The sequence below is a fragment of the Pedobacter borealis DSM 19626 genome, assembly GCF_000708285.2.
GTDB lineage: Bacteria > Bacteroidota > Bacteroidia > Sphingobacteriales > Sphingobacteriaceae > Pedobacter > Pedobacter borealis.
The window spans coordinates 1-57,671 of sequence record NZ_JAUG01000040.1; the positions used below are offsets into that span (position 1 = coordinate 1).

Below are 57,671 nucleotides of genomic sequence, written 5' to 3' on the forward strand. Positions count from 1 at the left end.
ACTAAGGGAAAAAACGGTAGCGGATTGCATCATCTCATAGGCATAAAAACCTTGACGAACTTTTAATGTGCCGCTACCGCTTTAGGTAATCTGATTTATAATTTAAGCAAAGTAAATACTTGTGATCCTTAAATAAAATATCAAAACAAATCTAAAGGACGATCTTTCTACTGGATTTTGTCATTGATAGCATAACCAAGGACATCTATTGACCATTTATCAATCTCAAGAGGTCTTCGAGTATGCTCAGTTTAACAACCGCAGGTGTAGTGTTTAACTTATAAATCGTCCCTTCGGGACGCTTGCCGGGTAGCCAATTGTATAATTGGCGTTTTCGTTCCGTAGGAACGTTTGGTGATCATCCATTAATATTTTACACCTGCCTGGCCATTTAAACCCGATCAAAGCGGGATGCTGCCGATTTAAGCACTATTTTTTTGCTTTTTATGGTGTGCTTGCTTGTTTCACAGGTTTCATCTGCAGCAGAAGCGGGAGCGGGACTGAAGATGCCAAGCACACAGAGCCTTTCATTTTCTAAACCTAAAAAGCTCAAAATTTCCCATTAAGCTGTCAATTTTTAAGTAATTAACCCACAATACATCAAAAAACACGCTTATTGTTAAATATTTTCTACATTTGCACCATCATTAGGGGTGCCTTGTTTAAATAAACACAAAAACAGGCTGAGATCATACCCATTTTATAGGCGAAAGGTAGCGCGTAAAAGGTGAAGGGTAAAACCCTAGCTATAAACCTCAAAACCCTAAACCTTATAAATGCACCTGATCCGGGTAATGCCGGCGTAGGGATTGGAGTTATGGAAGTTTAACTGAAAATCGGCAATGCCCCTTTTCCGATGGGTTTAACTAAAAACAATAAAATTGAAAAATTTACTTTTTGCAGCACTTGTTGCAATGTTGCCTTTCTTTGTATCGGCACAGATTACTGTTACCGGTAAAGTAACAGATCAAAACCAGCAGCCACTTCCCGGCGCTACGGTTAAATTAAGAAATCAAAAAACCGCAGTTGTAAGTGATGCCTCCGGAAATTACAGCATCACTAACCTGGTTAACAGAAAATACACTATTGTGGTAAGTTATGTAGGTTATAAAACAATCGAAAAAGCTGTAGAACTTAAACAGCATACCACGCTGGATTTTAGCCTCTCGCCTCAAAATTTCTTAGCTGATGAGGTAATTGTTCGTGCAACACGGGCAACAGAAAAATCAGCAACTACGTATAAGAATATTAGCAAGGAAGAAATCCAACAGAATAACTTCGGACAGGATCTGCCTTTCATCCTTCAGAACACACCAGGAGTTGTGGTTAATTCTGATGCTGGTGCCGGCGTAGGCTATACAGGTATCCGTATCCGCGGGAGCGACAATAGTAGGATCAACGTAACGGTTAACGGTATTCCGATCAACGATAGCGAAAGCCAAGGTACGTTTTATGTAAACATGCCCGATTTTGCTTCATCAGTAGATAACATTCAGATTCAGCGCGGTGTAGGCACTTCAACCAATGGGGCAGGTGCATTCGGTGCGAGTTTAAATATCCAGACAACTACCAGCGAAATGGAGCCTTATGCCGAAGTAAACAGCACTTACGGCAGTTTCAATACCTGGAAAAACACCGTTAAGGTTGGAACTGGTTTGATTAACAACCGCTTTAGCTTTGATGGCCGTTTATCAAGAATCAGTTCTGACGGTTATGTAGACCGTGGTTCATCACTGCTTAAATCATATTTTCTCTCTGGTGCCTACCATGGCAATAAAGACCTGCTGCGCGTAAATGTCTTTTCAGGAAATGAGAAAACCTATCAATCGTGGAACGGTATTCCGCAATCACGCTTAGAAAATGATGTGGTTGGAATGAATGCCTATATTGACAGAAACGGATTGGGTGCGGAAGATGCGGCAAACCTTCTAAATTCGGGAAGAACTTATAACAGTTTCTTGTACAATAACCAAACGGATAACTATACACAAAACCATTACCAGTTAATTTATGCCAGACAGTTTTCTGATCAGTTTTCTTTTAACGGCGCTTTACATTATACTAAAGGCGAAGGTTATTATGAAGAATACAGGGCACAGGATGAACTGAAAAATTATGGCTTAAATCCGGTTGTTATTCCAGGGGGAACACCGGTTACAAGCACAGACTTGATTCGTCGCCGCTGGTTGGATAACGATTTTTATGGTGTTACCTATGCTTTTAACTACGTGCCTCAAAAGAATTTAAACTTTACTTTGGGCGGTGCGTATAACGAATATAAAGGTGCCCATTTCGGGCAGGTGATCTGGGCCCAATATGCCTCAAATGGAAATATAGACAGGCATTATTATGATAACGATGGTTTTAAAACCGATTTTAACGTTTATGGTAAAGTAAATTATAGCCCGGTAGAATCGTTAAGCTTATTTGCCGACCTACAGTACCGTCGGGTATATTTCGATGTTGCCGGAACGGAAAACAAACTGAACACTTTGGCTGTTAACGAAACCTTGAATTTCTTTAACCCGAAATTTGGTGCAACCTATTTTATCAATCCACAGAGCAATGTATATGCCTCATTTAGTGTGGCCAACAAAGAGCCTAACCGCGATGACTATACAGATGCTGCTGAAGGTATTTCTCCAAAACCTGAGCGTTTGAATGATGTAGAGTTAGGTTACCGTTTTAAAAACGATAAATTTAATGTAGGTGCAAATGCCTATGGTATGTTTTATAAAAACCAATTGGTCGTTACAGGGAAAATAAATGATGTGGGCGGAAATTTCCGCCAGAACGTAGACAGAAGCTACCGTTTAGGGATTGAGGCAGACGGTTCATACACCATCTCTTCTCAATTTGTATTAAACGTCAATGCAGCATTGAGTAGAAACAAAATCAAGAACTTTACCGAATATTATGATGACTATGATAACGGTGGACAGGTGGTAAACAACTATAAATTAACCGACATCTCCTATTCTCCAAGTGCTGTTCTTTTTGGGGAGCTGGTTTACAAACCTGTTAGTGGTTTTGCTGTAGCCTTACAGAGCAAATATGTAAGCAAACAATACCTGGATAATACGCAGAACAACGATAGGACCATTAACGGCTACTGGGTAAGCAATGCACGTTTGGGTTACGACTTTAAATTTGCAGGTGTTAAAAACGTAAACCTTGGTTTATTGGTAAACAATATTTTCGATAAGAAATACGAAAGCAATGGTTATACCTATGGCTACCAGGCAGGTGGAAGCAGGGTAACCGAAAACTTCTTTTATCCACAAGCAGGAACTAACTTTTTGTTAAGTTTGAATGTGAAATTTTAATCTGTTATTCAGAGTTGACAACTTTCCAGGCAAATCGCCTATTAAAGTTGTCAACTCGAACCATTAATTGTTGGTTCACTAAACAAGATCCTATTCAGATGGTCTGTGCGCCATATAGTATGAAACTGAAAAAAGGTTAAAGCTAAAACAGGATCGTCCTCGCGAAATATACTTGCAATGGCGATTTTGTTTATATTGCCCTCCTGATCTTAAAATCCTGTTCACCCAGTATGAAATATATAGAGAGGCTTCATTACATTACGCACGATATCCCCCATTTAAGCCATATCGAACAGGCACAACAGGCCTGCGAGGCTGGCGCAAAGTGGATCCAATACCGTTGCCTAAGCAAAAGTGATGAAGAACTCTTACAGGATATTAATGCGATAGCCGAAATCTGTGATGATTGGGGTACCACCTTAATCGTTACCGATCATGTTCATTTAAATGGAAAGGCCGATATACAGGGTTTTCATATAGAAAATATGGATGCCGATTTTATTGTCCTGCGCAAATTGGTTGGCAATGATATTACCCTTGGAGGATCGGCAAATACAATAGAAAATTTAATCAGACTTGCCCACGAAGGAGCCGATTATGCTGGTTATGGTCCATTTGCAGAAACCGAAACCAAACCCAATAATTATACGCTTCTAGGTATCGAGGGCTATCAACAGGTAATAAAAGAATTGAAGGCTATGTCCATCAATATTCCGGTGTTGGCGGTGGGCGGGATAAAAACCTACGATGTAGAAGCTTTAATGCAAACCGGTATTTATGGTATAGCCGTCTCCGGAGCTATTAATTTTGCAGATGATTTTATTGAAACCTATCAAGATTTTTACACATTGGTTAAAGAAAGCGCCTAGTATATCGTTAATCATTTTTACCCCTAACTGATTCTTCCTATACCGTACTTAAAGCGAAATTTCTATATTCGCAGTATGTCTTCACACCATATTGTAAAAGAAAAACAAGAGCCGGCTTTATACATCGATGAACTTGGGAATTTTAACGAAGAGCTTTTGGGCCAACTGCTCGAATGGAGCCCTACGCTTTTGGTTAACGGAGAAAATTACGATAAGATTTTTTCTTTAGGCTTAAAGGTAGATGTGCTGGTAAACGGGAACGGACAGGAAACGCAAGAGGATACAAAAGTTATTCAAGGCCCTGTTGATGCTTTAATGGTGGCGGTAAATTATCTGTACGAAGAGAAATATCCTGCGGTAAATGTAATTGCGAAGAAATTTGATCTGGAGAAGTTTGCAGGATTTGAAGACAAAATTAATCTGGTGGTGTTTACTGAAAGATCGAAGCACTATCCCATAAAACCGGGATTCTCCGTTTGGAAACCTGCAGGAAGTGAGTTCCTGATCCATGGCAACCGATATATCGAAGTAACTAACCTGGTGCAGAATGAAGAAGAAATTTTTACTGTAGTTAAAGATGGCTTTGTAGAATTTACCTTTTCAGGACAACCAATTTTTATTAGCGAACCAATATGATTACCCTCAGAAAAGCAAAAGAAGAAGATATAGAAATCATCAGGGCTATTGCTGCGGCAACCTGGCCATCAACCTACCTCGATATTATCGGGCAGGAACAGATTGATTACATGTTGGATAAAATGTACAACAAAGGAGAACTCCTAAAGCAATTTATGGAAGGGCATATTTTCCTGATTGCAGAGGAAGGCGAAAATCAGTTCGGTTTTGCAGGATATTCTATTGTTGGACACGAAGAGCGTATTTACAAACTGCATAAGCTTTATGTGCTGCCATCTGCACATGGCAAAGGTGTTGGGAAAATTTTAATTAATGAGGTTTTTAACCAGGTAAAAGATGCCGGGGGAAGTGCTTTACAATTGAATGTGAACAAACATAATAAAGCCAAAGATTTTTACCTAAAAGGAGGTTTTACCATTAAAGAGTCGGTAAAACTGGATATAGGTGAAGGTTACTTTATGGACGATTATGTAATGGAATACAAGTTTTAATTTTTGTAATGATTTGGTCTGTGGGGACACAGATCAAGGGCGAGGTATAGTTGGATCGTCATTTCGACTGAAGCGCAGTCCCGAAGCTTCGGGAGAGAAATCTTTTAACATAGTCCAAAGATTTCTCCACTACGGTCGAAATGACGATAAAATCACCCCTAATTTTTCATACGGCCTTGTTCCGCTTCGGTTCCCGTTGCACGGCGGCGGGCAGGTTTAATTTCATTTTTACCAAAACGATAGGTAAAACTGATTCTACCAATTTGAGTTTCATTTTTTTGATGTACCGAGTAAGTTAAACCCGGATAGGCACTTGATAAATTGTTTTCAGACATATTAAATACATCTGATAAGGCCAATTTCAAACTTGCCTTTTTGTTAAACAGCGATTTACTCAAACCCGCATCCACATAATAACGGGCTTTTAAACTTAGCGTTCCATAATCAAGCGGAGATTCGTAACTGCCATTAATTTCTGCCGTAAAACCATCCATAATGGTAAAGGTTTGTTGCGATTTAAATTGGAAAGAGGTTTTTCCGGTTTTTAAAGCGCTCCCGGCCAAATCCGGCGATTTGAAACTGAGGTAAAAAACATTTAAGTTATTGTTGGTCTGCCACCATTTCGTAATCTGAACTGGTACGTTTAAATTGGCATTGTAGCTAATGTTGGTGGCAATATTTGCATTCGTTTGATATAACGATTGATTTGCTGCATCAGGTAAAATTACCTGTGCAATTACATCGTTAACCCTGCTATAGCCAATTGAGAGCATATATTTTTGCAATAGTGTATAACTAAGCTCAAAATTGTGTGTATACTGTGGATTTAAAAAGGGATTTCCTTTGCTATAGGTAAATTCGTCTAAGTAATAAATAAAGGGATTTAAAGCATCATAACTTGGTCGGTCTATCCTTCTGCTATAAGAAAAACCCAACTGATTGTTTTTTGAAAGCGTTTGCTGAACAAACAACGTTGGAAAGAAATCCCAGTAATTTCGTTCTACAACAGTATTTTTGGTAATCAGATTTCCTTTCGAATTGGTTTGCTCAACCCTTAAGCCAATCTGTACGCTGGTATTTTTAAACTGCTTGTTTATATTGGTATAAGCCGCATTTACATTTTCATCGTACACAAACTGGTTGCTTCGTTTTACATCGTTCTGCCAGGCATTGTTTGCCAACATTTCCGCCTGCAGGTCATTGTCGGTTTTAACCCAGCTGCTTTTAACCCCGGCTTCGAGTTTAACCGTTTTGTTAAGTGATACATTATAGTCGACTTTAAATGCTTTGATATCAATAATAGATGGGGTGTTGTTGCGGGTATACCTGATCGGGCGGATTCTGTCTCCATTTTGAAACCGGTAATCGTTTTCATAATTAGAACCATCGTTCCCTTTGTATTTGGAATAATCTACATCTGCAGAGATTTCTGAACCCGCGGTATCCAGAACAGATTTATAATTTAAGTTATAAGAAACATTATTGTATTTGTTTGCCTGCAATGAGTTGGTTATCAGACTGGAATCTACCTGGTTAAAAGATGGGCCAATTAAAGTATTGTTTACCGTAGTTTCATTTCCATGGTTAAAGTAGCCGTTTACCAATACACCAATGGTATTCTTTTTATCAATAAAGTAATCTATACCTGCTTTAAAGTTATTGTTCTGTTGCTTTCTATGACTGGTGCCCACCTGCATAAAATAAGTATCTGGTGTTCCGTTCGAAATCCGGTCGATAGCGATCAGGTTATCACGCTCAAACTTACCATAGTTGTAATTACCAAAAAGATTAAGTTTCTGTGTGCGGTGGTTCAGGTTTAAACCCGCATTTGCCCTTAGGTTTTTACCATATCCTAAAGATCCGTTTATACTGCCGTTTGTTCCACCGTTTTTACTTTTTTTGGTTTTGATGTTGATAATGCCCGAGTTGCCAGAAGCATCGTATTTTGAAGACGGATTGGTAATCAGTTCAATGCTCTCAATCTCCGAGCTCTGCATGTTACGCAGTAGATTCGCCACATCGGCACTGCTCATGTAGGTCTGTTTTCCATCCAGTTGAATTAGCACGCCTTGTTTTCCCATCATCGAGATCTTATCATTCTGATCTACCGTTACGCCTGGTGCTTTTTGCAAAACTTCCAGCGCAGTAGAACCTGTCATAATCGAACTATTGGAAACGTTCATCACGATCTTATCCATTTTTCTCTCGATTAATGGTTTAGTTACAGCTACATTCACTTCTTTTAAATTTTGAGTGCTTGCGGTGAGCTGAGCCGTTCCGAAATCTACCTTTTGATTATCTTCTGTTAAAACGATGGTTTTACTTTTAAGCGTTTTGTAACCCATGTTACTGGCTTTATAAAAATAACTCCCCTTACCCGAAACATTAAAATTAAATGTTCCGTTTGGATCGGTGAATGCCGTTTTAACCACGCTCGAATCGGATGCTTTAAAGAGCACAACGGTAACGTAATCTGCAGGTTTTTTGGTTTCATCTAAAATTACCCCACTGATGTTCGGTTTTGGATTTGTTTGCGCAAAAGCAACTGTAATGGTAAAAAGGAAAGTAACGACAAGTGATATTCTGTATAGTGTTTTCATTTTTAGGTGTTTATTCTTAAAAAAAATAGGCAAAAAGATTTCTATACCGCATGTACATGCGCTTTCAATTTAATTGCTCGCTTATTTTAAAGTTTAGCCCGGAAACGAAAGGTTTCCGCTTGTTTAGTTATAAGTAAGACGACCGTTTTTTGAAAAGGTTACAGGGAAAGTGAAAAAGTCCCGAGTCGGCTTATTCTTCACTGTGAACATTCAAATACTGCGAAAAACAATACCTCTACTATTTCAAACACCACCTTTCCTGTTTTATGGTTTTAGTTTTGCTATTATTGCTACAAGTTTGATGAAAATTAAAACTTAACATTATGAAAAAGACGACTCTCATATTGCTCAGCCTCTTTATTTCCTTATCTGCCGCATATGCGCAAAAAGGCATTAATTTTTCTAATAACATTGCTGCTGGAGGAAAATTGCTCATGCATGTAGATAGTGGAGCCAGAAACGTTTTTTATGCTATTGGATTTCCCAATCAACCCCGCACATCCTTTAATTACTTACCTGATGTAAACCATGTAAGTATCTCGATTAATTTTAGAAAGAATATTAATATACGGCACTATCGGTACACCATTTTGGCAGATAACAAATCCATTGCGCTCAATAAGCCGATTAACATGGCGCAGCTGAAAGATACACACGCAGAAGGAGATGAAGAACTGTTCAGTTCGACAACACTGGGCATTTTCCCTGTAAAAGATAAAACGGTTACCACACTTGTTTATAGTATAGATAAACCGCAGGATATCGATAAAGCTGTTTTTTACGGAAAGTCGATACCGAGAGCAAAAATCCTATCTTTTTCAATGCTGAGCAAAAGCGATCAGGTCTATAGCACCAGCTGGGTAAAAGACCCAAAAGGGAGCACAAACTTTACTTTCACTGAAAAAGATCTGCAGCTAACCATTGTTAAAGACAAATCGGATATTGATTATCTTTACTATACCTCAATAAAAGACAAAAAAACCAATAAAATCATTTTCGAATCAACTACCTGGCGATATGGTGGCATCATAAGTGAAGATCATGAGCAACTACCTTTTATAGAAATTGATAAAAACATTTTCAAAAAGTCGGGCGAGTATGAAATTATTATTCAGCCATCAATTAAATGGACCAGTTGCTTTGATTGCGATATTTCACCAAAAGAAACCGAAAAATACGTAACCCGCCATACGCTTTTTATCACTTTAGCTGAAGAAAACTATACTAAAAAAGAACTTTACAGTTATGCATTAATGGCAACATTTGTTATTGGTTTAAATTTTTTACTGATACTTAATGCGATCAAAAGAAGAAACAAAAAAAGGTTGACAGTTGAAGAACAGCAAAAAAACACGGCAAAGCTTCAGCTTAACTCCATTCGTTCCCAGTTAAACCCTCATTTTTTATTTAATGCACTTTCTGGCATTCAAAATTTAATGAACAAAAACGAAATAGACAATGCCAATAAGTACCTGTCTAAGTTTGCCCGCTTAACCCGTAATGTGCTTGATGATAAAGAACTGGTTAGTTTATCACAGGAAAAAACTTTACTAGACGATTACTTGCAAATGGAGCAATTGCGGTTTGGCTTTAAGTACGAAATTAACCGTTCAGAAAACTTAGATAACGTAGAAATACCCAGCATGCTGCTACAACCTTTTGTTGAAAATGCGGTGAAGCACGGCATATCGAAAAAAGCTACGGACGGAAAAATTGTAATCACATTTACTAAGCAAGCAAATGATTTGGTGTTAACTGTTACCGATAATGGAAATGGATTTGACACAGAAAAAAAGAACAATGGTTTAGGTCTTCAATTAAGTAACAGTAGAATAGCACTCTTAAATAGTATTTATAAAGAAAATCGCTTTACTTTAGCTATACAGCCCAGCACAAACGGCACTAAAATAAGCTTAACACTAACCGATTGGCTATAATATTATAATGAAGGCAATTTTAATAGACGATGAAATTTCCAATTTAGAAAACCTACGGACTTTGTTAGAAAAGCACTGTCCGCAGGTAAGTATAATGGCAACAGCGCAAAATATTAATGATGCGGTTGATAGTATTGAAAAATATTCACCTGATTTAGTGTTTCTGGATATTCAAATGGGCGAGCAAACAGGTTTTGATGTACTGAAGCTGCTTCCAACACGTAATTTCGAAGTTATTTTTGTTACCGCATACGATCAATATGGGATACAAGCAGTAAAATTTGCCGCCTTAGATTATCTTTTAAAGCCCATTGATATTGAAGAATTGATAAAGGCAGTAAATAAAGCCGAACATAAACTGGCAACACAAATACAAAATCTACAGCTTGATTTTTTGCTGCAACAATTAAAAAAGCCCGAAACCAATGTTAGCAAGATTGCGCTACAGATGCAGAGCGAAATAAGGTATGTTGCTTTATCAGAAATTATACGTTGCGAAGCAGACAATACTTATACCCGCTTTTTCCTTTCAAGTAATGAAAAAATTTTGGTTTCCAAATCACTTAAAGAATATGCAGATTTACTGCGCCCCAGTGGATTTTTAAGAACTCACCAAAGCCATTTAGTAAATCCAAAATATGTAAAAAGCTGGTTAAAAGAAGATGGTGGTATTTTACTCTTAACCTCTGGAGAAAAGATACCCGTTTCTAAGCCCAACAAAGACACTGTAAAACAAGCCTTGCAACAGCTCTAAGTAATATAAGTCTTTATTTAGCCTCTTCATATAATATTAATCGAGAAGCATACTGCTAAAAATATGATCTAACGCGATCGTCATCCTGAGGGTTAATTTATTGTGCAAAAACCCATATAAATGACATTTAATTATTGGTCTTGTTCAATATGTGATTCTCCTCTTTCAGAGGGGTGTCCGCAGGACGGGGTGTTTTATTAGTCCTAGCCGGACAGGCCTTTTTCTTTTGGCACCAAAAGAAACAAAAGTGTCGGCTGAAAATTTTTGTATTGAAGTTTCTGCTTGGGCTTGGCCTGTGGATTCCCAAAAATTTGTTAGGCCGATTTAAGTTGAACGGGGATACGGTGCTGTGGCCTAGCTGGGTGGAAATGCGAAAGCAGTTAAAGCGCTGATTAATAATGATTTGCAAAATAACGTCAATGGTAGCCACTTAAGCAAAAACACAAAAAAGCCACAGATAAACAAGCTTACATCTGCATATCTATGGCCTTTAATTCCTCGTAAAAGAAATCTTTTATTTTACCCCAAGTACATCAACACCTTGTTCGAAAACAACATCAACCGGAATATTCTTTTTGGTCAACCGGTCCAGATCTGTTTGAAGTTCTGTATGAATAACCGCTTTTTCTTTTTGTGCTTTTTCTACCGCAACTTTATCACCGTTACCCTGAAGGGTAAGAATGAATGCGCTTAAATCGTTCATGGCAGTTGCAAATTTTTCGAAGTTTACCTTGTAAGTACCTTTAGCGGTACGCTCAAAAGCACCTTTCTCCTGAAAATAATTAAAGCATTGCATATTGGCTTTTCCATGCGCCTCAGAAACACCGAAGCGAACAGAACGTAAAATACCAGCCATAAATGTGGTGTAATAATCTTTTATGTCACCTTTCAACTCCCCCTTTTTAAGTAAGCCTGTTACCATATATAAGCCTAAAATATCGGCTTTGCCTTCTTCAAGCCAGCTATACTGTTCTTTTAACGCCGCACGCACAAAACCTTTTCCGGTAATGGTTTTTTTAATGCCTAAACCATGAGCTACTTCGTGAAACATTACGTTTGCAAAAAAAGCATCAAACTTAATGTATTGTTGTTGATCGGCTTCAATTAATTCTTTTGAAATCGGCACCAATATCTTATCAAACTTAGCCTGCATCGCATTTTTCAGCTGTGAACGGCGTGTTCCTTTTTCCTGTTGGATTTTTTCATCGTTCGGAAGATTAACGGCAATGGTTTTCGATCCGGCATTGCAGTCTCCTGCATAATAAACCACATCATATGCATTTAGCTCAGAGTCGGTTCCAGGTGTTTCGGTTTTGTATTTCGCCGCAACAGGTAAGTTTTTCTGTAATTCAGGAAGCATTTTTACGTACTTCGCCAAGCGCTTGCTCCACTCTTTATCTTTGATTAAAACATAAGCTTCGTAACTGGTACGGGCATTAAACAGTTTATCCTCGTAATTTTCAATGGGGCCGATAATAATATCCAAACCATTGGTTTTCATATCTAACCAGGCATAATCACTTGCGGTAAAATTATCCGTTACCAAAGCATCGGCCCTTAAGTTTAAATATTTTTTTAAACCGGCATCTTCAGCAATTAAAGCGGCCTGTTTTAATAACGAGCTTGCTTTTTGTAATTCTGAAGCAAATAATACATGATAGGGTACAGTTGATAATTTGCCGGTACTGTCTTTTTGAATAACCGAATATGCACCAAACTTATCAGCAAGGTCCGATTTCTCTATGGCTTCTTTTGTAATACCGTACGGATAAAAAGATGCGCCCTCTGGTTTGGCGCCAACACCTTCAACAAAAGGTTTATCATTATTTAATCTATCCCAGGGGCCATAATTAATGTTAACAAAATCGCGTGTTTTTTCATCTTTAATAGTTGCCAGCAAGCTATCTCTTTGTGGGTAGGCTTGTTTCCAGTATAATTGATCCATAATTTCTGCTGCCTGAATTAATAAAGGCAAAATTTTACGGTCGTTAACACTTAACTCATTTATATTGGTGGTTAATTTTACCCTTTCGTAAATAGGCAAGCGTTGTGCAACATAATTGGTCAAACTATCTTTTTGTACTACCACAGCCTTTTCATCTTTAGATTTATTATTGCCGGTACAAGACGATAAGGTGCCTACAGAAATAGCTACTGCCGATAAAAACAGGGTTGATTTGTATAAATTCTTCATATTAAAGTATATGGCTGCTAAATTAGTAAATTTTGAAAGCTTTGTATAAAGTTTGATGCATTGGGTGAAGTTTAAGATAACTTTGTAACTTCAACTTGCTAACAATTCATACCATGTTATTTTCCAATTCATCAAAATCATTATCTATTTCCGCTTTTTCTCTTGTACTTATTTTATCTGCCTGCGGAAGCAGCAAATATGCTGCAACAGAAAAAATCTATAAAGAAAAGGCAAAGGATTTTTCGAAAATAATCAATACCACGCCACCGGTTGGTCAACTTTACGATTCATTAGGAGCAACAAACCAGGAATGGATTGGTTCTGTAAATTTTGGGATACGTAAACCAAATTTTGTGGTGATCCACCATACTGCGCAAGATAGTTTGGCACAGACCATAAAGACATTTTTCTCAACTAAGGCAGGTACAAGTGCGCACTACGTCATTAGCCGTGACGGTAAAGTAGTGCACATGGTGAATGATTATTTGCGCGCGAACCATGCGGGCGTGAGTAAATGGGGAAAAGATACCGACTTAAACTCTTCATCGATAGGAATTGAATTGGATAATAATGGCTTAACTGACCCATGGCCTGATGCACAGATCAATAGCCTGCTAAAGTTGTTGGCCACTTTAAAGAAAACCTATGGAATCCCGACAGCGAATTTTATCGGTCATGCCGATATAGCACCTAAACGAAAAAATGATCCTAAAAATTTCCCCTGGAAAAAACTGGCAGATAAAGGCTTTGGCTATTGGTATGATGATGTGCTGAAAAACCCTCCGGTAGATTTTAATACCGAAATGGCCTTAAAATATATTGGTTACGATACCCGTAATCTCCCTGCAGCAATTACCGCTTTTAAAATCCATTTTATACAGAGTGATATCACACCGACTTTAACACCAGTAGATATATTGGTGCTGTATAATGTGTATACGAAGTATTAGGCGAGAGGCGTTTGGCGTAAATTAAACTCACATCGCCCAATCGTCCTCCTGAACTTGTTTTACTGCGTAGCTTTCCGCTTCGCTACAGGTCAGGATCTTTAAAAGTAGAATTAGTCCGGAAGTCAGATGACGGAGGTCCGAAGTTTATGGTGCAAAAAACCAAATGCTAATACTGCTAGCCCATATTCTCTTCTCCAGGCATTGGAATCCAAATTCTAGCAAAAAAAACACGGATAAATCTGTGTTCATCCGTGTTTATCTGTGGTTTAAAAAGCTAATTAATTCGGCTTCTTAAACGTATCTTTTAGTGTAACTGTACGGTTAAAAACCAATTTATTTACTGTAGAATCTCTATCTAAACAGAAATAACCTTTACGGATAAACTGATAACGGCTTTCCAGATCTGCATCTGCCAGGGCTGGCTCGATATAAACATTAGGTAAAACTGTTAAGCTTTCAGGGTTTAGGTAATCTTTAAAATCTCCTTCCTCAGCATCTGGTGTTTCAGAAGTAAACAAACGGTCGTACAAACGGATTTCGGCAGTTTTGGCATGCGCAGCACTTACCCAATGGATGGTTCCTTTAACATTTATGCCGCTGGTATCATTCCCGCTTTTCGATTCTGGGATGTAAGTACAATGAATTTCGGTAACGTTTCCGTTTTCATCTTTTACAAAATCTTCACATTTAACAATGTAAGCAAATTTTAAGCGTACCATTGCACCGGGTGCCAGGCGGAACCATTTTTTTGCGGGTACTTCCATGAAATCTTCACGTTCTATCCAAAGTTCGTTGCTGAAAGGGATCACACGCGTGCCACCACCATCTTCAGCCTCTGGATTGTTTTCGCCGATTAAATCTTCTGTTCCTTTTTCGTAATTTGTAATCACCAGTTTAATCGGATCTAAAACCGCCATTACACGGTTAGCCGTTTTATTTAAATCTTCGCGGATACAAAATTCCAATAAACTTAGCTCAATTAAATTTTCGCGTTTGGCAATACCTATACGTTCGCAAAATTCGCGGACACTCTTCGGTGTAAAACCTCTCCTACGCAAACCACTAATGGTAGGCATGCGCGGATCGTCCCATCCATTTACTAAGTTTTCGTTAACCAGTTGAAGTAACTTACGTTTACTCATTACAGTGCTGGTAAGGTTTAAACGGGCAAATTCATATTGTTTTGAAGGAAAAATCTCTAATTTTTCGATAAACCAATCGTACAGTTCACGGTGCGAAACATATTCCAATGTACAGATAGAGTGCGTGATGTTTTCTATACTATCGCTTTGTCCGTGAGCAAAATCGTACATGGGGTAAATGCACCATTTGTTACCGGTACGGTGATGTTCAGCATGTTTGATGCGATAGATAATCGGATCGCGCATTAACATATTCGGACTGGCCATGTCGATTTTTGCTCTCAAAATATAAGCACCATCGGCAAATTCGCCATTTTTCATTTTCGTGAAAATGTCTAAATTCTCTTCAATGCTGCGGTTACGGTATGGGCTATCCTGTCCTGGTTCTGTTGGCGTGCCTTTTAAAGCTGCAATTTCATCTGCAGAACTCTCGTCAACATAAGCCAAACCTTTTTCAATCAGTTTAACGGCAAAACCATACAGCTCATCAAAATAATCTGAGGCATATAATTCATTTTTCCAGTTAAAACCCAACCATCTGATATCTTCTTGCTGACTGTTTACATATTCTGTTTTTTCTGTTACCGGATTGGTATCGTCAAAACGCAGGTTGGTATAGCCGCCGTATTTTTGTGTTAGTCCGAAATTTAAGCATATTGCTTTCGCGTGGCCGATGTGTAAATAACCATTAGGTTCTGGCGGGAAACGCGTAACCAAAGTTTCATACTTACCACTATTTAAGTCGTTCTCAACAATTTCTTCAATAAAGTTCAATGACTTCTCTTCACTCATAAAAACCTGTAAATTAGGAATGCAAATGTAAAAAGATTGAGCGGATTTATACAATGATTAAAGGTTTATTAGCCCATAGTTGATGGCCGATAGCCCAGAACTTCATTATAGTGCTATGAAAGAACAAATATATTAGTATTATAGGCTAATGCGCTATCGAAAACCACGGCTATAAACAATGAACTATTAACCATTATCTGCCTTTCCCTATTTCTCAATTACCTAATAAAATCGATACATTTACGTCAACTTAATATGAATGATGAGCAAAGTATTAAATCGGCCTATCCGCGTTTTAGTAGCTAAAGTTGGATTAGATGGCCACGACAGAGGGGCCAAAGTAATCGCAACTTCCTTACGGGATGCAGGCATGGAAGTAATTTATACCGGCTTACGCCAAACACCAGAAATGGTGGTAAACACAGCGCTTCAGGAGGATGTTGATGTCATAGGGATTTCTATCCTATCGGGCGCACACATGACGGTTTTTCCAAAGATTATTCATTTTATGAAAGAAAAACAGTTAGATGATGTGTTATTAACCGGCGGAGGGATTATTCCGGAAGCTGATCGGTTAAAACTGGCAGATATGGGTGTTGGGGAGTTATTTCCTCCAGGTACAACAATGGCAAGTATTGTAGAATATATTCAGAATTGGGTTACAGAAAATAGAAATTTTTAAGCTATGGCATACCAGAATTTGATCTCAGAGATAAAAGGGAACATTTTATACGTTACCATTAACCGTGAAAAAGCGCTTAATGCCTTAAACAAAGATACTTTGGCTGAACTGGCAGATGTAATTGCTTTCGCGGGTAAAACCGATGAAGTAAGAGGTGTTATTTTAACCGGAGCAGGTGAAAAGGCCTTTGTTGCGGGAGCTGACATTAAAGAGTTTTCTGATTATAGTGGTAAACAGGGAGAAGATCTAGCAAAAAGTGGTCATGATCTGGTCTTTAATGCCATTGAGAATTCTTCAAAACCATTTATTGCAGCAATTAATGGTTTTGCTCTGGGCGGAGGATTGGAGCTTGCCATGGCCTGCCACGTACGCATCGCATCAGATCATGCGAAATTAGGTTTGCCTGAAGTTACTTTGGGTTTAATTCCGGGTTACGGCGGTACCCAGCGCCTTACACAATTGGTTGGAAAAGGTAAAGCAATAGAAATGATTACGACCGCAAATATGATTACTGCTTTGGATGCAGAAAAAATAGGTCTTGTAAATTATGTTGTTCCACAGTCTGATCTAATTAGCAAAGCTGAAGAGCTGCTGAATGTTATTAAGCAACGTGCACCGCTGGCTGTTTCGGCAGCAATAAAATCTGTAATTGCAGCTGTAAATAATAGCAATGGCTACGCTACCGAAATTGAAGAATTTGGCAAATGTTTCGAAACTGCCGATTTTAAAGAAGGCGTAGCTGCATTTGTTGAAAAGAGAAAAGCAAGTTTTTCTGGAAAGTAGTATGCTCGTGTAGTATTAATTTTATGTATGGTGTAACGAAAGTGTTGCGAAAATTTTTCAATGCAATTTTTTTTGAGTAATTATGTTAATTAATTATTAACTCCAATGTGCTTACCGCTACGTATGGGTTTTTATAATAACAACGCTACTCATGAAAAAGAAGATACTCATTGTTGACGATGAAATTAGCATCGGTTTATTGCTCTGCAAATTTTTAACTAAAAATGGATTTGAAGTTTCGAATGTAACAACAGGTAGAACGGTTTTACAAATTCTTGAAAAAGAGCGTTTCGATTTGGTATTATGCGATTATCGTTTGGATGATACAGATGGGAAAGAGATTTTAATCCACATTAAGGAAAATTATCCGGCAACCGGTGTGATTATTATTACAGGTTATTCGGATATTAAGCTTGCCGTAGAATTGATAAAACTAGGGGCTTACGATTATATTGTGAAACCGCTCTACCCGGATGAAATTTTAGATACCATAAATAAAGCCCTTGAAACGCAAGAGGATTTAAAATCACCTAAAAATTTTGAACGCGCTGGTCGTAATGTTATTTCCGATTTTCTAAATGGCCCGGAGTATATAAATGGGGAGAGCGATGCTTCAGTGCTTTTACTGAAACAAATCCAACTCATAGCAGGAACAGGGTACACGGTCATTTTAACGGGGAAAAGTGGGACAGGGAAAGAATGTGTTGCTAAAACCATTCACCAAAATAGTTCGCGTGGCAAAGAACCTTTCATCGCCATGGATTGTGGTTCTTTAACAAAAGAATTAGCTGCCAGTGAGTTTTTTGGACATGAGAAAGGGGCGTTTACCGGAGCAACCTTCACTAAAATCGGTCACTTTGAGCAAGCTAATGGCGGTACATTATTTCTTGATGAGATCGGTAATTTATCCTATGAGATCCAGGCAACTTTACTCAGGGCAGTTCAAGAACGGAAAATAAAGCGGATTGGAAGTACAAAGGAGATTGATCTGGATGTGCGGCTTATTATAGCTACAAATGAAAATTTAGTAGAAGGGATTCAAAAGGGTATATTCAGGGAAGATTTATATCACCGTTTTAATGAATTTTCTATACATGTTCCATCATTGAAACACCGGGATAATGATATCCTTATCTTTGCTGAACGTTTTCTGGCCGCAGTAAACAAAGAATTGAACAAAAAGATTAAAGGCTTTTCTGATGAAGCGATGAGATGTTTATTAGCATATAATTGGCCAGGTAATGTACGTGAGCTGAAGAATGTTGTCAGGCGGATTGCTTTATTAACCGATGGTGATTGGATAGAAACTCATGTTTTGCCATTGGAGCTTCGAATGACAGATTATCCTAAGACACAGCATGAAAAAAAAGCGCTTCCTTTGTCCCTAAAATTAAATGATGATAAGTCACTTAATTTGCGAAATACGGCTAAAGAAGCCGAATATACTGCTATTTTAGAAGTGCTAAAAGCGGTTAATTTCAACAAAACCAAGGCAGCAAAAATATTAAATATCGACAGAAAAACACTTTACAATAAAATCAAATTTATCGAGGTTGATGATGAGATATAAATTTTAAATTTAGAAAAACAAAATCAGCCATTTTAGCATTTAAAGAATACCCTTATTATCTAAATATGTCAGTATTTTCTTATAAGCAACGCAATAACATTAACCTGGTCATTATTATTGCGCTTGGGGTGTTAATTGCGTATTCTTTGCAAAGTATTTTTAGTGCTATTTTAAGTACTTTGGTGCTTTACACGATAATGCGGCCGGCGTATATCCATTTGGCAGAAAATAAGGGATGGAATAAAAGAGTAACGGCTATTTTCCTTATCACTATCAGTATCATACTCATTGTAATGCCTTTTTATGCATTAAGTAGTATGGTTATCAGTAAAATTTCGGAATTGAAGAACAATGAAGTGTTTTTCAGGAATCTGCTGGTTAAATTACAGCATCTTATTCCGGTTAAAATTAATCAGGATCTTATCCAGGAAGGATTAAACCGCTTGGGGAATTGGGCCACTCAGCTTTTTCCATCCTTAATATCGAGTGCAGTAAATATTATATTAAGTTTATTGGTGATGTACTTTTTACTCTACTTTATGTTAATAGAACGAAGAAAATTCGAATTTTCATTAATTAAATATGCACCTTTCAGAGAACAGAATGCACTTCGTTTTGGTGATGAAATGCGAAATACAACTTATGCAAATGTATTGGGACAAGGGCTGATCTGCCTCGTTCAAGGTTCGCTTTTGAGTCTTTCTTTTTATGTTTTGGGTTATAAAGACCCTGTATTTGGGGGGGTTATTACAGCATTTATTTCTTTTGTGCCCGTTTTGGGGCCACCGGTTGTTTTTGTTCCAGCTGCGATTTTGCAGATTGCGAACGGGAATAATTTTGCTGGCTGGGCTATGCTTATTTTTGGTTTTGTAGTCATTATTAACATCGATAATGTGCTAAGGTTTATTATTGCAAAAAAAGTTGGCAATATTCACCCCATAATTACAGTAATTGGCGTAATTATTGGTATCCCTTTATTTGGAATATTGGGCCTTGTTTTTGGCCCGCTACTGCTATCTTATTTTATATTGCTCGTTAAGATTTACGAAACCAGTACGCTTGCATCAGAAAGATTGGAAAGAATTAAAACAAATAATGAGCATACTGAGTTATAAATATAGCTTAACAATAAATAATGTAGTAGTTTTATATTGTACATAATTGTTAAACCCTTAAAATACATTAATTATGAATGATAACTCAAAAGTTGTAGTTGCGCTTTTAGCAGGATTAGCTGCTGGTGCGGCTCTAGGAATTTTATTCGCACCAGATAAAGGTGATGAAACCCGCGATAAATTAAGCCAATCTCTAAAAGACCTGGGCGATTCTATCAAAGATAAAGCTGCTGATGAAATTAACCACCTTGCCAGCTTAAAGGATAAAGTGGTAAGCTCGATCAAAACGAAACTAAGAAGCGTAGAAGGAGAATACAGCGACGACGTGGAGCACGCGTAATAAATAAATATTGCATAGCCGGGCAATTGCCCGGTTAAATATCATCTGAATTATGCAGGAAAATAAAGATAAAAGTATCGAAGATCTTGTAGACGATGCTAAAGGCTTTTTAGAGGCTAGGGCTGAATATACCAGACTTTATCTGGTAGAAAAAGTTTCTAAAGTTTTTGCCGATTTAGTAACCAGTACGGCAGTTATAGTTTGTTTTATATTGGCCTTTTTATTTGGCTCGGTAACTTTGGCACTTTATCTGTCTGGTCTTTTGGGTAGCTATGCCGGAGGCTTTGGCTGCGTTTCCTTGTTTTATATTCTATTGGCAATAATTGTTTATTTAACCAAGAATAAGTATATAGAGAAGGCAATTATTAATGTAGCCATTAGGAGATACTTTGATAAACTTGCAGATAAGGAGGAAGATGAAAAGGTATAAAGACATCCGTAACCTAGAAGACCTGCAGGCTAGAAAATTAGAACTTAAGGTTGAGTACACCCTTAAGCAGAATATGCTTAAATCGGATACGAAAGCTTATTTTAAACAATTTACCTTAGGCGCGCTGATAAAGCGGTATGCTACACCAAGTAACCTGTTTAAAGCCGATGAAAAATTAAATATTAGTGGAACCGCCATGTCGTTGCTTTTGCCGATGTTTATGAATAAAACCCTATTTAGAGGTGCTGGTTTTTTAACCAAAGCGGCTGTAGGTCTGGTTTCAGGAAAAATTGGTAAATCGCTTGATGCGGAACATTTATCTGCAATTTTTAATTCTGTGAAGAGCTGGTTTGGAAAAAAGAAAGAGAAACAAGAAAAGAAATTTGTAGACTACGGCATTCCGCCAGATAGTGAAACGTATTAGTTCAATGGTTTATTAGCGATTGGTTCATTCGTTAGCGAAGCGCAAATGACATCATTAAAAAGCCTCAGAATTTAGAATCCTGAGGCTTTCTTATGCGTTTCGTCACCCTGAATTTATTTCAGGGTCTCCTTAAAAAGATGCTGAAACAAGTTCAGCATGACGGATCTGCCTATAAATCTGTTTTAATCTTTAATTCTTTCAATTGCTTCTCGTCAATAGTGCTTGGACTATCGATCATTACATCTCTGCCCGAGTTGTTTTTAGGGAAAGCAATCACATCACGGATGGAATCCAAACCTGCAAAAATTGAGGTTAAACGATCGAAACCAAAGGCAATACCGCCATGTGGAGGGGCACCAAACTCGAAGGCATCCATTAAGAAACCAAATTGTTTTTGTGCTTCTTCTGCACTAAAACCTAAATGTTTAAACATTAAAGCCTGTAATGCGCTATCGTGAATACGGATCGATCCGCCACCAACTTCAGTCCCGTTGATTACCATATCGTAAGCATTGGCACGCACGTTTTTAGGATCGGTATCCAATAAGACAATATCTTCAGGTTTTGGCGAAGTGAAGGGGTGGTGCATGGCGTGGTAACGTTCTGTTTCCTCATCCCACTCTAAAAGCGGGAAATCCAATACCCAAAGGGCAGAGAATGTGTTTTTATCGCGTAAACCTAAGCGGTTACCCATTTCTAAACGAAGTTCATTTAACTGTTTACGTACTTTATCTGTTGAACCAGCTAAAATCAATAATAAATCGCCTTTTTCTGTTTCAAAAGCCTCGCTCCATTGTTTAAGGTCTTCTTCGTTAAAAAATTTATCTACTGAAGATTTAATGGTTCCATCTTCATTGTGACGGGCATAAATCAAGCCTGTAGCACCAATCTGCGGACGTTTGATAAAATCGGTTAATTCATCTAACTGCTTACGCGTATAATTTGCAGCGCCTTTTGCATTGATACCAACTACCAATTCTGCATTATCGAAAACCGGGAAACCCTTACCTTTTACCAGGTGGTTAAGCTCTACAAACTGCATCGCAAAACGGGTGTCAGGTTTATCAGAACCGTATAAACGCATGGCATCTGCATATTGCATACGCGGTACTTCCGGTAAGTCGTAATTGCGTACTTCTTTAAATAAAGTACGGATCAGACCTTCGAAAGTGTTTAATATATCTTCTTGTTCGATGAAAGACATTTCACAATCAATCTGGGTAAACTCAGGCTGACGGTCGGCTCTTAAATCTTCATCTCTAAAACATTTTACAATCTGGAAATAACGGTCGAAACCCGAAACCATCAGCAATTGTTTGAAGGTTTGCGGCGATTGAGGCAAAGCATAAAACTCGCCTTCGTTCATGCGGCTAGGCACCACGAAATCTCTTGCACCTTCTGGTGTAGATTTAATTAAAACAGGTGTTTCTACCTCGATAAAATCTAAAGCATCTAAATAACGGCGAACCGATTGTGCCATTTTATGACGCAAAACCAGGTTATTACGAACCGGATTACGGCGTAAATCCAAATAGCGGTATTTCATGCGCAACTCATCGCCACCATCAGTTTCGTCATCAATCATAAACGGAGGTAATTTTGCTGCATTTAAAATCTCTAATGCAGAAATTTTAATCTCCACATCACCAGTTGGCATTTTTGGGTTTTTATTGCTTCTTTCTACAACGGTACCAATTGCTTTAATTACAAATTCGCGACCTAATGAACGTGCTGCTTCGCAAAGTTCACGATTATCGTCCATGTTAAAAACCAACTGAGTAATGCCATAACGATCGCGGATGTCGATAAAAGTCATACCGCCTAAATCTCTTGATTTTTGTACCCAACCACATAGCGTAACACTTTCGCCTAAGTTATTTAGGTTTAATGCACCACAAGTTACTGTTCTTAACATATATTGTATTCTAAATTGAGCGGCAAAAATACCGATTTTGTTTTAAACTTTAGAGTAGAAGATTTTATGTTTTTTCTATCAAATGAAAACATCTAAAATTGCTATTTCTTTTTGAGTAAAGAATCTACGACAGTAATCTTTTTGAAAAGCATAAATGAAAACAACTTATTATCATGACTTGGAACACGATAAACACCTTTAGCTTTCAAAATATATGCTGAAATTGCAGCCATATCCCAACCATCAACAATGTCAGCAGACCATTTGGCTTTTAAGAGACTTTCGAATCCTCTCTTAATACCATAAGTTCTAATCGTTGTTATTTCTTTTTTTACATTTTCTTCTATGGAGGAGTTACCCCAAGCCCACAACCATGTATTTGATTTTAACGAAACAGATCCAACCTCCTCATAGTCAATAATAACTTTCTGTACCCCCTTATCGCTAAATATGAGTTTACCTGTTAGTTGGTCATAATCCCATCGTTCATATTTTCCAATTTTATATTTGTCTTGGCAATAGGCTTGCTGTTTTTTAAGATATGCGCATGAAATTTTTGAAAGTTCTTCGAATGAAACGGTATCTAACAATGTAATTTTTGTTGAAGACGACTTAGTATTGCATCCAGACAAGAACAGGGCAAGCATTACGATGTATAAACTTAATAATCTGATCATTTAAACAAGGACTAATACTTTTCTTCTAAAGTAATTTCAATAGCGATTACTTTCCACTCACCTTTAATATTTTTCCAATGGTAAATTTCTTCTGTCTGGATGGTTTGTTTTTTAGAAAAAATAAGCAGATTTGGCTTTAAAATGACTGATTTTCGGGCAATTTTTTCGGTAAAAACTTCGTTTTCAAAAGAAGATTTAATGCGGTAATAACTGGTATGTATTTCTTTAATATGGCCAAAATACTTTTTTAAATCGATTGTATAATCGCGTTTATTAAACGCTATACCTTCTGCAGGGGTATAAGTTAAACTATCATCAAACATGGCAGTGTAGGCCGTTATATCCTTACTTTCTAAAGCCTGATCTGCTTTTTTGTGTAATTCGTTTATTGCTGAAATGATTAAATCGGTTTCCATGGCATGAAGTTAATTGTTTGTTTCAGGGATTTCAAATTTATGATGATTAGCTAGCTGATTTTCCACAAATATCAAAATATGAAACGGCTTGTTTGCTACTGAGTATAATTATTTTTAGGTTTTGGAAATGAAAGGGCAGCATTTCATAGGTGCTGTAGCCCCGCCATTTGCTTTACTTCGTTGCACTACGTGTTCGCTGCTGTCGGGTTTAGTTAACAGTGTTTTGTTTTCCAAGCACCGGCCCAAGTAAAATAAACCCGATTGTCGGGAAGAGCTTCCGATCCTTCATCGGAACTCGTACCAGAAAGCGGGGCTGAAATTGCCAAAAGCGCAGAACCGCTCATTTCCCATTAATAATAAATGTTTTTCTTTTTAGGAAATGAAAGGGCAGTGCTTGCATGCCTGAAGTTGCTTCGTTCCTCAGCATGACAGCACATTAATTCTATCTTAATACTGTATTAACTTATTTTTAAACTTTTTTCTACCTTGATGCAACGTTTTAAAATCCCTTATGTCTTATAATCAGAATATTCGAAATTTTGGAAGCCGTATACATCGATAAGAACCTAGAGCTAGTAAAAAAATGCATGCAGGGCAGCCGCGCAGCACAGTTTGAATTGTACAAGCTGTATGCAAAGGCCATGTATAATGTGGCGCTGCGCATTTTAAATTACGAAGAAGAGGCAGAAGATGTTTTACAGGAAGCATTTTTGGATGCCTTTACCAGAATTGTAGATTTTAGGCAGGAAACCACTTTCGGACTTTGGTTAAAGCAGATCGTGATCAACAAATCCATCAATTATTTACGTAAACGTAAGATGGAGTTTGTAAGTACCGATGAGCTATCGGAAGTGCCTGATGAGGATAGTTTTGATGACAGTGAAGTACGGTTGCAAGCTGATGAGATTAGAACAGCCATTACCGAATTGCCAGATGGCTATAGAGTAGTATTGAGTTTATACCTTTTAGAGGGTTACGACCATGAGGAAATTGCACACATTTTAAAAATAAGTGAAAATACAAGCCGCACACAGTACATGAGGGCGAAAAAGAAGTTAAAAAGTATTTTAGAACAGAAAGGGATGAGAGATGAATAATAGATTAGAAACCTTTGTAAAGGAGAACCGTAAAGCTTTCGATGTAATGGAGCCATCGGCAGGACTTTGGGCAAAGATTGAACAGGAATTAGACAACAAAAAGAAAAAAAAGCCGGTAAAGCTGTATTTATGGATGAGTGCAGCAGCAGCTATCGCGGTGGTTTTCGGTTTAGCCTGGTTATACGTAGGAAAATTACAAAACAAAGATTTAGAAATAGCCGACGTTAGCGCTTCATATGCCAAAAAAGAAGTCCACTTCGCAGGTTTAATTACCGAAAAAAGAGATAGTTTGGCCATTTTCGCCGCTGCAAATCCAGAGTTGTATAAAAAATTTACCGCCGATCTGAAAAAGCTTGATGAAGATTACGAAAGATTAAAAGCAGAACTGCCAACCTCGCCCAACCAAACTTTTGTGGTAAAGGCCATGGTTAAAAACCGCGAAATACAACTGCAGTTATTAAAACAACAATTATTAATTATTAACCAGGTTGATGATTACAAAAGGGTTAACCAGATTTAATTTAAGAGAAATTAACGCCTAAAGTAGAAAGCGTAATAAATAGTAGTCAATCAGTCTTGATACCTGATTCAACATAATGATACAAATTAGGGAACGCTCACCACATTAAATTGCTTATTGCCAGCCGGCAGGTTTTAAGCCATTAAATGTTTAACAATTAACAACATGAAAACAATAAAAATATTTTTAGCCTTTATGGCTTTAATTGCCGTAAAAATTAATGCGCAAGAAGTTGCGGTAAATAGTCCATCAGAGCAGGTAATTGTCGAAAGTGCAGCGAAATCTTCAACACTGGCGATGGTCGTAAATCACGTAACATACAATCAATCAGGGAGTGATGCCGAACGTTCTAAATCTTTTAGCAAGAGTTTTGGTGTAGACAATAACGACAAAATTAATTTAAACAATCAATACGGATCGATCACCATTAAAACCTGGGATAAAAAAGAAGTACGCGTTGATGTAGATATTAAAGCTTACAGCAGTTCGGACAATGATGCGCAAAAACTGATTGATGGGATAAGTATTGATGCGAATAAAAACGGTGATGTAGTTACTTTCAGAACGAACATGGGCGATAGAAACGGACGTTATGGCCGTGGGATGAAGAATGGTGTAACCACCTGGCGGAGGGAAGTGAAAGTACACTACGTGGTGTATATGCCAGCCGTAAACCCATTAACGGTTTCACAAGAATATGGCAACGTAGAATTGGGTAATTTTTCTGGCCCAACTTCTTTAAAGGTAGAATATGGCAATCTGGTTGCTGGCAATTTAAGCAACGTAAATAACTACATCAATGTTCAATATGGTAAATGCGATATTCAGGATCTGAATGCTGCAGTGGTAAAACATGAATATAATGGCCCGGTAACCATTGGTGCTGTGGGCACTTTACAACTTGATGCCGAGTATGTTGCGGTAAACATCAACACCATCAGGAGATCAGCCGATATTAAGGTAGAATATGGTAAAGGTTTAACCATCGGCACTATTGGCGGCAATCTGCTTTTAAATGCAGAATATGCCAAAGTAAACATCAACACGGTTAAAGGTAATACGGTTGTTAAACAAGCTTATGGCGATTTAAATATTGCATCAGCTGGTAAAATTGCAGTAAATGCAGAATATTCTAACGTTACTTTGGGTGCGTTAAATGGTGATGCCAACATCAACATGGATTACAACCGCCTTAGCGTAAACGAAATTACTCCAGCTTGTAAAAACTTCAGCTTTGGTGGTGAATATGTAAGCGTTGGATTGGGCTTTGCCGACCGTTATAATGCCAATTTTAATGTTTCTACTTCGTATGCCGGCTTTAAATATGGCTCAAACGTAACATCAAACCTGGTAAGTAAAGATGATGAAACCAAAAAATATACTGGTAAAATTGGTAGTGGTGGTGCTGCAAACGTTTCCATTAAAACAGAATACGGTTCCGTTACCTTTAAATAAAATTTTCTAAACCAAACAAATCTTGAAGTCCTGCCAAATTGGTAGGACTTTTTTTATATTTAGCGCTGATGAAAATTTACCTTATTCTCCTTTTTTCTGTTTTTTCTTTCACAGCATTGGCTCAAAATGTTCCCGTTAAATGGGCCACGCAGGAAACTTTCTTCGAAGATTTAATAGGTAAAGATTTACCCGCTTTTAATGGTTTAAGCATCAATAAAAAGCCGTTCTCCAATACCGGTTTAAAAAATCAGGTAGTGGTAATTAACTTTTGGTTCGAAAAATGCCCGCCCTGTATAGCCGAAATGCCTGAATTAAATAATTTAGTGGCTAAATATGGCAAAAAAGCGGTAAGGTTTATCGGGATTACCCATGATAGCCCGGCCAGTGCCAGGCGATTTCAGAAACGGAACGGTTACAAATACGAAATTGTATCATTAAGCAAAGATGAGATCCGAAAACTGAATATTAATCACGGCTTTCCGTCAAATGTTTTGGTAGGAAAAGATGGAAAGATTATTTATGCTACTGCTAATATTTCCTTTTCTGACCCACAGTTTAAAGCTAAATCGGTACTTTTTGAGGAGAAGTTAAAGGCTGAATTAGGAACGAAATAGAAGATAAATTGGAATTAACCACCCGATGGAATAAAGGACATAGACCATAGATGAGGTTTAAACACCATTTCTGTCATTCTGAGCGCAGCGAAGAATCTTTAGGTTGATCTTCACATTGTAAAGCATAATGAAATGTTTTCATCATGCTCAAACAGAAACCGCATTTTATTAGAAATGCTTAACTTAGTTTTTAAGCTCAGCATTTTTATCCCTAAGCTACGCCTATGAAATCATCTATTAATGCCAAAATATATGTGGCCATTGCAGCACTTATCATTTGGTTTTCTATTTGCCTACAATTTTCGGTAAGTCTAAAACTGGCAGATTATAATTACACCAATACCATTAAAGAGTTTTTTTCTTATTTTACGGTAACCACAAATATTATTGTTGCGGTATGTTTTACAACGCTATGGCTTTTTAGAAAAAGTGTACTGGGTAATTTCTTCGCAAAACCTACTACTTTAACAGCTATAACAGTTTATATTGTGGTAGTAGGTCTAATTTACAATATCACCCTGCGTGGTTTGGCATCGCCTGTAGGTTGGGCCAGGTTGGCCGATGAGCTTTTGCATGTGGTAAGCCCTTTGATCTTTTTATTTTTCTGGATTTTCTTCGTTAAAAAATCAACATTGCAATACAGGCAGGCCATAACCTGGTTGGCTTATCCATTGCTTTATGTGGTATTTACTGTGGTTAGGGGTTATCTGATTAATAAATACCCATATCCATTTATCGATGTCGTACAGCTGGGTTATCCAAAAGCTATTCTGAATGCGATTGTAATCCTGTTTATCTTCTGGCTTTTATCTCTTTTGTTCATATTTATAGGGAAGAAAACAGTTAAAGCTTAAAGGATATATTCGTCATTAATCGGTTTAACAGGTTCCGGGATCTCGTCTTCTTCGAGCATCTGCAAAAGATTAATCTCTATCGTTCTCGTAATCTGGTTAAGCGGAACACCTGCCGAATTGTTCTCGAAAGGATTAACCAGGCTCATTCCATTAATCTGTGTAGATACAAATACGAAACCTATTAACCAGCCCAAAAATATGGCTGCCGGCCCTGCATCCTGACTGATTACCAGGGTAAATGTTACCACAAATAACCAGATAAACACTTTAGTTAAATAGGTATAAGTGGTAGGGAATATGGTGTTTTTAATGCGTTCGCTCATACCCATTGAATCAGAGAACCGGGTTAACATCTCGTTAATTTCGATAAAGCGAAAACCATCAATGGCATTGGCTTTTGATAATTTCTGTAAATCTCTCGATTGTATATTTAAAATCGCATTATGCGCATTGTTATGTTTTTTTATTTCTTTTAAATCTGCTTCAGATAAATATTTGGTGTAAATTTCGTCTACGGTTCCCCTCAAACTTGCCTTTAAAGCATATAAAAACGCAATGTGCCTGCAAATCATCCGTTTTACGCTTTCCTCATCCTCATCAACATAATTGATCAATGCCCTTGCAAAAGAGCGGGAATCGTTTACTAAAGCACCCCATATTTTTCGGGCTTCCCACCACCTATCGTAAGCCTGGTTATTGTTAAAACCGATAAAAAAGGCGATAGCTGTACCTAAAACCGTTGGAATAATGGATGGAATGGAGAAATGATGCGCAATTAAATACTCGCGTACAAAGTAAGCCGCAGTACAAGAGGCAATCATGATCAGATCAACGTGCCACGTATTTCTTAAAATTCTACTTAACCTGATGTTTTGTATTAAAAGCATATAATCTGAATGGGAAATAAATTCGTTACGGATGAAAATACAAAACTAAAGCCAAAATGTTTGGTAATGTAACAAATTAAATGACAGACAGTGCAGGTTGCCGATTGCCATGCAAATGTTTATCTTGGGAAACCAAATATTCTTATTTCTTATGAGCGACACTTTACCCAAGAACAATATTTTTAAAGTAATCGGTGCATCATCGTTAGGCACGCTGATTGAGTGGTATGATTTTTACATTTTTGGTAGCCTTGCAGTTATCATTGGCCATCAATTGTTTCCAGAAGATGCAGGGGCATCCGCCCTGATCAACACTTTGGCAATTTTCGCGGCAGGTTTTATTGTTCGTCCCTTTGGTGCATTGGTTTTTGGCAGACTTGGCGATTTAATCGGCAGAAAATATACTTTTTTGCTCACGTTGGTGCTGATGGGTGGATCGACATTTTTTATCGGCTTAATCCCATCGTACAAAAGCATTGGTTATGCCGCACCAATTTTGGTTTTAATACTAAGGTTGATTCAAGGATTAGCCCTTGGCGGAGAGTATGGTGGAGCTGCAACTTATGTTGCAGAGCACGCACCCAAAGATAAACGGGGCTTTTTTACCAGCTGGATTCAAACTACGGCAACCTTAGGACTGTTCCTTTCATTAGGGATTATCGTAATCACAAAAAACATTTTAGGCGCTGAAACTTTTGGCGATTGGGGCTGGAGAATTCCTTTCCTGCTATCCATTGTGCTCGTTGTAGTGTCGATTTATATTCGCATGAAAATGCACGAATCGCCAATGTTTTCTAAGTTGAAAGCTGAAGGAAATATCTCAAAAAACCCTTTAAAAGAAAGTTTTAATAACAAAGCGAATTTTAAAATGGTACTTCTGGCTTTATTTGGTGCTACCATGGGGCAAGGGGTAATCTGGTATACAGGTCAATTTTATGCACAATCATTTTTAGAGAATACCTGTAAATTAGATTTTAACGACTCGAGGTATATTTTACTTTGGGGAATCGCTTTTGCCACGCCATTTTTTGTGGTTTTTGGTGCCTGGAGTGATAAGGTTGGCCGGAAATGGATTATGCTAAGCGGTATGCTTTTGGGTATTCTTTTCTATCGCCCAATCTATCAAATGTTTTTGGATGATACCGATTATACAAAAATTGAACAGACTGATATTTTATCTGCCAGCACAGCTCCTGTAACATCTGTTTTAATTGCGAATTCAACTGATAGCTTGCGAACGGTTTCTACTAAAATAATGCTTAAAAATGGTGCATCCTTTAATAAGGTGCAAACCGATACGGTTTCTGCAACCAAAGGGATTCTCTTAGGCAAAGAAGTAATAAAAGATAAAGTTTTGCCTACGCCAATATTCTGGAAATTTGTCGGTTTAATCTTCTTCCAGATTTTGCTGGTAACGATGGTTTACGGGCCAATTGCGGCATTCCTTGTCGAACTATTCCCTACTAAAATCAGGTACACCTCTATGTCTTTGCCTTATCATATCGGTAACGGCGTTTTTGGTGGGCTTGTACCATTTATTGCAACGCTAATTGCAAGCTTTTCTGGTTCTACGCCATTATCAGGCCTATGGTATCCGATAGGTATAGCGGCATTGAGCCTGGTTATTGGCACAATTTATTTATCGAATAAAAGAGACGAAAATATTAACGACTAGATACGAAGAAGATGAATACGTTAAAGAAATTTTTAGGCTTGGTTTGGATGGTTTTAGGGCCATTAACAATGACATTTTTGTTTATCCAAGCGATAGATAAAGTGGGCTTGACCCATTCAGATATCGAACGTACCAATACCATATTGCAATGGGCAATTATCCTGTTTATTTTTCTTCCAATCAGTTTGGGGTTGATGATATTTGGCTTTTATGCCTGGAAAGGAGAGTATGATCACTTGCCGGAAAGTTCGGAGGAGTTGTAATTTATAGGCTGTTAGGTAATATCTTTCCTTAATTCGTCTTGCGGTTGATGTTTTTTAATTCATTGTAAACCAACTGCGCAACTGCTTTGGCTCCTTCTGGTTGGAAGTGGGTATTATCTTTTTGCCCTTTTGGATAAGCCTCGTATTTGGCTGAGTCTAAATTCATAAAGTAATGTTTGCTTACAAATTCACTGCCTTTTGTTGTGAAAAAACTCGCTGAAAGTGAGGTTAGATCTATAAAGGGCGCATTTAATTCTTTGGCTACATCTTTCACTGCTTGTGGGTATTCGCCATGCGCACTACCCAGTTTACCATCTTTCCAGGGGTAATTGCGGGTAACTGGTGTGATCAGGATCGGTATAGCACCTTTAGCCCTTGTTTCTTTAACGTACATCCTTAAAAAATCTTTATAGCCCGGAATATCAACATAACGTTCAGGTTTATCTTTAGCGGCATCATTGTGCCCAAACTGGATCAATACCAGGTCGTTCTTTTCCAGGGTTGATAAAACTTCTTTCCACCTTCCCTCTTCAAAAAAAGTTCTGGTACTTCTTCCCCCTTTTGCTTTATCAATAACCAAAGCGCTGTCGCTTTTAATCAGCCTGTTTAATTTTGTTAAGCTGTCTTTTCTTAAGAATTGTTGAAAAACCTGTCCCCAGCCTGTAATGGGATACTTTTTCTGCAGATAACCTTCATCTAAAGTATAATCGGCCACGGTAGAATCGCCGATTAAATAAAACTTAACAGGTTTGGGTTTTACAATGAAAGACATCAGTAAAACGGTGCAAAGGGCTGCGATAAGGTATTTATGTTCTTTCATCTTGTTATTTTAATGCTTGTACACGGAACCAGTCGTATTCTGCAATTCCTGAATCATTGGTTTGGGTATCTCTGGTGGCAAATATTCCCATTTTTGCGCCGATCCATTGGCCTGCGGTGGCCTGGAACTCATCTCCCACATCCGTAAAACGAGTTCCATCTTCACTGTAACTAAACTGGCATTTTGCACCATTAGTAACTTTAACCCTGAAATATACCGAGCCCGATTTTAGTTTGGTAATTTCCTTTTCATTTTCGGTTTTTCCCTTGTCGGCACTTTGGTAAACACCGTACATCAGGTATAACCCGTCTTTTTTGCTTTTAATGCTAATCTGCGCATAAGTTCTCCCCATTACTACCAAACCTGTTTTTTCGTTTTCCAATTTTGGGTTAGGTTTAAATAAGAGTTTTGTTGTTGCCATAAATTCATCAGCTGGAAATTTCTGCATCAATAGGTTCGGAACATCCCAAAGGTTTTTGGCATCATCAGGAATTTTCGAAGTGTATAACTTTAATAAACCCCTGCCTGCATCAGTAAATAACCAGGTTGGTTGCGGATTGGCCTGCCATTGCCATTGTAAGCCTAGTTTTGGCATGGTAAATTCATCACTTTCTTCAGGTGTTTCTACCGGATATGTTTTGCCTACATTTGGTTTTTTATAGGTGATAACCGGTTCGCCTTTACCATCGCCATCTCAAATGGAGGCTGGCGTTTTAAGGCATGGCCGATTATTTTCCAATTGACCAAATCTCTCGAATGCAGGATCGGCAAGCCTGGGATGGCATCAAAACTGGAGGCGATCATATAAAAATCATCTCCCACCCGGATAGCGTCAGGATCAGAATAATCGGCGTTGATAACCGGGTTTTTATAGGTTCCGTTACCTAGGTCAGAAACCCAAACTTTAGATATGTACCCACTTTTTGGAGCGGGTTGGGCAAAGGTATTTATGCTAAAGCTTAAAACAAGGATTAAACTAAATAGATGTTTCATTATACAATGATGTTTTTAATATTTGGTTAGTTATTTATTTAGCGTTACGTCATTCCCGCGCAGGCGGGAATCTTAATGCGGCTTGTGATTGGCATTAAGATTCCCAATCAGGTTGGGAATGACGATGCGTATATTTTATCAAATTAGCCTACTAACAAGGTTAAGTCTTTTTTTATTTTTAGGCAAGTTGTTATTGTGCAATCGTTCCCGACATCGTTTGCAATGTTTAATCTCTAAAAAACTTCTTTCTGATGGATATTAATGTTTAAAATTGTTCATCATATATTTTAAAAACACGGCTGCGTTACAAAGTTTATACTTTTACGTGGCCGATTTTAATTTAAGCCTAACCGAATTGATATAAAAGCAATCATCCTATTTTTACTGATAACCGTTTCATCAGTAGTTTATGCCTTAGATGTGAAGCCAGATTTTGTAGTAGCTGCCGATGGAAGTGGAAACTTTAAAACGGTACAGGAAGCGATACATGCTGTGCCTGATTTCAGGAACAAAATAACCGTAATATTTATCAAAAAAGGCATTTACAAAGAAAAATTAATCTTGGCGGCATCTAAAAAGAATGTGAAATTTATTGGGGAGAGCCTAAAGGAAACCATTTTAACTTATGATGACTACGCCCAGAAGAAGAATGCCTTTGGCGAAGAAAAAGGCACTTCGGGTTCTTCCAGCTTTTATATTTACGGCGAAGGCTTTTCTGCGGAAAACATCACCTTCGAAAATTCATCTGGCCCGGTGGGGCAAGCCGTTGCAGTTTGGGCAGGCGGTGATAAATTAATTTTTACCAACTGCAGGTTTTTAGATTTTCAGGATACACTTTATACCTACGGAGGCAACAACCGCCAATATTATAAAAACTGTTACATCGAAGGAACGGTCGATTTTATTTTCGGCGCTTCTACAGCCTGGTTTGAAAGCTGCACCATTTTCTGCAAAAAGGCGGGTTATATCACCGCGGCATCAACTGCTGATACTACAAAATTTGGTTATGTATTTAATAAATGCAAAATCAAAGGAGATGCACCAGCCAATAGTTTTTACCTGGGTAGACCATGGAGGCCTTATGCAAAGGTTGCCTATCTCAACTGCGAACTGCCAGATTTTATCCGCCCAGAAGGTTGGAACAATTGGGGTAAAGAGAGCAACGAGAAAACGGCCTATTATGCTGAATATAAAAGTACGGGAAAAGGTGCCGACCCGAAAAGCAGGGCAAATTGGTCGCACCAATTAACAGAAGAGGAGTATAAGTCCTACATTTTGGAAAACGTTTTCCGTGGGTGGAATCCGGAGACGAAATAAGTTGGTTAAATAGTTGATATACAGATATTAGCGAGCTGTTTGGTGGCGATTTTTTACTTCGTTTTCCGGTAACGATTGCATAGATTTCTCTTCTGTTTTAAGTGCAAACAACGTACACTTGTTATTACAATAACCAAGTATAATTTAACAGCACAAATAATGAAACATATTTCTGGTAGTTTATGCCGTATTAAACTAGTGCTGGCATGCTTAATTTTATCTTCTGCAAGTGCTGCCATAGCGCAACAACAGCAAAGCCTACCCATTATCCAGCAGGTTAAATTTAAAAAAGATACCACTAGCATTATTAGCTTTGGAGCAAGGGGCGATGGGATTACCTTAAATACGCAAAGCATCAATAAAACCATAGCCAGTGTAAGCCAGAAAGGCGGTGGTGTGGTTTTAATTCCATCAGGCTTGTGGTTAACTGGTCCTATTGAGTTAAAAAGTAATGTAAACCTACACCTTAAACGCGATGCAATCCTTCAGTTTACCGACGACTTTAACCAATACAAATTGGTACAGGGAAATTGGGAAGGTCAACCAGCTTGGAGAAACCAGAGTCCGATTTCGGGTGTTAACCTCGAAAATATAGCCATTACCGGTACAGGGATTATCGACGGGAACGGTGGTGCCTGGCGCATGGTTAAAAAAGATAAACTTACCGAAACACAGTGGAAAACCTTGGTGGCATCTGGCGGCGTAGTGAGGGCTGACGGAAAAATGTGGTACCCATCTGAGAAAACCGTTAAAGGTTCGAATACCAAAAATGCAGGCGTAATTGAAGCTGGTAAAACAGCAGCCGATTATGAAGATATCAAAGATTTCCTTCGTCCGAATCTGTTGGTGTTAACAGGTTGCAAAAAAAATCTTTTAGAGGGTGTTACCTTTCAAAATTCACCAGCATGGAATTTACACCCTTTGCTTTGTGAAGATTTGACCTTAAGAAACCTACAGGTAAAAAACCCTTGGTTTGCACAGAATGGTGATGGTGTTGTGATTAAACAGGTTCCGGGTAAAAAGTAGGTTTTAACCGCAGATAAATAAAATATTAGCCACGGAAACACGGAAGCACGGAAAAAGAATTAAGTGGTGGTCTGTGGGGACACAGACCACGGGAGTGGTTCCAGGTAAAATTAACCACAGATGAAAAAGATGAACACAAGATAACGAAATAGAACTGTCATCCTGAGCCTGTCGAAGGACTTATTTAATTGCGGCAAAGCGTTTCGACGAGCTCTCCGTAGGAGTCCTTTGGACAACGTGACAGATTGGATGAAAAAAATACGCGTGTTAATCCGTGCCTCCGTGGCAATAAACTAACAAACAACAATGATGAAAATAAAAATATTGTTAACCCTAATCTGTATAAGCTTAATGCTATCGTGTTACGCGCAGCAGCCTACCGATTCTACGGCAGATAAAATGCTTGTATATCAACTCGGCAATGGCGGTTGGCCGAAGCAGTTGGAAGATAAAAGCGTGGTTAACTATGGTGCAACCTTAACATCTGAGCTTTTGGTCAGGATAAAAGCAACAAAAGATTTGCATGCCACATTCGATAATAAAGCCACCAGCAGAGAAGTGGTATACCTCGTTCAAGCTTATAAGAAAACAAAGAATGAGGCTTATTTAACGGCAGCTGAAAAAGGATTAGATTATATTTTATCCGCTCAATATGCCGATGGTGGCTGGCCTCAGTATTATCCTGATAAAACTTTGTACCGTTCAGAAATTACCTACAATGACGATGCAATGATTAATGTGTTGAACATTCTACAGGATATTGCAACTCAAAAAAATGATTTTGAGGTCGTGAATCCAGCTTACATCAAAAAGGCCGAGAAAGCCATTGCAAAAGGTATCGATTGTATTATCAAAACGCAGGTAAAACATAATGGAATGTTAACCATCTGGGCTGCGCAATACGATAAAGACTCGATGTTGCCTGCAAAAGCAAGAGCATTTGAGCCGGCTTCGTTAAGTACAAGTGAATCGGCAGGTATTGTCCGTTTCCTGATGAGACTTAAAAATCCATCACCAGAAGTAAAAAGTGCAGTTGCAGCAGCGGTGAAATGGTTCGATACCTATAAAATAGCTGGCTACCGTTTTGATCGGAACAAAAATATTTCGGCTTTGGTTGCCGATAACACCAGCATGGCTTGGGCCCGTTTTTATGATATGGAGAAAAACACACCCATTTTCGGCGATCGCGACAATACGATTAAAACAAAATTGGAAGAGTTAAGTCCTGAGCGGCGAAATGGTTATGCCTGGTATGGCAACTGGGGGCAGAAATTAATTGAAAAGGAATACCCGAAGTGGTTAGGCACGAATGGGAAATAAATAATTATAAAAATCGCCATTGCAAGGCACGAAGCGATCTTACTACTATGGGTGGGAATTTATACTGCTTTAAGATTGCTTCGTTCCTCACAATGACTGAAATCGCAAGGATATGATTTTAAACAAAGAAAATTTAGCAAACATTAACGGCGACAAGGTTACCAAACCAAGCGCCGAAATTTTGGCTTTACCAGAAAAAGTAATCCAGTTTGGAACTGGCGTTTTATTACGTGGTTTACCAGATTATTTTATTGATAAGGCCAACCAGAAAGGTATTTTTAATGGGCGTATTTTAGTGGTTAAATCTACTTCAAAAGGCGGGGCAGATGCATTTTCGAAACAGGATAATTTATACACCCTTTGTGTAAAAGGGATCGAAGATGGTGTTAATGTAGAAGAAAATTCAATCAACTCATCAATCAGCCGTGTTTTATCGGCTTCGCAAGATTGGATCGAAATTTTAAAAGCTGCCCACCAGCCAGAAATGCAAGTTGTAATTTCTAATACCACTGAAGTTGGGATTGTTAAAAGCGAAGATAAAATAACCGATAATCCACCACAATCTTATCCAGGGAAATTACTTGCATTCCTGCACGAAAGATACACTGCTTTTAATGGTTCGGCCGAAAGTGGAATGGTGATTGTTCCAACGGAATTAATCAGTGATAATGCTGATAAATTGAAAGAAATTTTATTAGATCTGGCCATCCAGGACAAATTGGGCTGGGATTTCGAAAACTGGTTAAAAACGGCCAATCATTTCTGCAAAACTTTGGTCGATAGGATTGTTCCGGGAAAACTTCCTGAGGCTGAACAAAAAGCGATTGAAAGTGAGCTGGGCTATGAAGATGAACTCATGATTATGGCCGAACCCTTCAGACTTTGGGCTATCGAATCTTCAAGCGAAAAAGTGAAGGAGATTTTATCATTCGAAAAGGCTGATAAAGGGGTTTTTATTGTTCCATCGATCGATAAATTTAAAGAGCTAAAACTCCGTTTACTTAACGGAACGCACACCATTAGCTGTGGATTGGCCATTTTAGCAGGCTTTAATACTGTAAAAGAGGCTATGGCAAATGAAGATTTCTCAGCCAATGTGTTAAAACTGATGAATGATGAAATTGCTCCTGTTGTGGTAAACGAAGATATTACCTATTATGAAGCAATTGCCTTTGCAGAAAGCGTAATCGACCGTTTTAGCAACCCATCCTTAGAGCACCAGTGGCAGGCCATCACGCTAAACTTCACCTCAAAAATGCAGATGAGGAATGTGCCGTTAATCAGAAGGTATTACGCTTTAAAAAATGAAGTACCTCAACTTACGGCTTTAGGTGTGGCTGCTTATATCCTTTTCATGAATGTGAATAAAGATGGTGATACTTATACGGCCAGTGCAAACGGAAAAACCTATCCGATACAGGATGAATTTGCAGAAATTTTATACGAATACTGGAAAAACCCCGAAACGGTTGTAGATAATACCCTTGGCGACAGACGTCTTTGGGATAAAAACTTGAATAACTACCCAGGCTTTAACGCGGCCGTAAAATCTTATGTTGATTTATTACAGAATAAGGGTGCAAAAGAAACTTTAAGTAACTTGCATTCAGAAAGAACAATTTAAAATGGTTACTAGAATTTTAAAAATCCATCCTAACGATAACGTACTTGTTGCCCTGCAAAACCTGGCAAAAGGCGAAACCGTTATTTACGATGGGCAGGAATATATTTTACAGGATGATATCCAGGCTAAGCATAAGTTTTTTATGCAGGATATGAATGCAGGTGATCACATTATTATGTATGGGGTACTGGTGGGGAAAGCGCAACATTTCATCCTAAAAGGTGGTTTAATGGATACAGAAAACACAAAACATGCCTCAGATCCATATGAATTCCGCCCGTACCATTACGAATGGCATGCCCCTGATGTTTCTAAATTTGAAGGCAGAACCTTTAACGGTTATATCCGTAGTGATGGCCGCGTGGGAACTGCAAATTATTGGTTGTTTATTCCGACTGTATTTTGCGAAAACCGCAATCTGGATGTGATCCGTGAGGCTTTGCACAATGAATTGGGTTATGCGGTAACCGATAAATACAAATCTTATGCTCACCAACTGGTTGAGGCTTATAAAAATGGTGAAATTTTAGCTGAGGCCGATCCAAGTTCTATCGGGCAGGCAAACCCAACGGCCAACCGCGTTTTTAAAAATGTTGATGGCATTAAATTCTTAAATCACCAGGGTGGTTGCGGTGGTACCCGTCAGGATGCTGCTGTGTTAAGTAAATTATTGGCCGCGTATGCCGATCATCCTAACGTTGCCGGTGTAACCGTATTGAGCCTTGGTTGCCAAAACCTACAGGTTAAAGATTTTATGGACGATTTAAAACACCGCAGTCCGAATTTTGATAAACCTTTATTTATTTTTGAGCAGCAACAATCGCAGAGCGAAGAGCAATTGGTGAAAGAAGCGATTCGAAAAACTTTTATCGGTTTAACTGAGATCAATAAGATCGAACGTCAACCTGCTCCTTTAAGTAAGCTAGTTTTAGGTGTTAAATGTGGCGGTAGCGATGGCTTTAGTGGAATCAGTGCTAATCCGGCAGTAGGTTATACGTCTGATTTACTGGTGGCTTTAGGTGGTACTGTACTTCTTGCCGAGTTCCCTGAACTTTGTGGCGCAGAACAACAGTTAATCGACCGTACAAAAGGCGAAACCGCAGCGCGTAAATTCATTCAATTGATGACTGCTTACAATCAATCTGCAGAAAATGTAGGCTCTGGGTTTTTCATGAATCCATCGCCTGGAAATATCAAAGATGGTTTGATTACCGATGCGATTAAGAGTACTGGTGCAGCCAAAAAAGGTGGAACATCGCCAGTGGAAGATGTTTTAGATTATACTGAGCCTGCTACAAAACCAGGATTAAACTTAGTTTGTACTCCCGGAAATGATGTTGAGGCTACTACGGGAAAAGCAGCGTCGGGAGCAACATTAATCTTGTTTACAACAGGTTTGGGTACACCAACAGGAAATCCTGTTTGCCCTACCATTAAGGTTTCAACCAATAATGCATTAACCAAACGCATGGGCGATATTATCGATATCAACTGTGGGCCAGTAATCGAAGGCGAAAAAACCATCGAACAAATGGGGGAAGATATCCTGGAGTATTGCATTAAAGCAGCTAGTGGCGAAGTAATTCCTAAAGCGGTATTGCTTAACCAGGATGATTTTATTCCATGGAAACGGGGAGTGAGCCTTTAGTGAGTCTGGAGTCGTAAGTCCGAAGTCGTGAGTCTTGGAACCCTATTCCGTGGTCTGTGTCCTCACAGACCACCAAGCTAATAAAACATAAATTGAGTTCCGATCTGTGAGGACACAGACCGGGGATAAATAAAAAATGAATAGATAAGCGGTTTGATCATTTCAAATCTCTTATCTCAAATCACATCGCATGAAACCTTTTTTAGACAAATTCCGTGGTCTGTGTCTCCACAGACCACCAAGCGAATAAAACATAAATTGAATTCCTATCTGTAGGGACACAGACCGGGGACAATATCATTACATAAATAAAAAAATGAATAGATAAGCGGTTTGATCATTTCAAATCTCTTATCTCAAATCACATAGCATGAAACCTTTTTTAGACGAAAATTTTCTTTTGCAAAGCAAAACTGCTGAAAAGCTTTACCACAATTTTGCAAAATCATTGCCGATTATCGACTACCATAATCACCTTATTCCGGAGCAGATTGCCAATAACACTCAGTTTGCAAACATCAGCCAGGTTTGGCTTGCCGGCGATCATTACAAATGGAGAGCCATGCGCGCCAACGGTGTTAATGAAAAATACATCACTGGTGTAGGATCGGATTATGAGAAATTTGAGAAATGGGCAGAAACTGTTCCCTATACTTTACGTAATCCTTTATACCACTGGACACATCTGGAACTTCAACGCTATTTTGGCATAACTGATTTACTTTCTGGCAAAACGGCACAGAAAATTTTCGACGAATGTTCTGCAAAACTGCAAACTCCCGAATACTCTGTACGAGGTTTGCTTGCCAAAATGAATGTAGAAGCTGTTTGTACTACGGATGATCCTTTGGATAGCTTAAACTACCACCAACAATTGGCAAGAGAAGGCGCAAACCTTAAAATGTTGCCTGCCTTCCGCCCGGATAAAGCGATGAACAGTGACGATATTGAAGGTTTAAATGAATATATTGACAAATTGGAAAGTGTTGTAGATAAAACAATAAGTAGCTTTCAGGATTATATCGATGCATTAAAAAGCCGTCACGATTACTTTGCTGCAAATGGCTGTTCAGTTTCTGACCATGGTTTAGAGCAGATTTATGCTGAAGATTATACAGAAGCAGAAATCGCATCGATTTTCGATAAAATCCGCAGTAAACAACATATTTCTTACGAGGAAAACCTGAAATTTAAATCGGCTATGCTGATTTATTTTGCAGAATGGGATCACGAAAAAGGTTGGGTGCAACAATATCACCTGGGTGCATTGCGTAACAACAATGCCCGGATGTTAAGGCAATTAGGCCCAGATACCGGCTGGGATTCTATCGGCGATTTTAGTCAGGCCCGAATGCTTTCTAAATTCTTAAACCGTTTAGATAATCAGGATAAACTGGCAAAAACCATTATTTATAACCTTAATCCGGCTGATAATGAATTAATTGCAACGATGATCGGAAACTTTAACGATGGTTCGGTTGCAGGTAAAGTGCAATTCGGTTCGGCATGGTGGTTTTTAGATCAGAAAGATGGCATGATCAAACAATTAAATGCACTATCAAACATGGGGCTGCTAAGCCGTTTGGTGGGTATGCTTACCGATTCGCGCAGTTTCCTTTCTTTTCCTCGTCACGAATATTTCAGAAGGATCGTTTGTAACCTCTTTGGAGAAGACATTGAGAACGGCGAATTACCTAACGACTTGGAGTGGGTTGGCAAAATTGTTCAGGATATTTCGTACTTTAACGCAAAAAATTACTTTAAATTTTAACCAAAATAGGGCTTTAAAGAGGTATTTCGTTGGAAATAAATCATTTCAATCGTTTTCCTTCCATTTTCATACCGTTGCAGAAAACAGCATGAAATACGCCGATTAGATACAAAAATGAGCACCCAAATATTCGCTTCATCAAAAAAAGGAGAAAAAGTTTTAAGCTTTGGTGAAATACTTTTGCGCATCTGTCCCGATATGGACGGCCAGTGGTTAAAAGAAAATAAACTACCATTTTATGTGGGCGGTGCAGAGCTCAATGTAGCAACAGCGCTGGCACTTTGGAATGTTCCTTCAACTTACTTATCGGCTGTGCCTGATAATTCGGTAACCAGAGAGATTGTAGATTATCTGGATGCACGGAACATTGATACCACACCAATGGTTTATCATGGCGAACGTTTGGGGTTATACTATCTTCCGAAAGGGAAAGACCTTAAAAATGCAGGCGTAATTTACGACAGGGCAAATTCGGCCTATGCCGATTTAAAAGTGGGCCAGATTAACTGGGATGAAGTTTTTGAAGGTGTGAGCTGGTTTCATTTCAGCGCCATTTGCCCAGCAATAAATCAATCTATTGCTGATGTTTGCTTAGAGGCTTTAAAAGTGGCAAGTGCGAAAAATATTACCATTTCGCTCGATTTAAACTATCGCGCCAAGCTTTGGAAATATGGTAAAGATCCGATTGATGTGTTACCCGAACTGGCTCAATATTGCACGCTGATTATGGGTAATGTGTGGGCCGCCAATAAAATGTTGGGCACTGCACTTCACGAAGATTTAACACCAACCGAGGGTTATGCAAAGGAAACGTTACTGCAACAGGCAACAGATACTTCTAAAGAAATATTAAGTTTGTTTCCGTCTTGCAAGGCGGTTGCAAATACATTCAGGTTCGATTATGGTAAAGGCATCAGGTATTATACTGCCATTTATACCGCTGATGAATTAACAGTTTCTGAAGAATATGTTTCAGAAGAAATTTTAGATAAGGTAGGTAGTGGCGATTGCTTTATGGCTGGCCTGATTTACGGCTTTTACAACCAGTTATCGGCCAAAGAAACCTTGAATTTTGCCACCGCAGCAGCATACGATAAATTATACATTCCAAGCGATGCTACAACCAGTACTGTAGCCGATATAGAAAAAAGAATAATACGCAATGATTAGCAACAAGCACAAAATTTTAGATGCCATTTTAGAGCAGGGCATGTTACCCCTTTTTTACCAGGATAGCGAATCGGGTAGCGTAGAAATATTACGCACCTTGTATAAAGCCGGCGTTCGCGTTTTTGAATATACTAACCGAGGTAAATCGGCCCTGCCGAACTTTAAAAAGTTAAAAGAAATCCGTGATGCTGAAATGCCCGATCTTTATTTGGGAATTGGAACGATTAAAACTCCTGCCGATGCAAATGCATTTATCGAAGCTGGAACAGATTTTATTGTGGCACCGATCGTAAATCCGGCAGTTGCCGAAATTGCAAACAAAATTGGTATGCTTTGGATCCCTGGCTGTATGACCCCGACTGAAATCAGTGTCGCTCAAGAGCACAAAGCCATGCTGATCAAAATTTTCCCTGCCAATATTTTAGGCCCTGAATTTATTTCATCAATTAAAGATCTTTTCGCCGGACAGCTGTTTATGCCAACTGGTGGCGTAGAAATTAATGCCGACAACCTAAAAACCTGGTTTAAATCAGGCGTTTGTGCCGTAGGTATGGGCAGCAAATTAATCAGTAAAGAGGTAATGAGCAAAGGTCTTTACGAGGAATTATTCGACAATACAAAACTAGCGCTTGACTTAATTCAGCAGAGCAAATAAATTTAACACACCCTAACCAAATGAACCAACCCAAAACAAGCAAATACAGATGGACCATATGTTTGCTGTTATTTCTAGCTACAACCATAAATTATTTAGACCGGCAGGTACTTTCGTTAACCTGGACAGATTTTATTAAACCAGAATTTCATTGGGATAATAATGATTATGGAAATATAACTGCCCTGTTCTCTATTTTCTATGCAATATCGATGCTTTTTGCAGGTCGTTTGGTTGATAAACTAGATACCAAAAAAGGCTTTTTATGGGCAATAGGTGTTTGGTCTATTGGAGCCTGTTTACATGCCTTCTGTGGTATCGCCACAGCTGGGATCATCAATGGAAACTGGTTTGTAGGATTTGAGGGTGCTAAAGAAGTTATTGCCCGTGTTAACGATACCGGGTTAATTGTTTCGGTAAGTGTTACCCTGTTTATTTTTGCCCGCTTTGTATTGGCTGTTGGAGAGGCAGGAAATTTTCCTGCAGCGATTAAAGCCACAGCCGAGTATTTCCCTAAAAAAGACAGGGCATTTGCAACCAGTATTTTCAATGCAGGAGCTACTGTTGGTGCACTAGCTGCACCGATTACCATTCCTTTTATTGCAAAAGCTTACGGATGGGAAATGTCGTTCATCATTATCGGTGCACTTGGTTTTTTATGGATGGGATTATGGGTGTTTGTGTATAACAAACCGGAGTTGCATAAAAGAGTTAGTCCTGAAGAGTTGGCTTATATTCAGCAGGATGTGATCAACGATCGTAAAATGGCTGACTATGTAGAAGAGACTAAAGAAAAAGTTTCTTTTATCGACTGTTTTAAATATAAACAAACCTGGGCTTTTGCTTTTGGTAAATTTATGACCGATGGGGTTTGGTGGTTCTTTTTATTCTGGACACCAGCCTATTTAAAATCTGTTTATGGCATGAATTCTACACAAAGTGCCCTTCCTTTATTTGTACTTTATATGATTACCTTACTGTCTATTATCGGTGGATGGTTACCAACCTATTTCGTTGATAAAAAAGGCATGAACCCGTATGAAGGTAGAATGAGAGCAATGCTGATTTTTGCATTTTTCCCACTTTTAGCCTTAGCTGCACAACCTCTTGGGTACATTACTTATTGGATTCCGGTAATCATTATCGGTATTGCAGGTGCGGCTCACCAGGCATGGTCGGCAAATATATTTTCAACCGTAGGCGATATGTTCCCTAAAAAGGCAATTGCCACCATTACGGGTATTGGCGGTATGGCAGGCGGATTAGGCTCTTTCATTATCAATAAAGGCTCTGGTTTATTGTTTGATTATACAGGCAAAAATGAGATTGTTTTTATGGGTTTTAAAGGTGAAGAAGCAGGTTATTTTATTATCTTCTCTATCTGTGCCGTATGTTACCTCATTGGCTGGACAGTAATGAAAACCTTAGTGCCAAAATATAAAGTTATCGAACTAAAATAATTTAAAGGCCGAGGCTATCAGGATTATAAGTAATCCTGATACTCGGTCTTTTTACAACAGTAAATCTATACTTAAACTATAGACTTAACATTAATTTAACCCTAACAACAACCCCAAATTGAGTACATCGCTAAACCTCGAAAGTATTTTCGTTGAAGAGAGCCAGATTCCAGATGAATTTAGGCTCAAGGAAGAAATCAATCAAAAAGAGTTTCTTTCAAATGGAGAGATGAAACCATGGAATGGACCATTTAATGAAGTGTTTTCTCCGGTATGCGTAAAAACCCCCGAAGGCTTAAAACGAAAGCGTATTGGTAGTTTTCCTGTTTGTACAGAAAAAGAGTCGACAGAAGCTTTAGATGCAGCTGTAGCCGCTTATAATAACGGCCGCGGACAATGGCCAACCATGAGCGTAGCTGATCGGATTAGCTGCGTAGAAAACTTCACTCATAAAATGATTGAGCAAAAAGAAATTGTTGCGAAATTAATTATGTGGGAGATCGGTAAATCTTATGCCGATTCGGTTAAAGAATTCGACCGTACGGTTGAGTACATCTATGCCACTATCGATGCGCTGAAAGATATCGACAGGCAATCATCACGTTTTGAAATTGAGCAGGGAATTGTTGCCCAGGTTCGCCGCTCTCCGCTTGGTGTGGTGCTTTGTATGGGGCCATTTAATTATCCTTTAAACGAAACTTTTACTACGCTTATTCCAGCTTTAATTATGGGGAATACGCTTTTATTCAAACCACCTAAACATGGTACCTTATTGCACTATCCTTTATTGGAGGCTTTCTGTTCCAGCTTCCCTAAAGGTGTTGTAAATACCATTTATGGTCGTGGCAATACCATTGTGCCAGGACTAATGAAATCGGGAAAAATTAATGTGCTTACCTTGATCGGATCGAGTAAAGTAGCCAACGAACTGAAAAAACTGCACCCTAAAGTAAACCGTTTAAGGGCAATTTTAGGTTTGGATGCTAAAAACGCTGCAATCATTACTAAAGATGCCAACCTGGATTTAGCCGTTTCGGAAACAGTGCTGGGTTCGCTTTCTTTTAACGGACAGCGTTGTACCGCGATTAAAATTGTTTATGTTCACCGCAGTTTAGCACAGGAGTTTTTAAAACGTTTATCCGCTGAAGTAGAGAAACTGAAATTTGGTATGCCATGGGAGAAAGGCGTAAACCTTACACCGCTGCCTGAGCTGAACAAACCTGAATACTTAAAGGAATGTATTGATGATGCAGTTTCTCACGGCGCTAAAGTGATCAATAAAAATGGTGGACAAACCTTAGAAACTTTCGTTTACCCAGCCATTATGTATCCGGTAAACAGCAATATGAAACTATACCGCGAAGAGCAGTTTGGTCCGATTGTTCCTGTTGTTCCGTTTGATGATCTGGAAGAGCCTATCGAATATTTAATCGGTTCGCCACACGGCCAGCAGGTGAGTATTTTTAGCAACAACGCTGCGGTAATTTCTTCATTGATCGATCCTTTGGTTAACCAGGTAAGTCGCGTAAATATTAACTGCCAATGTCAGCGAGGACCAGATGCTTTCCCTTTTACCGGTCGTAAAGACAGTGCAGAAGGCACGCTTTCTGTAGTGGATGCATTGCGTTCGTTCTCGATCCGTTCGTTGGTAGCGACTAAATTTACAGATGATAATAAAAAGTTATTGAACGAAATTGTTAAAGGCGATGATTCGAACTTTTTAAGTACGAAGTATATTTTTTAAATAAATTATAAAAACTAAGCCGCAGACTCACAGATTATAATCTCTGAATTTGCGGCTTTTTTGTTTAATATTCTTTAGCTGTCATTCTGAACGCAGTGAAGAATCCTTAAAGGATGGAACACAGGTTCGTAAGGCTAACAGCAAAGCCAGTATGTTAATTGGCGTGTATTGCTCATCGCGAACAGATCCTTCACTGCGTTCAGGATGATAAACTATATTTTTTACTTCAAACTCTTCACCAAGTTTAACTCTTTAATCCCTTTTACCACTAAACCGGCAACTTGTTTAGCCCCTTCTGGGCTTAAATGTGTATTGTCTTTCTTGCCATTTGGGTAGTTCACATTTCCAGAATCAACATAATTGAATAATTTAATGGATGGCTCTTCACCTAAGCGGTTTAATAAACTTTCGGTTTTAACCAGCATATCAATTAAAGGAACACCTAAAGAATCAGCAACCTGGCGGGTAATTCGGGGGTAATCTCCATGAGAATCGAGCAAAACCCCGTTCTTGAAACTTCTGCGGGAGATTGGCGTCAATAAAACAGGGAAAGCTTTTTTACTTCTGGTTTCTTTTACATAATTAACCAGATTGATCTTGAAATCTGCTAAGGATACACCGACTGCTGGTTTATCGACTTTCTCATCGTTATGCCCGAATTCGATAAAAACATAATCGCCTGGGTTTAATTCGGCCAATATTGGGTCCCAGCGTTTCTCTGCCCTGAAAGATTTTGTACTCCTTCCGTTTAAAGCCCGGTTATCAACGGTAACATCAGCCTTAAATAAGATTGTAATGCCATGCCCCAACCTGTTTCCGGATACGCTTTTTCTTCTTTATTTGCTGCGGTAGAGTCGCCAATGATATAGAGTTTTGTTTTCTTTGGGATGAATGTAAAAGAAAATAAAACGGCTATTGTTCCTGCCGCCAAAATTTTAAAGAAATTCTTGTTCATGTTTTTATCAGTTATTTTATTTAGCTGGATTCCATTGATCCGTTCCACCTAATATATTTTTTAAAGTATAGTTTTTTGCCTCTTTATCTGTTAATTGTTTTGCCCAGGTTAACCTCGTTTTAGGTGGCGCGCCATGGCCCTTACTTTTATATTCTGCATAAAAAACGGTCAATTCCTTATTAGGGAACATCAGATCACCTTTCCATGGATTCCAACCTTCGGGCAAAATATGTTTCCCCAGATTGCAGGTGATGAATACCGTTTTTGCATAAGGCCTCCATGGTCTGCCGAGATAAGCTTTTGTTACAGTTTCATCTGCAATGAGCGTACAATTTATAAAAACAAATCCAAACTTTTGCCGGGCAGAGGTTGATGCTGCTGTAACGTATGAGTCACTTAAGTCTTTGATGGTGCAATGTTGAAAAACAACCGTAGCCTTACCAAAAATAAAATCCGTTGTGCCTTCAATATAACAATTTTGATAGTATTGCCGGCTATTTTCGATTGCAGCATAAAGCGTATCCTGATTGCCCAAAAACCTGCAGTTCTTTGCTTTAAAACGATCGCCTTCTACATGTAAGGCTACCGCCTGTCCAACTCTTCCAGATGAATTGATAATAGTTAAATTTTCTAGCTGGGTATCACTTCCCTGAACAAGTACTGTGAATGAGGTATAAGTGCTGAATTTAGCATTACCAAAAACATCCTTACCTGATGCATTGGACTTCCCTGAATAATCATCAAAGGTGATGATGGTATTTTCAGTATCCTCTCCAATTATAGAAATTTTAATCTTCCAAGAGGGAATAATCAGCTTCTCTTTATAGGTTCCGTTTTTAACATGAATTTTAACTGCTTTCTCGCCCAAATCCCTCACCGAATTAACAGCCTCCTGAATGGTTTTGTAATTTCCACTGCCATCCTGCGCAACAGTTATTTCTGAAGGGTATTTGGGATCCTGGGCATGGACGTAAATAAAGGATATATTGAAGAGGAGTAGCGTGATCAGCTTGAAGTAGGATATTCTTGTCATTTGGTCAGTTAAGATCTGAATTTAATTTTAATTAACAACTCTTGGATTGTCATTACCCAAGAGTCGTCATCTCGAGCGGAGTGCAACGTAGCCGAGAGATCTATCTGGGCAGATCTCTCCTCCGAAGGAGTTCCTTTGGAACACTTCGCGATGCTCCGGTCGAGATGACGATTTTTCTATGGAATCTGTAGATATGTATCCTATCGAGAGATATTCTCATTAAAAAGGGCAGATTAAAACCTGCCCTATAATTTTTGTTAGTATGTCCACCTTGGATCGCCGATCGGACCACCGGTGCTTCCTGCACTTCTTAAAGGCGAACCAACAGCTATAGTGAAATCAGTTGTTGAGGCTGTCCAGCCGGTATTGATAGATTGATTACTTGCTAAAGTTGCTGTTCCAAAGGTTAGTGCTGTTCCGCCGGTTAGGGCGCTGAACAGGTTGAAGTAATTACTGTTCGAAATCTTCAATGTACTTCCTGCACCTGTGCCCCTAATGGCAGCAGCGTTAACCGTACCCGATTTTGGTGTATTTGCAAAAATGCTGTTCAAAATGGTAAAATTGATCGGATTGGCATTTGCATCTAACAGGGCGTACTTGGCATTGCCACCAAAACCATTAAAGGTCGAATTGGTGATCGAAACTGTCGGGATAACATCCCCTGTATAAGTGGTGCTCGCTGTAACCAGGCCAGGGCCTGCATTGTAAAAAGTAGATTTAGATATGGTAAGGGTATTGAACTGCATTTTATTTAGGTGAAAAGTATAATATGCAGATGCACCATTTAAGCCCATGTCGTAAACAATCGAATTATTAACCGTAATGCCTGTGATTTTAAAATCGCGGGCGGCCGTGCCTCTATCACCTCTTAAAAACGACGTTACAGAGCCATGTGCAATACAGTTATCCACCACTACATTGGTAAAAGTTGCTGCTGCACCATTGGCTGCCTGTGTGCCAATAAAATTAAGGAAATAAAGCGATGTACTGGCTGTTCCATCAAATTCAATACCCGAAAGCGTTACGCCTGCCCCAGTATAGGCATGAGTGTATCGATAAAGGATTCGAAAATTGGAGCGAGTACAGATGCGAATGGAGTTTACAAAATTACTATTCCAGCTAAAGGCGCTACCCTAATTTTCACCTATGTAGGTGATAAATGGTATCGAATCCATTGCTTATGATAAAGATTATCAAGTCATCATCTCTCAAAGTCACGAATCTTACAAGCAGGAGAAATTGAATGTTGAGCACCTTGCATCACGCTCTATTGATGGTTTATTGATCGCGCTATCGTCTGAAACACAGGATATTGATTACCTGCGGAGTTTATATGCTAAGGGCTTACCAATTGTTTTTTTCGATCGTGTGCCTAAAGATTTTGAAACACATAAGGTAATCGCGAATAATTTTAAAGGTTCTTTTGATGCCACAGAACATCTTATTTTATCAGGAAAACGAACCATTGCCCATTTAACAAATTCCGAAAATCTTTCGATAACAAAAGAAAGGTTAGAAGGTTATAAAGCAGCCTTGGTTAAATATCATATCGAATTTAGGCCTGAGCTGGTTAAATATTGCCAGCATGGCGGTATGCACAGTGCAGAGCTGGAACAGGCGGTTAAAGAACTTTTGCCGTTACAGCCAGATGGGATTTTTATTTCGAGCGACCGCTTAACTACCGGCTGCATTATGGCGCTAAAGAAAACCAATCCTGAGGTGGCACATAAAATTGCAATCGCAGGTTTTACTAATTCTAACCTGGTCGAATTATTTTCACCATCTCTAACCTCGGTTAAACAACCCGCATTCGAAATGGGGCAGGTAGCTACCGAACTGTTAATCTCGATGATTGAAGCCAAAAGACCCGTAACTGAATTCGAAACAAAGGTTTTGGACACCGAATTGGTGAAGAAGCGCTGATCGCCAGGCGGTTGTCGATTTGCGCAAGGTGTTTAGCGGTATGCGGCTGATGCACGGCACGCTAAACTCCCTACAAATTATTACCTTTGCAGCATGGTAGAAATCACATTAAAAAAGGGCAAAGAAAAAGCGGCATTACAAAGACATCCATGGGTATTTTCCGGAGCATTGGAAAAAGTTAAGGGAAAACCTGAAGATGGTGATGTAGTAAAAGTTTTTGCTTTCGACAATGAATTTCTAGCCTATGGTTATTACAACAGCAATTCGCGTGTTGCCGTTCGTCTTTTGGAATGGGATGAAGCTCAAACCATTGATAACAACTGGTACCAGAACCGCTTAAAACAGGCTATTGTTTCACGTCAGTTTATTTTAGGCGAACAGACCAATACCTGCCGACTGGTATTTAGCGAAGCTGATTTCCTTCCAGGTTTAATTGTTGATCAATATGCTGATTTTCTTTCTCTTCAGATTTTAAGTTCAGGAATCGAAAAAGTGAAAGCAGAAATCGTAGAAATTTTAAAAACTGAATTAAATCCAAAAGGGATCTTTGATAAAAGTGACGCTACTGCCCGTACCCATGAAGGTTTACCCATCGAAAACGGACTGCTCTGGGGTGAAAACCCGCCAGAATTTTTGGAGGTAAAAGAAAATGGAATTATTTACCACATCAATATCGCAGAAGGACAAAAATCAGGATTTTATTGTGATCAGCGCGATAACAGACACATTTTAGCCAGTTATACAAAAGGTAAAAAAGTTTTAGACTGTTTCAGTTACAGCGGTGGTTTTAGCTTAAATAGTTTAGCTAATGGTGCTGCAAGCATTACTAGTGTTGATAGTTCAGGTTTAGCTGTAGAAACACTAAAACAAAACGTAGCCTTAAACAAATTCGATGTAAATAAAGTAACAGCCATACAATCAGATGTAAATAAACAACTCCGGGCTTTCAAAGACTCAGGAGAACTGTTTGATGTGATTGTGCTCGATCCACCTAAATATGCACCATCGCGTTCGGCATTAGACCGCGCGGCAAGAGCCTATAAAGATTTAAACCGTTTAGGCATGTTGTTGCTTGAAAAAGGGGGCTTATTGGCTACTTTTTCTTGTTCCGGAGCGGTTGATATCGAAACCTTTAAACAGATTATCGCCTGGGCGGCACTTGATGCAGGCAAAGAAGTTCAGATTATTAAACAATTCTGCCAACCAGAAGATCATCCGGTCCGGATTTCTTTCCCAGAGGGAGAATACTTAAAAGGGTTATTGTTAAGGGTCCTATAAAGGAACACCTTACCAATAGAATTTAAACCACAGAGACACCAGTACCAGGTTATTTTAAATGTTAACCAAGTGTTATGGTGTCTTTGTGATAAGCTGAAATCAGCATCTGGTTATCCAACCATTACTTTAGCGGTAATGGCTAGTCTGTTCCAGGCATTAATAGTAACTATAGCCATAATAATTTGTGCTAATTCCTGCTCGTTAAAAAAGCTCGCCGCTTTTTGATAAGTTGCATCAGAAACATGGTGGCTGATTAAGGTTACTTCTTCGGTTAAAGCTAAAACAGCTTCTTCTTGCGGTGTAAATAAAGTTGTTTCTCTCCAGGCGTTTAGTAAATACAAACGTTGTTCTGTTTCACCTATTTTGCGGGCATCGGTTGAGTGCATATTTAAGCAAAATGCACAGCCGTTAAGTTGCGATGCACGCATTTTAATCAGTTCTAAAAGAATTGGATCTAGTTTACTGGTTGATAAATATTTCTCTAAACCGTACATGGCCTGGTAAGCTGCTGGTTCTACTTTTGGGATATCAATTCTACTTTCCATTTTATTTGTTTTTTGATTACGATGTAAAGTTCTGCAACTTCAAGATCAAAAAACTTAATGTAGTTTAAGAAATGATTAGCTAACACAAAGGACACATTTTGTGCCACGGAAACACGGATTAACACGGAGTGTTTCCATGGTCTGTGTCCTCACAGATCATTTGTTTTCTTTTTCCATACCCGTACTATATTTATCAGTGCTTTCTGTGTCTCCGTGGCCCATGTTAAATGAGCACGCTGTGTGTTCTGCGGTTAACAAAACCCTATTTCTTAGCCCTGATTTTACTCAAAAATTCGGGAGTAAAGCCGAGGTAAGAAGCCAGCATATACTGTGGTACACGCTGTACAAATTCAGGGAATAAACGATTAAAATGATGGTATCTTTCCTCTGCTGTTTGGCTGTACAGGAACTTTATTCTTCGCTGTGAAGCTTGATGGTTTTTTTGCAAAATCAGTCTGAAGTACCTTTCCAGCTTAGGGAGTTTATGGAACATTTCATCATAATGGTGATGTTCGATGGCGATCACTTCAGTGCTTTCTGCTGCCTGGATATAAAATTCAGATTGCTCATGAAATAGAAAGCTGGTTAGATCGGTAATCCACCAGTTTTCGATGGCAAATTGAATGGTTTGTTCAGCCCCCTTAATGTCAATGAAGTAAAGCCTCAGGCAGCCTTTTATCACAAAATAATTTGCCCTGCAAGTTTGTCCTTCTTCTAATAAAAAAGCCTTCTTTTTAACGGAAAAAGATTTGAGTAGCAATGCAAGGGTTTCTTGTTCATCGCTATTCAAATCTATAAATCTATTAATGTGGTTATAAAGTGCACTATACATAGCTATACTAATGATTAGCTAAAATAGGTATTATTATAAAAACGGAATCAACATCTTAAAGTGAAAAAGCCTTATATATCGGATGTGCATATTCGCCCCAGTTTTTCATCGCGCCAAGTAATATTGCTTTTAAACCTTTGTTATCAGTCGGCTTTCCTTTTGTAGGTGGTGCTAAATCTTTTTCTGGCACTGTAACTTCTGTCACTTTAGTTGCAAACCAGGTTACATTTTCGTGGGGTAAAGCTAAACCTAAAATCATACCGGGTAATCCGGTAAAAGATTCAGGACCGCCTGAAACTGCAATCTGATTCGAATAATAAGCCACAACATAAACCGAGTCCATAATGATAGCATTTGCCCTACGGCATTCATAACCTGCAATTTCTCTTGTTTCGTCAGTAATTTTCCAGTTAATCTTACGTAGACTATCCTTAACTAAATAAGTATCTTCATACACGCTTTTTTGTGTGGTACTGGTTTGCTGATCGAAATTTGTAGCAATGGTATTTTTTAAATCTGCCAGCACATCTGTTGATAACCAGTTGTTGTTCACTGTTTCTTCTACTGTTGGCCACTTATATAGACTTTTATCTTTGGTGAAGCTCAAGGTACTTTTAGCAACCTTGAATTGAGGATTATTTTTCTTGTATTGATCAAAAGCCTGGGCCATATAGGTCTCATTATCCTTATTGATCCTCTTTTTGATCAAGGCGTACATATTTGATCTTTTCTCAAATTCGATCACCCCATTTTTTACGAAGTGTATATTTTGTGCGGATAAGCTCTTGCTGATGAAAATAACAGCAAATAAGATGATATATTTTAGTGTAGTTTTCATGGTTGTTATTTTTGTGTTTTGATACCGCCGCCCATTTTATTAAAATCCCACGATACGGAGAACATTAAATATCTTCTAATGGTAGTATAACTGCTTTGGCTAATCGAGGTATTAGATGCCGAACGATTAAAACCGATATTCTGATTAAGAATATCATTTACAGTTGCTGAGAATCTTAAGTTTTCTGATTTGAAGAATTTTTTGCTTAATGATGCATTCCAGATAAGGCGCTCAAAGCTTTCTGTTAACACTTGTGTTTTTCCGTTGTATTGGTATTCGGCATCTGTAGATATTTCAAATTTTCCAGGTAATTGTTTATTACCTGAAGCATAGCCAGTCCATCCCCATCCATCACTATTCCTACCGATACTTGCTCTTGCCATATTATACGATGGGCCAAAACGGGTATAAAAACTATAACTTTTATCTTTGTATTTCGAAATATTGATACCTCCGCCGTAGCTATAGTTTTTAGTGTTATTTAAGGTCCGGCCTAAATCAGTGGTAATAAAATTATAAGAAGAATTCCCATTTGCGTTTACATTTAAACCTAAGTTTATTTCGCCAAGAGCGTTTATTTTCCTGCTTATCTGTCCATACAAATAAAAATTTGTCTGCATTTTATCATTGTAATTGATGTAGCGATAGGTACTTTTACCAACACCATTGGTGGTTACATCACTAATAATCGGATTTGTAGTAAAACTGTAGGAGCCGCTTAACCAAATCGATTGGCTGGTTAAAACTTTGTAAGAGTTATAATTCGCATTAATATTGCTTCTGAATGATGGTCTTAAATCTTGATTTCCTTCAACAACATTAAATGGGTCATTATTTACCCTAACTGGTTGCAGTTGATCGAGCGAAGGTTGATTGGTATTGCCGTAATAACTAATCCGTAATGATTTTTGCTGAGAAAAACGATATTGATAAGTTGCCTGGGGCATATAATTAATAAAGTTTCTTACATAGGTTTTGTTATGGTAAATATCATCCTGCTTAAAATTTACCCCACTAAATTTCGAGCCAAAATTGATAACGGTTTTGCCTTTTTTATAATTGAAAATTGCACCGGCCTGATTGATGGTCTGGTTCAGTTCAAAGTTGTTACTGTAGAGCGTGTCTAAAATATCATATCTGCCACTTCCAGATTGATTAAAGGATAGCCGATCTGATTTCCCGTTCATTAAACTTAGGCCATAGTTAATAATTACGGTTAAGGTTTTTGAAAGGGGTTCAGTGTAAGCCGCATTTAACTTAAAAGCACTATTTGTTATATCGTTGGTCTTTAATTGATTGGTAAGACTATCTATTATTCCTGTTCCAGTCTCATTTGCCCGTTTGTTAAGCGAGTTTAAGTATCCTTCACTATTACTTTTGTTGATCGATTGATTTAAGTTTAATGATAATGTGCGCCCCTTTTTCTTTAACTTTTTGGTGAATAAAACGTTCATGTTAAAACTTTGATCATCTACCTCATTGCTTAGCGTTCTGTCTGATGAATTTAGGAATTTATCATTCTCACCGGAAGTTGAAGTTACAAAATGGTTTGAGGTATTACTTTTTTTCAATGCGCCATCAACATTAACTTTCATGGTTAAGGTCGTATCGATTTTTAGCTCATACATAGCATCCAGTTTTTGTCTGAACATGTCATTGTCGAATGATTCATTTGAGGTATTATTCTGTACTCCAGATGCTAAATTGTTCTGACTTATCGAGTTTCTATCACCCTGAACCCTGATTGATCCAATTTTATAATTTGTGTTTAACGATTCCTTGTCTTTGTTCCATTTGTTATCGAAATGCAAGCCCCCGGTTCTGGCTAGAGGTAAACCCTGGCCATTATACTGTCCGTCGTAACTATCAAAATCATCACTTCCACTGCTAAAATACATTCCGCCTTCATCACTCATAGTTAAATTGCTTGATCCGCTATATTTATCTCTGTCATCCCAGCCTAAACCTACCGTTCCATTGTTGCCTAAAATGCCGTAGGCCGAAAATTTCTTTTTGCCCCAAAATTTATTGAACATTCCCTGACCCTGATAAAAATCTTTTGTTCCATAACCACCCTGCACTTTACCAAAGTAGCCGTTCTTTTTATCTTCTTTAAGTTTAATGTTAAGTGTTTTGGTTTTTTCGCCGTCATCAATACCTGTAAAACTAGCCTGATCGCTTGCTTTATCGTAAAGCTGAACAGATTCTACCATGTCTGCCCGCAGGTTTTTAGTTACCAGCGTTGGGTCATCACCAAAAAATTCTTCACCATCTACCAATACCTTCGGAACTGTTTTGCCCTGAGCCGTAATTTTACCGTCTTTATCTACCTGAAAGCCCGGAAACTGTTTAATGAGGTCCTCAACCTTGGAGTTCGGTTCGATATTATATGCTTTGGGATCAAACTCTGTAGTATCGCCTTTAATTTTTATGGCTGTTCTGTTTCCTTTAATAATTACATCGGCAAGAATTTTGGCCATCCCTGTAAGATTAATTTTTCCATAATCTTTAACCTGAGTGGTAGAATCGAGCGTAAAATGATCTACAAAATCTGCATACTTAGGGTAAGAAACCAATAAGATAAACTTCCCGTTTTTAATTCCGCTAAGCTCGAATGAGCCATTTTCTGCTGTCCGGGTAAATTTTACCAATGTAGAATCTTTTGCATTTAAAACAGCAATAGCCGTTCCGGATAAAAGCGTTGTCGATGCAGTATCAATCGTTCGGCCTTTAATGGTATGGAGGCTTTGTGCTTTCGAATAAGTGGAGATAAAAACAAAAAGACACAACGAGAGTAATAGACGTTTCATAGATAGGATTTGGTTTTATTTGCCGAATATAAAACTAATATGTTAGTTGGGTGTAATGATTTAACCTTTTTTAACATTATTGCCTAATAATCAATTCATTTTAATATTTGAGGCTTTGCAACCAATCGTTTTTCGTATAGCTTAATTCGGCGTTCGTCTATAAATACAAGCTCATGGTATAATAGCCAGTAACTTGCTGAAACGTTTTATACAGATCGCCGTCTTAATTACAAAACCACCTAATAATTAGGGGTTTAAAAAAGAGATTTATAAAACATAAAATATTAAAGTCATGAAAACTTCTATTAAAAATTTATTCGCAGCTGCATTAGTAATGGTTACTTTAAGTAGCGCAACAGTAGTAGCAAACGCTACAGAAAACAACGCAAATTATACTGCGATAACCCAGGTTAAAAATATCGGTAAAATTGTAGTAGCCGGAAACGTTAAATTGATCCTTGTTCAGGATGCCAAAGAAAGTGTTGAAGTTTACGATCAATA

At 38.4% G+C, this 57,671-nt stretch carries 53 protein-coding genes (1 of these 53 running past the window's edge); 35 read left to right on the top strand and 18 right to left on the bottom strand.

Annotated elements, in window-relative coordinates:
• Nucleotides 1–881 precede the first annotated feature (881 nt).
• The 4 genes from AW17_RS12360 to AW17_RS12375 all read left to right on the top strand — a co-directional run bounded on the left by AW17_RS12360 (nt 882) and on the right by AW17_RS12375 (nt 5,322).
• The gene (locus AW17_RS12360; protein ID WP_029276807.1) at nt 882–3,326 is read left to right on the top strand and encodes a TonB-dependent receptor domain-containing protein; all 2,445 of its coding nucleotides are present in this window, start codon (nt 882–884) and stop codon (nt 3,324–3,326) included.
• A 230-nt stretch (nt 3,327–3,556) separates the two neighbouring features.
• Nucleotides 3,557–4,195 carry a thiamine phosphate synthase gene (locus AW17_RS12365; protein WP_029276809.1) on the top strand — a complete coding sequence of 213 codons (639 nt, stop codon included), beginning with the start codon at nt 3,557–3,559 and terminating at the stop codon, nt 4,193–4,195.
• A 75-nt stretch (nt 4,196–4,270) separates the two neighbouring features.
• A complete protein-coding gene (locus AW17_RS12370) occupies nt 4,271–4,831 on the top strand; it encodes a hypothetical protein (RefSeq protein ID WP_029276811.1) in 561 nt (186 codons plus the stop codon).
• The gene (locus tag AW17_RS12375; protein WP_029276813.1) at nt 4,828–5,322 is read left to right on the top strand and encodes a GNAT family N-acetyltransferase; all 495 of its coding nucleotides are present in this window, start codon (nt 4,828–4,830) and stop codon (nt 5,320–5,322) included. The genes AW17_RS12370 and AW17_RS12375 overlap by 4 nt, the downstream gene beginning before the upstream one ends.
• Nucleotides 5,323–5,480: 158 nt before the next feature.
• Here the strand turns inward: AW17_RS12375 and AW17_RS12380 are convergent, their stop codons facing one another.
• Complete coding sequence (locus AW17_RS12380; protein ID WP_029276815.1) at nt 5,481–7,922, bottom strand: outer membrane beta-barrel protein; 2,442 nt, start codon at nt 7,920–7,922, stop codon at nt 5,481–5,483.
• Between the two features lie 323 nt (nt 7,923–8,245).
• Here AW17_RS12380 and AW17_RS12385 point away from each other — a divergent pair, with 323 nt between their 5' ends.
• Nucleotides 8,246–9,859, top strand: coding sequence for a sensor histidine kinase (locus tag AW17_RS12385; protein ID WP_029276817.1), 1,614 nt, complete (start codon nt 8,246–8,248; stop codon nt 9,857–9,859).
• A 7-nt stretch (nt 9,860–9,866) separates the two neighbouring features.
• Nucleotides 9,867–10,613, top strand: coding sequence for a LytR/AlgR family response regulator transcription factor (locus tag AW17_RS12390; RefSeq protein ID WP_029276819.1), 747 nt, complete (start codon nt 9,867–9,869; stop codon nt 10,611–10,613).
• A 514-nt stretch (nt 10,614–11,127) separates the two neighbouring features.
• Here AW17_RS12390 and AW17_RS12395 read toward each other — a convergent pair.
• Nucleotides 11,128–12,807 carry a dipeptidyl-peptidase 3 family protein gene (locus AW17_RS12395; RefSeq protein WP_029276823.1) on the bottom strand — a complete coding sequence of 560 codons (1,680 nt, stop codon included), beginning with the start codon at nt 12,805–12,807 and terminating at the stop codon, nt 11,128–11,130.
• A gap of 113 nt (nt 12,808–12,920) precedes the next feature.
• Between AW17_RS12395 and AW17_RS12400 the strand changes: the two genes are divergently transcribed.
• Nucleotides 12,921–13,757 carry an N-acetylmuramoyl-L-alanine amidase gene (locus tag AW17_RS12400; protein WP_051691806.1) on the top strand — a complete coding sequence of 279 codons (837 nt, stop codon included), beginning with the start codon at nt 12,921–12,923 and terminating at the stop codon, nt 13,755–13,757.
• A 278-nt stretch (nt 13,758–14,035) separates the two neighbouring features.
• Here AW17_RS12400 and AW17_RS12405 read toward each other — a convergent pair whose 3' ends face one another.
• The gene (locus AW17_RS12405; RefSeq protein WP_029276827.1) at nt 14,036–15,691 is read right to left on the bottom strand and encodes a glutamine--tRNA ligase/YqeY domain fusion protein; all 1,656 of its coding nucleotides are present in this window, start codon (nt 15,689–15,691) and stop codon (nt 14,036–14,038) included.
• A 262-nt stretch (nt 15,692–15,953) separates the two neighbouring features.
• On the opposite strand from AW17_RS12405, the gene AW17_RS12410 reads away from it, so the two are divergent.
• From AW17_RS12410 to AW17_RS12440, 7 genes are all read left to right on the top strand, one after another.
• Nucleotides 15,954–16,373, top strand: coding sequence for a cobalamin B12-binding domain-containing protein (locus AW17_RS12410; RefSeq protein ID WP_029276829.1), 420 nt, complete (start codon nt 15,954–15,956; stop codon nt 16,371–16,373).
• Nucleotides 16,374–16,376: 3 nt separating this feature from the next.
• Nucleotides 16,377–17,156, top strand: a complete 780-nt coding sequence (locus AW17_RS12415) for an enoyl-CoA hydratase/isomerase family protein (protein WP_029276831.1) — start codon at nt 16,377–16,379, stop codon at nt 17,154–17,156.
• A 151-nt stretch (nt 17,157–17,307) separates the two neighbouring features.
• Nucleotides 17,308–18,726, top strand: a complete 1,419-nt coding sequence (locus tag AW17_RS12420; protein WP_029276833.1) for a sigma-54-dependent transcriptional regulator — start codon at nt 17,308–17,310, stop codon at nt 18,724–18,726.
• Nucleotides 18,727–18,791: 65 nt separating this feature from the next.
• The gene (locus AW17_RS12425) at nt 18,792–19,841 is read left to right on the top strand and encodes an AI-2E family transporter (protein ID WP_029276835.1); all 1,050 of its coding nucleotides are present in this window, start codon (nt 18,792–18,794) and stop codon (nt 19,839–19,841) included.
• A gap of 73 nt (nt 19,842–19,914) precedes the next feature.
• Complete coding sequence (locus AW17_RS12430) at nt 19,915–20,181, top strand: YtxH domain-containing protein (protein WP_029276837.1); 267 nt, start codon at nt 19,915–19,917, stop codon at nt 20,179–20,181.
• A gap of 52 nt (nt 20,182–20,233) precedes the next feature.
• On the top strand, nt 20,234–20,611 hold the full coding sequence (locus tag AW17_RS12435) for a hypothetical protein (protein WP_029276839.1): 378 nt from the start codon (nt 20,234–20,236) through the stop codon (nt 20,609–20,611).
• Nucleotides 20,598–21,035: a hypothetical protein gene (locus AW17_RS12440; RefSeq protein ID WP_029276841.1), complete on the top strand. Its 438-nt coding sequence runs from the start codon at nt 20,598–20,600 to the stop codon at nt 21,033–21,035. Before AW17_RS12435 ends, AW17_RS12440 begins: the two co-directional genes overlap by 14 nt.
• 169 nt (nt 21,036–21,204) lie before the next feature.
• On the opposite strand, the gene aspS is transcribed toward AW17_RS12440, so the two are convergent.
• The 3 genes from aspS to AW17_RS12455 all read right to left on the bottom strand — a co-directional run bounded on the left by aspS (nt 21,205) and on the right by AW17_RS12455 (nt 24,043).
• Complete coding sequence (gene aspS, locus AW17_RS12445) at nt 21,205–22,950, bottom strand: aspartate--tRNA ligase (RefSeq protein ID WP_029276843.1); 1,746 nt, start codon at nt 22,948–22,950, stop codon at nt 21,205–21,207.
• 101 nt (nt 22,951–23,051) lie between these two features.
• Nucleotides 23,052–23,597 (bottom strand): DUF6882 domain-containing protein, encoded by a 546-nt coding sequence (locus tag AW17_RS12450; RefSeq protein ID WP_051691807.1) that lies wholly within the window; start codon nt 23,595–23,597, stop codon nt 23,052–23,054.
• A 41-nt stretch (nt 23,598–23,638) separates the two neighbouring features.
• Nucleotides 23,639–24,043 (bottom strand): hypothetical protein, encoded by a 405-nt coding sequence (locus AW17_RS12455; protein WP_029276847.1) that lies wholly within the window; start codon nt 24,041–24,043, stop codon nt 23,639–23,641.
• Nucleotides 24,044–24,630: 587 nt separating this feature from the next.
• Here AW17_RS12455 and AW17_RS12460 point away from each other — a divergent pair.
• The 5 genes from AW17_RS12460 (at nt 24,631) to AW17_RS12480 (ending at nt 28,583) form a co-directional block, all read left to right on the top strand.
• Nucleotides 24,631–25,140 carry an RNA polymerase sigma factor gene (locus tag AW17_RS12460; RefSeq protein ID WP_051691810.1) on the top strand — a complete coding sequence of 170 codons (510 nt, stop codon included), beginning with the start codon at nt 24,631–24,633 and terminating at the stop codon, nt 25,138–25,140.
• Nucleotides 25,133–25,660: a hypothetical protein gene (locus AW17_RS12465; protein ID WP_029276851.1), complete on the top strand. Its 528-nt coding sequence runs from the start codon at nt 25,133–25,135 to the stop codon at nt 25,658–25,660. The genes AW17_RS12460 and AW17_RS12465 overlap by 8 nt, the downstream gene beginning before the upstream one ends.
• A gap of 165 nt (nt 25,661–25,825) precedes the next feature.
• Complete coding sequence (locus AW17_RS12470) at nt 25,826–27,115, top strand: hypothetical protein (protein WP_245235057.1); 1,290 nt, start codon at nt 25,826–25,828, stop codon at nt 27,113–27,115.
• A gap of 68 nt (nt 27,116–27,183) precedes the next feature.
• Nucleotides 27,184–27,729, top strand: coding sequence for a TlpA family protein disulfide reductase (locus AW17_RS12475; protein ID WP_051691808.1), 546 nt, complete (start codon nt 27,184–27,186; stop codon nt 27,727–27,729).
• Nucleotides 27,730–27,953: 224 nt separating this feature from the next.
• A complete protein-coding gene (locus tag AW17_RS12480; protein WP_029276857.1) occupies nt 27,954–28,583 on the top strand; it encodes a Pr6Pr family membrane protein in 630 nt (209 codons plus the stop codon).
• Here AW17_RS12480 and AW17_RS12485 read toward each other — a convergent pair.
• Complete coding sequence (locus tag AW17_RS12485; RefSeq protein WP_029276859.1) at nt 28,580–29,470, bottom strand: bestrophin family protein; 891 nt, start codon at nt 29,468–29,470, stop codon at nt 28,580–28,582. The two genes, AW17_RS12480 and AW17_RS12485, sit on opposite strands and share 4 nt — an antisense overlap.
• Nucleotides 29,471–29,621: 151 nt before the next feature.
• On the opposite strand from AW17_RS12485, the gene AW17_RS12490 reads away from it, so the two are divergent.
• Nucleotides 29,622–31,145, top strand: coding sequence for an MFS transporter (locus AW17_RS12490; RefSeq protein WP_029276861.1), 1,524 nt, complete (start codon nt 29,622–29,624; stop codon nt 31,143–31,145).
• Between the two features lie 11 nt (nt 31,146–31,156).
• Complete coding sequence (locus AW17_RS12495) at nt 31,157–31,408, top strand: DUF6814 family protein (protein WP_029276864.1); 252 nt, start codon at nt 31,157–31,159, stop codon at nt 31,406–31,408.
• Nucleotides 31,409–31,436: 28 nt separating this feature from the next.
• On the opposite strand, the gene AW17_RS12500 is transcribed toward AW17_RS12495, so the two are convergent.
• Genes AW17_RS12500 through AW17_RS25280 form a run of 3 tightly spaced genes read right to left on the bottom strand, consistent with a single transcriptional unit; the run spans nt 31,437 to nt 33,221 of the window.
• A complete protein-coding gene (locus AW17_RS12500) occupies nt 31,437–32,228 on the bottom strand; it encodes a rhamnogalacturonan acetylesterase (RefSeq protein WP_029276866.1) in 792 nt (263 codons plus the stop codon).
• 4 nt (nt 32,229–32,232) lie between these two features.
• Nucleotides 32,233–32,823, bottom strand: coding sequence for a beta-xylosidase family glycoside hydrolase (locus AW17_RS25275; RefSeq protein ID WP_029276868.1), 591 nt, complete (start codon nt 32,821–32,823; stop codon nt 32,233–32,235).
• 47 nt (nt 32,824–32,870) lie between these two features.
• Nucleotides 32,871–33,221 (bottom strand): family 43 glycosylhydrolase, encoded by a 351-nt coding sequence (locus tag AW17_RS25280; RefSeq protein ID WP_029276870.1) that lies wholly within the window; start codon nt 33,219–33,221, stop codon nt 32,871–32,873.
• A gap of 420 nt (nt 33,222–33,641) precedes the next feature.
• Between AW17_RS25280 and AW17_RS12515 the strand changes: the two genes are divergently transcribed.
• From AW17_RS12515 to AW17_RS12560, 10 genes are all read left to right on the top strand, one after another.
• Nucleotides 33,642–34,538: a pectinesterase family protein gene (locus AW17_RS12515; RefSeq protein ID WP_425339098.1), complete on the top strand. Its 897-nt coding sequence runs from the start codon at nt 33,642–33,644 to the stop codon at nt 34,536–34,538.
• A gap of 159 nt (nt 34,539–34,697) precedes the next feature.
• Nucleotides 34,698–35,564 carry a glycoside hydrolase family 28 protein gene (locus AW17_RS12520; RefSeq protein ID WP_342421920.1) on the top strand — a complete coding sequence of 289 codons (867 nt, stop codon included), beginning with the start codon at nt 34,698–34,700 and terminating at the stop codon, nt 35,562–35,564.
• A 306-nt stretch (nt 35,565–35,870) separates the two neighbouring features.
• The gene (gene pelA, locus AW17_RS12525) at nt 35,871–36,884 is read left to right on the top strand and encodes a pectate lyase (protein ID WP_209444249.1); all 1,014 of its coding nucleotides are present in this window, start codon (nt 35,871–35,873) and stop codon (nt 36,882–36,884) included.
• A gap of 112 nt (nt 36,885–36,996) precedes the next feature.
• On the top strand, nt 36,997–38,508 hold the full coding sequence (locus AW17_RS12530; RefSeq protein WP_029276878.1) for a tagaturonate reductase: 1,512 nt from the start codon (nt 36,997–36,999) through the stop codon (nt 38,506–38,508).
• A gap of 1 nt (nt 38,509) precedes the next feature.
• Nucleotides 38,510–40,156 (top strand): UxaA family hydrolase, encoded by a 1,647-nt coding sequence (locus AW17_RS12535; protein WP_029276880.1) that lies wholly within the window; start codon nt 38,510–38,512, stop codon nt 40,154–40,156.
• A 370-nt stretch (nt 40,157–40,526) separates the two neighbouring features.
• Nucleotides 40,527–41,927: a glucuronate isomerase gene (gene uxaC, locus AW17_RS12540; protein WP_029276882.1), complete on the top strand. Its 1,401-nt coding sequence runs from the start codon at nt 40,527–40,529 to the stop codon at nt 41,925–41,927.
• Nucleotides 41,928–42,041: 114 nt separating this feature from the next.
• Nucleotides 42,042–43,097 carry a sugar kinase gene (locus AW17_RS12545; RefSeq protein WP_029276884.1) on the top strand — a complete coding sequence of 352 codons (1,056 nt, stop codon included), beginning with the start codon at nt 42,042–42,044 and terminating at the stop codon, nt 43,095–43,097.
• Nucleotides 43,090–43,752 carry a bifunctional 4-hydroxy-2-oxoglutarate aldolase/2-dehydro-3-deoxy-phosphogluconate aldolase gene (locus tag AW17_RS12550; protein WP_029276886.1) on the top strand — a complete coding sequence of 221 codons (663 nt, stop codon included), beginning with the start codon at nt 43,090–43,092 and terminating at the stop codon, nt 43,750–43,752. The genes AW17_RS12545 and AW17_RS12550 overlap by 8 nt, the downstream gene beginning before the upstream one ends.
• Before the next feature lie 20 nt (nt 43,753–43,772).
• The gene (locus tag AW17_RS12555; protein ID WP_029276889.1) at nt 43,773–45,212 is read left to right on the top strand and encodes an MFS transporter; all 1,440 of its coding nucleotides are present in this window, start codon (nt 43,773–43,775) and stop codon (nt 45,210–45,212) included.
• 118 nt (nt 45,213–45,330) lie between these two features.
• A complete protein-coding gene (locus tag AW17_RS12560) occupies nt 45,331–46,956 on the top strand; it encodes an NADP-dependent glyceraldehyde-3-phosphate dehydrogenase (RefSeq protein WP_029276891.1) in 1,626 nt (541 codons plus the stop codon).
• 221 nt (nt 46,957–47,177) lie between these two features.
• On the opposite strand, the gene AW17_RS12565 is transcribed toward AW17_RS12560, so the two are convergent.
• The 4 genes from AW17_RS12565 to AW17_RS12575 form a co-directional block, all read right to left on the bottom strand.
• Nucleotides 47,178–47,765, bottom strand: coding sequence for a rhamnogalacturonan acetylesterase (locus AW17_RS12565; RefSeq protein ID WP_245235058.1), 588 nt, complete (start codon nt 47,763–47,765; stop codon nt 47,178–47,180).
• Nucleotides 47,705–47,911 (bottom strand): hypothetical protein, encoded by a 207-nt coding sequence (locus AW17_RS24920; RefSeq protein WP_245235059.1) that lies wholly within the window; start codon nt 47,909–47,911, stop codon nt 47,705–47,707. Before AW17_RS24920 ends, AW17_RS12565 begins: the two co-directional genes overlap by 61 nt.
• 16 nt (nt 47,912–47,927) lie before the next feature.
• Entirely contained in the window at nt 47,928–48,944 is a 1,017-nt protein-coding gene (locus tag AW17_RS12570) for a pectinesterase family protein (RefSeq protein WP_029276893.1), read from the bottom strand.
• A gap of 257 nt (nt 48,945–49,201) precedes the next feature.
• Entirely contained in the window at nt 49,202–49,855 is a 654-nt protein-coding gene (locus tag AW17_RS12575; RefSeq protein WP_029276895.1) for a DUF5123 domain-containing protein, read from the bottom strand.
• A 132-nt stretch (nt 49,856–49,987) separates the two neighbouring features.
• Here AW17_RS12575 and AW17_RS25395 point away from each other — a divergent pair, with 132 nt between their 5' ends.
• From AW17_RS25395 to AW17_RS12585, 3 genes are all read left to right on the top strand, one after another.
• Nucleotides 49,988–50,128: a carboxypeptidase-like regulatory domain-containing protein gene (locus AW17_RS25395; RefSeq protein ID WP_425339099.1), complete on the top strand. Its 141-nt coding sequence runs from the start codon at nt 49,988–49,990 to the stop codon at nt 50,126–50,128.
• Nucleotides 50,097–50,867 carry a substrate-binding domain-containing protein gene (locus tag AW17_RS12580; RefSeq protein WP_245235060.1) on the top strand — a complete coding sequence of 257 codons (771 nt, stop codon included), beginning with the start codon at nt 50,097–50,099 and terminating at the stop codon, nt 50,865–50,867. Before AW17_RS25395 ends, AW17_RS12580 begins: the two co-directional genes overlap by 32 nt.
• Before the next feature lie 93 nt (nt 50,868–50,960).
• Nucleotides 50,961–52,145: a class I SAM-dependent rRNA methyltransferase gene (locus AW17_RS12585; RefSeq protein ID WP_029276899.1), complete on the top strand. Its 1,185-nt coding sequence runs from the start codon at nt 50,961–50,963 to the stop codon at nt 52,143–52,145.
• Between the two features lie 110 nt (nt 52,146–52,255).
• On the opposite strand, the gene AW17_RS12590 is transcribed toward AW17_RS12585, so the two are convergent.
• From AW17_RS12590 to AW17_RS12605, 4 genes are all read right to left on the bottom strand, one after another.
• The gene (locus AW17_RS12590; protein WP_029276900.1) at nt 52,256–52,690 is read right to left on the bottom strand and encodes a carboxymuconolactone decarboxylase family protein; all 435 of its coding nucleotides are present in this window, start codon (nt 52,688–52,690) and stop codon (nt 52,256–52,258) included.
• A gap of 262 nt (nt 52,691–52,952) precedes the next feature.
• On the bottom strand, nt 52,953–53,522 hold the full coding sequence (locus AW17_RS12595) for a Crp/Fnr family transcriptional regulator (protein WP_029276902.1): 570 nt from the start codon (nt 53,520–53,522) through the stop codon (nt 52,953–52,955).
• Between the two features lie 55 nt (nt 53,523–53,577).
• A complete protein-coding gene (locus tag AW17_RS12600) occupies nt 53,578–54,360 on the bottom strand; it encodes a GLPGLI family protein (RefSeq protein ID WP_029276904.1) in 783 nt (260 codons plus the stop codon).
• 5 nt (nt 54,361–54,365) lie between these two features.
• A complete protein-coding gene (locus AW17_RS12605; protein ID WP_029276906.1) occupies nt 54,366–57,170 on the bottom strand; it encodes an outer membrane beta-barrel family protein in 2,805 nt (934 codons plus the stop codon).
• Between the two features lie 292 nt (nt 57,171–57,462).
• Here AW17_RS12605 and AW17_RS12610 point away from each other — a divergent pair, with 292 nt between their 5' ends.
• Nucleotides 57,463–57,671, top strand: partial view of a GIN domain-containing protein gene (locus AW17_RS12610; protein WP_029276907.1) — the 5' end (the start) only. Its footprint extends 433 nt past the window's final position; 209 of the gene's 642 nt are visible here — the first part of the coding sequence; it begins with the start codon at nt 57,463–57,465; its stop codon lies beyond the right edge, outside the window.

Bases quoted from the DNA above. Each gene is read 5' to 3' on its own strand.
- AW17_RS12480 (WP_029276857.1), top strand. From the start codon at position 27,954: ATGAAATCATCTATTAATGCCAAAATATATGTGGCCATTGCAGCACTT.
- AW17_RS25280 (WP_029276870.1), bottom strand. From the start codon at position 33,221: ATGAAACATCTATTTAGTTTAATCCTTGTTTTAAGCTTTAGCATAAAT.
- AW17_RS12475 (WP_051691808.1), top strand. From the start codon at position 27,184: ATGAAAATTTACCTTATTCTCCTTTTTTCTGTTTTTTCTTTCACAGCA.
- AW17_RS12390 (WP_029276819.1), top strand. From the start codon at position 9,867: ATGAAGGCAATTTTAATAGACGATGAAATTTCCAATTTAGAAAACCTA.
- AW17_RS12470 (WP_245235057.1), top strand. From the start codon at position 25,826: ATGAAAACAATAAAAATATTTTTAGCCTTTATGGCTTTAATTGCCGTA.
- AW17_RS12415 (WP_029276831.1), top strand. From the start codon at position 16,377: ATGGCATACCAGAATTTGATCTCAGAGATAAAAGGGAACATTTTATAC.
- AW17_RS12600 (WP_029276904.1), bottom strand. From the start codon at position 54,360: ATGAAAACTACACTAAAATATATCATCTTATTTGCTGTTATTTTCATC.
- AW17_RS12535 (WP_029276880.1), top strand. From the start codon at position 38,510: ATGGTTACTAGAATTTTAAAAATCCATCCTAACGATAACGTACTTGTT.
- AW17_RS12395 (WP_029276823.1), bottom strand. From the start codon at position 12,807: ATGAAGAATTTATACAAATCAACCCTGTTTTTATCGGCAGTAGCTATT.
- AW17_RS12450 (WP_051691807.1), bottom strand. From the start codon at position 23,597: ATGCTTGCCCTGTTCTTGTCTGGATGCAATACTAAGTCGTCTTCAACA.
- AW17_RS12585 (WP_029276899.1), top strand. From the start codon at position 50,961: ATGGTAGAAATCACATTAAAAAAGGGCAAAGAAAAAGCGGCATTACAA.
- AW17_RS12380 (WP_029276815.1), bottom strand. From the start codon at position 7,922: ATGAAAACACTATACAGAATATCACTTGTCGTTACTTTCCTTTTTACC.
- AW17_RS12520 (WP_342421920.1), top strand. From the start codon at position 34,698: ATGAAACATATTTCTGGTAGTTTATGCCGTATTAAACTAGTGCTGGCA.
- AW17_RS12555 (WP_029276889.1), top strand. From the start codon at position 43,773: ATGAACCAACCCAAAACAAGCAAATACAGATGGACCATATGTTTGCTG.
- AW17_RS12375 (WP_029276813.1), top strand. From the start codon at position 4,828: ATGATTACCCTCAGAAAAGCAAAAGAAGAAGATATAGAAATCATCAGG.
- AW17_RS12420 (WP_029276833.1), top strand. From the start codon at position 17,308: ATGAAAAAGAAGATACTCATTGTTGACGATGAAATTAGCATCGGTTTA.
- AW17_RS12405 (WP_029276827.1), bottom strand. From the start codon at position 15,691: ATGAGTGAAGAGAAGTCATTGAACTTTATTGAAGAAATTGTTGAGAAC.
- pelA (WP_209444249.1), top strand. From the start codon at position 35,871: ATGATGAAAATAAAAATATTGTTAACCCTAATCTGTATAAGCTTAATG.
- AW17_RS12530 (WP_029276878.1), top strand. From the start codon at position 36,997: ATGATTTTAAACAAAGAAAATTTAGCAAACATTAACGGCGACAAGGTT.
- AW17_RS12365 (WP_029276809.1), top strand. From the start codon at position 3,557: ATGAAATATATAGAGAGGCTTCATTACATTACGCACGATATCCCCCAT.
- AW17_RS12465 (WP_029276851.1), top strand. From the start codon at position 25,133: ATGAATAATAGATTAGAAACCTTTGTAAAGGAGAACCGTAAAGCTTTC.
- AW17_RS12440 (WP_029276841.1), top strand. From the start codon at position 20,598: ATGAAAAGGTATAAAGACATCCGTAACCTAGAAGACCTGCAGGCTAGA.
- AW17_RS12590 (WP_029276900.1), bottom strand. From the start codon at position 52,690: ATGGAAAGTAGAATTGATATCCCAAAAGTAGAACCAGCAGCTTACCAG.
- AW17_RS24920 (WP_245235059.1), bottom strand. From the start codon at position 47,911: ATGAACAAGAATTTCTTTAAAATTTTGGCGGCAGGAACAATAGCCGTT.
- AW17_RS25275 (WP_029276868.1), bottom strand. From the start codon at position 32,823: ATGCCAAAACTAGGCTTACAATGGCAATGGCAGGCCAATCCGCAACCA.
- AW17_RS12400 (WP_051691806.1), top strand. From the start codon at position 12,921: ATGTTATTTTCCAATTCATCAAAATCATTATCTATTTCCGCTTTTTCT.
- AW17_RS12460 (WP_051691810.1), top strand. From the start codon at position 24,631: ATGCAGGGCAGCCGCGCAGCACAGTTTGAATTGTACAAGCTGTATGCA.
- uxaC (WP_029276882.1), top strand. From the start codon at position 40,527: ATGAAACCTTTTTTAGACGAAAATTTTCTTTTGCAAAGCAAAACTGCT.
- AW17_RS12550 (WP_029276886.1), top strand. From the start codon at position 43,090: ATGATTAGCAACAAGCACAAAATTTTAGATGCCATTTTAGAGCAGGGC.
- AW17_RS12430 (WP_029276837.1), top strand. From the start codon at position 19,915: ATGAATGATAACTCAAAAGTTGTAGTTGCGCTTTTAGCAGGATTAGCT.
- AW17_RS12455 (WP_029276847.1), bottom strand. From the start codon at position 24,043: ATGGAAACCGATTTAATCATTTCAGCAATAAACGAATTACACAAAAAA.
- AW17_RS12385 (WP_029276817.1), top strand. From the start codon at position 8,246: ATGAAAAAGACGACTCTCATATTGCTCAGCCTCTTTATTTCCTTATCT.
- AW17_RS12545 (WP_029276884.1), top strand. From the start codon at position 42,042: ATGAGCACCCAAATATTCGCTTCATCAAAAAAAGGAGAAAAAGTTTTA.
- aspS (WP_029276843.1), bottom strand. From the start codon at position 22,950: ATGTTAAGAACAGTAACTTGTGGTGCATTAAACCTAAATAACTTAGGC.
- AW17_RS25395 (WP_425339099.1), top strand. From the start codon at position 49,988: ATGAGTGTATCGATAAAGGATTCGAAAATTGGAGCGAGTACAGATGCG.
- AW17_RS12370 (WP_029276811.1), top strand. From the start codon at position 4,271: ATGTCTTCACACCATATTGTAAAAGAAAAACAAGAGCCGGCTTTATAC.
- AW17_RS12605 (WP_029276906.1), bottom strand. From the start codon at position 57,170: ATGAAACGTCTATTACTCTCGTTGTGTCTTTTTGTTTTTATCTCCACT.
- AW17_RS12485 (WP_029276859.1), bottom strand. From the start codon at position 29,470: ATGCTTTTAATACAAAACATCAGGTTAAGTAGAATTTTAAGAAATACG.
- AW17_RS12495 (WP_029276864.1), top strand. From the start codon at position 31,157: ATGAATACGTTAAAGAAATTTTTAGGCTTGGTTTGGATGGTTTTAGGG.
- AW17_RS12410 (WP_029276829.1), top strand. From the start codon at position 15,954: ATGAGCAAAGTATTAAATCGGCCTATCCGCGTTTTAGTAGCTAAAGTT.
- AW17_RS12500 (WP_029276866.1), bottom strand. From the start codon at position 32,228: ATGAAAGAACATAAATACCTTATCGCAGCCCTTTGCACCGTTTTACTG.
- AW17_RS12570 (WP_029276893.1), bottom strand. From the start codon at position 48,944: ATGACAAGAATATCCTACTTCAAGCTGATCACGCTACTCCTCTTCAAT.
- AW17_RS12435 (WP_029276839.1), top strand. From the start codon at position 20,234: ATGCAGGAAAATAAAGATAAAAGTATCGAAGATCTTGTAGACGATGCT.
- AW17_RS12595 (WP_029276902.1), bottom strand. From the start codon at position 53,522: ATGTATAGTGCACTTTATAACCACATTAATAGATTTATAGATTTGAAT.
- AW17_RS12425 (WP_029276835.1), top strand. From the start codon at position 18,792: ATGTCAGTATTTTCTTATAAGCAACGCAATAACATTAACCTGGTCATT.
- AW17_RS12490 (WP_029276861.1), top strand. From the start codon at position 29,622: ATGAGCGACACTTTACCCAAGAACAATATTTTTAAAGTAATCGGTGCA.